Raw genomic sequence first — 56474 nt, 5'->3', positions numbered from 1 at the left:
TTTTACCGTTAATGTCCTGACGGCGAACATAGTGACCGGTGGCGATAAAATCAGCGCCGAGATCGTCGGCGGCAAATTCCAGAAAGGCTTTAAATTTGATCTCTTTATTACAGAGAATATCCGGATTAGGGGTGCGGCCTGCCTTATACTCCTCAAGGAAGTGTTCGAAGACGTTGTCCCAGTATTCGGCGGCAAAGTTGACCGTGTGCAGGCGAATCCCCAGCCGGTCGCAAACCGCACGCGCGTCGGCGAGATCTTCCGCCGCCGTGCAGTACTCTTCTCCGTCGTCCTCTTCCCAGTTTTTCATGAACAGGCCTTCAACCTGATAGCCCTGCTGCTGCAAAAGCCAGGCTGAAACGGAGGAATCAACGCCGCCGGACATGCCGACGATCACTTTTTTCTGACTGAGAGACATGAGAAGGTCCTGACGTAGTGTGGCGGTTCAAAGGTTGCCCTTTAAAATTGCGGCGTAGTTTACCACGCGTCAGCGGCGGGCGCATCCTCGCTAAAGGGCCATTGGAACGCGCGAAGCAAATCCAGCGGGAAACGTTCGCCCTGCTGATAGATCAGGATGCTTTCCGCAACCAGCGGAGAACGCAGCTTTTTTGCCGTCAGGATCTGCTCCGGCGGCAGCCACCAGCAGCGGTCAATGTCGCGATCCTGCGGATAAGTGGGCAGCATTTTTGGTAAATCCAGCGCAAAGAGAAAGCGCAGAAAGGGCGTGTTATCAGGTGCTATCCACTGATGCAGCTTCAGAAACGCCTGCGGTACGCCTTCCAGTCCCGTTTCCTCATACAGCTCACGCGCGGCGGCCTGAAGCAGCGTTTCGTCTGCCTCAAGATGTCCGGCAGGCTGATTCCAGGTGGCGCGCCCGCGCACCATCTCCTCGACCACCAGAAAATGACCTTCCGCCTGAACGACCGTCGCCACGGTTACGTGGGGTTTAAACATATCTGCCTCCTTGTTCGACTATTTAGCGGATGCTTTCGCCGCTTATCTCACGCCATTCGCCGGGCTGCAAGTCGCCCAGCTCCAGCGCGCTCACTGCGAACCTGATCAGGCGCAGCGTGGGGAAACCAATGTGGGCGGTCATGCGCCGTACCTGCCTGTTGCGACCTTCATGCAGGGTTATTTTCAACCAGCTCACCGGGATGCTTTTGCGCTCGCGAATGGGAGGATTACGCGGCCAGAGCCAGTCTGGTTCCGTTACGCGTTCAACGCTGGCAGGCAGCGTTGCGCCATCTTTCAGATTAACGCCATCGCGCAGCCGTTGCAGGCACTCTTCATCAGGCTCACCTTCAACCAGCACAAAGTAGATTTTTCCGGTACGCTGGCCCGGCTGCGTGAGCTTTGCCTGGAGCGCGCCATCGTTGGTTAATACCATCAGGCCTTCGCTGTCGCGGTCGAGCCGACCGGCCGCGTAGACATCGGCCACGGGCACAAAATCCTTCAGCGTTTGACGCCCGGCTTCGTCGGTGAACTGCGGCAGCACGTCGAAGGGCTTATTGAAAACGATAACGCGGCGTGGCCCTTTGGCCGTCGGTTTTGCTGCGCGGGCAGAGCTGAATCGTTTAACGCGGTGATTCTTAACGAAAGATTTACGCATGTTATTTGCACCCGATAATAATGAGCGCATTATAACGTAAACCTGAGATGATTGGCGCGACGGCAATATTCAAGTAGTATTGACGCGCATCTTACAAATCATTAACAAATAAGCGCTCGAAGGAGAGGTTGATGGAAAGCAAAGTAGTTGTTCCGGCGGAAGGTCAGAAAATCACCCTGGATCAGGGGAAACTGAACGTACCTAACAACCCAATCATCCCGTTTATCGAAGGCGACGGCATTGGCGTGGACGTCTCTCCCGTGATGATTAAAGTGGTCGATGCTGCCGTGAAGAAAGCCTACAACGGTGAGCGTAAAATTTCCTGGATGGAAATTTACACCGGTGAAAAATCCGTTGAGCTGTACGGTCAGGACGTCTGGCTGCCAGAAGAAACGCTTGATCTGATCAAAGAGTACCGCGTTGCCATCAAAGGCCCGCTGACTACGCCGGTTGGCGGTGGTATTCGTTCATTGAACGTGGCGCTGCGTCAGCAGCTCGACCTTTATATCTGCCTGCGTCCGGTTCGCTACTACACCGGCACTCCAAGCCCGGTTAAACGTCCTGAAGATACCGACATGGTGATTTTCCGTGAAAACTCTGAGGATATCTATGCAGGTATCGAATGGAAAGCGGGTTCTGCTGAAGCAGACAAAGTGATTAAATTCCTGCGTGATGAGATGGGCGTGAAGAAAATTCGCTTCCCTGAGCAGTGCGGTATCGGCATCAAGCCATGCTCTGAAGCCGGCACCAAACGCCTGGTTCGCGCGGCAATCGAGTATGCAATCACCAACGATCGTGATTCCGTGACCCTGGTCCATAAAGGCAACATCATGAAGTTCACCGAAGGCGCTTTCAAAGACTGGGGTTACCAGCTGGCGAAAGAAGAGTTCGGCGGCGAGCTGATTGACGGCGGCCCGTGGATGAAAATTAAGAACCCGAACAGCGGCAAAGAGATTGTGATTAAAGACGTGATTGCCGATGCGTTCCTGCAACAGATCCTGCTGCGCCCTGCGGAGTATGACGTTATCGCCTGTATGAACCTGAACGGCGACTACATCTCTGATGCCCTGGCGGCTCAGGTGGGTGGTATTGGTATTGCTCCTGGCGCCAACATCGGCGACGAGTGTGCGCTGTTTGAAGCCACGCACGGCACCGCGCCAAAATATGCCGGACAGGATAAGGTGAACCCTGGTTCCGTTATTCTCTCAGCTGAAATGATGCTGCGTCATATGGAATGGTTCGAAGCCGCTGACCTGATTGTTAAAGGCATGGAAGGCGCAATCGCCGCCAAAACCGTGACCTATGACTTCGAGCGTCAGATGGAAGGCGCTAAACTGCTGAAATCTTCAGAGTTTGGCGATGCGATGATTAAACACATGTAACGCTCGCTTCGAATGATAAAGCCGACATAAGTGTGAATTTATGTCGGCTTTCTGTTTTCAATATCCTTAACCAACAGCATAAAATAAGCCGATTCTCACCGACGTGTAGAGATAACTTGCATAAGGGGTGCTTATGACTATAATTTGGATACGATCGTTTCCATAAAGAATCACGATGAACAATTCAGTTTTCACCCAAACGCCGCGCAAAGATCGCGGACGCCCCAGAGAATTCGATACCGATCGCGCGCTGGAGAGCGCCATGCAGCTCTTCAGGCAGAAGGGCTTTCATGCCGCCTCCATCACCGATCTCAGCGCAGCAATGATGCTGACCTCGGGCAGTATTTATAAAGCGTTTACAGACAAGCGCACGCTGTTTCTTCGCGCGTTTGAACGCTATACCTCCTGTCGTAATACAGAACTGCGTCGCAGGCTTGAAAGCCTCGCTGATGGCCGGGAACGGCTGATGGCGCTGCTACGATTTTATATTGATTCCGCGCACGATGTGGAAGGCAGGCGAGGGTGCCTGGTGGTGGGTAGCGTGGTGGCGTTAACGGGGCTGGATAAGGAACTGGCGGAGCTGGTGGAGCAGGCCGTGATGCGCAATAAGCGCCTGATTGTCACTCTGGTCGAGGAAGGGCAGCAGGACGGATCGTTTTCTCAGAGGCTGAACGCTGAAGCGGCGGCGCAGCTAATACTCTGCCTCGTTTTCGGCATGCGTGTGGTAGGGAAAATTGAGAACATTATTGATCCTGAAGACACCCTGCGGCTGGCAATGAAGCTGCTGGATTAAAAATTTCATTAATTTGGACACGATCGTTACCGAAAGTGCCCGCGCCTGTAAACTCAGTTGAGGAATAACCATGCAAAATGACAAAGACGCGACGCCCCGCCTTACCGGGGCGCAACCTGCAACCCGACGTGATAGCGAACTTAACGGGTTTGAGCATCGCTACGCGCTGGTCGACGGTGTGCGCATGCACTACGTGATCGGTGGAAACCATTCGGGTGAAACAGTGGTGCTGCTGGCGGGATTTCCGCAGAGCTGGTATGCCTGGCGAAAAGTGATGCACTTACTCGGCGATCGCTATCGTGTTATCGCCCCCGATCTTCCTGGTCAGGGCGACTCCGATCGGCCCGAAACCGGCTACGATACGCGTACGCTGGCAGAGACGGTGCACGGGCTGCTGGCGCAGCTCGATATTCGTCAATACTTTCTGGTCGCGCACGATGTGGGCGCCTGGGTGGCCTGGCCTTATACAGCGCTTTACAGCAACGAGGTGAAACGTCTGGCGCTACTGGACGCCGGGATCCCAGGCATCACTTTACCCGACGCGCTGCCCGTTTCAGCGGATAAAGCGTGGCGAACCTGGCATTTTGCCTTTCACGCCATCCCGGATTTGCCCGAAGCGTTGATCACCGGTCGCGAGCGAACCTATCTTGCGTGGTTTTTAAAAAGGAAAACGGCCAATCCCGAAACCTTCCAGGAGAGTGATATTGAGGAGTATTTGCGGGTAATGAACCGCAGCGGCGGGCTGCGTGCGGGCCTGGCTTACTATCGTGCTGCCGAACTTTCTGCGGAACAGAACAGGGCGCTTCAGGTTGAAGGTAAACTAAAGGTGCCGGTGCTGGCGGTCAGCGCAGACTATGGCTCCATTAACGATATGGCCGCCCCGTTGCGCGCTTTCGCCGAAAACGTGTCGGGCGTCATTATTCCGCACTGCGGGCATTTTATTCCCGAAGAACAACCCGCCGCGCTCGCCAGGGAACTGCGCGAATTTTTTTAAACCCAACCGGATAATACGGGCGCACAGCGCGCCCGCAGCCTGCTTATTTCTGCTTCAGGAAGACGGCGTTTTCGCGCGGATCCCAGTCTTTTTCCGAGAAGTCATGTACCGGATAGGAAACGTTTTTAATGCCCTGTTCACGGATGAAAATAACCGCGTCAGAAGGAAGATTCTCCTCTCTGAAAAGTTCTGCAATGACAAACATTGCATCACTCAGGGAGAGCGATTTCGCTTCAAAAGGTCGCCATCCGGTTCTTTTGAACACCAGATGATGCAGTGCCTCTTCTCCCGTTAAGGGAAAGAAAACGCTGGCATATTTTTCGCGATGTCTTTCCAGCAGTATTTCCAGGATGAAAATTTGCGCAATACGTTGTATTGCCGCCTGGCCTCTGACATTCCCTGAATCGCTAATCTCTGCGTGACTGATGTCATTGTTTTCCCGCACTCGCATATCAATAACGTGCCACAACTCTTCATAGCTGGCCATGGTGCTTTCTCTCAGGGTAGCGATTTAATAAAAGTATCAGACAGGGCAGGTTGCTGCCATAACGTTTGTCTTACCAAAACCACGAAGACATAGCAAAACAGTAGATAAGGGTGACAGAGAGCAACGCTAACTCAACAGGTTTAATTAATTGCATGATGTTCGATGACTATTCTGGTGTCGTGCTACATACATCGGTCAGGTGGATAGGAACTTTAATAAAACATCGACGTTACCGGTCCAGACATTCATCACGCAATCATGTCCTTTCACCTGGTTAATGATCAGGGGTATGGCGAAGGCGCCGTTTGCTTTAGCAGTTTGTTTGAAAGATCAATAAAACGTCTGTTCCACTGAGGTTATATACAACAGGAATTTTTATCCTATTGATTTAAAGGTAGAAAAAAAATCATAAAATTTTGAGAAAAATGCTCACGCGTACGCGATTCTCAAGATAGAGTGATAACATTCGCTGCATCAGCAATGACCGATACCTTTAAAAATCCTGGCCCTGACCGGGATTTTTTTATCTCTGCTTTTTTGAAGGCGCTGTAGTCATAGGGGGCAATATGTCTGGACATCTGTTAGCAGTCACCATGGGCGCTGTGGCGTCGGCAGGAGCAAGCGTGACTGGTCATATGGATGGTATCAATTACAGCGTAATTTTTGGGGCATTTGCTGGTGCTGTTTTCTATGTGGCCGGCGCGCAGGAATTACGTCTTTTTGTACGTGCAGCCTATTTCCTTGTTTCAATGATGGTTGGCGTATTTGGCGCCGGGCTGGCTGGCACCAAGCTTGCTCAATTAGTGGGCTACAGCGATACACCATTGGATGGTCTTGGCGCTATTTTGCTTTCGGCATTGGCGATTAAAACCTTAACCTTTATTAGTCAGCAGGACCCAGCCGCATGGTTAACACGCTGGAAAGGGGGATTCCATGGTAACAAATGATTTATTGATGGTGTGGGCAAACGTGGCCATCTGTACAGCAATCGTCCTGCGCTTGATGCTGTTTCATAAGCCTGGCGCCAGAGATCAAAAATGGGCATCCTGGCTGGCATACCTGATTATTCTTGCTTATGCCACCGTGCCCTTTCGCTTTTTTTTTGATACCTACACTCATGCCACCTGGTCATCCGTCACGTTTAATCTGATATTTTGTGGAACGGTGTATCGTGCAAAAGGGAATGTGGCACTGATTTTTGCCGTTCTTAAGCCTGATAAGTGATTGCTGTGACTAACCTGCTGTTCAGACTTTAAAAGTTCTTAAAAGAAAGCAATTATCGTCTTAGATGTTTCTATATTAGAACGGATCTGCTCATAACACACTGCTATGATAGCGCCGCAATTGAACATGAATGTGTAAATAATTGTTTATTTTTAAAAGTAAACGAAGCTAACGTCTGAGAAGCGTAATTTTACGTTGCGCGGGAGGAAAACCCGCGTGTACGCCAGAGTGCGGGTTGTCTGATAATGCAGCGACAATGTACAGAGGTAGTCTGTCTGGCGTCTTTTTTCTACCCAAAAGTGCCTGATTGAGCTTTGTATTCACTTATAGTTATAAGAGAAGGGTTGAGATGACGCGTTTCAGAAACGTAAAATAGGACCAAAATACAAATCAGGAGAATCATGTGTCCGAGGCTGCGTCTGTTCAATCACAACCCGATCGGCTTGAAGAAGCAAAAAATATCGCTCTGGGATGGCGAATCGTCGGTCAGATAGAACCGCAAACGCTCGAAGATGCGATTCAAATGCTGCGCGACAGTGCCGGGTATGCAACCCAGGTCTATGAACTGCTGTATAGCGAAATTAACGATCGTTCAAAAAATTAACCATAGCTTAACCCGGAAGGTGACTGCGGGCGGCTACGGTAGCGCGACCACTCTTCCCAGCATTTTTGCGGATCGATATCGTTGTATCCACAGGCGGGTTCCATGCTTCTGGCGATAAAGTCCGGTACAGAAATGCAAACGCTGCCATCGCGGATCGCTTCCACTTCCTGTCGCGTCAATACGCTACCTTTCCGCTGTTCGGCGTTGATCAGTAAACCGATCAACGACGGTATATAAACAAGGGCCATTGTGCTTGTCCGCCTGCTGAAATCGTATAGTGTTTATTTCGGCGCGACAGGGTAAAACTTTATTACTGCTGGCTAATAAATTCCAAAAAAGCAGACCGCAGCCAGCATTAATATTCGCCGGAAACCATCCACTGATCGGCTTCGTCGAACATCTCTTCAATAATACGCGCCATCACGGCCTTATCATTTTTGCTGGCATCCGTTTTCACGCTGTTTGCCTGCATCGGTTTCACTTTCACTTCTGCATCAGGAAAAACGCGCTGAATACGCTTTTCAAGCTCGTTGAGAATAATTTCCTGCGCGTTTGGCAAGCCGGCAACGTTGCGCTTATCGTAAATCAGTTCAATAAACATGGAGTGTTCCTGGTTATAAATGCTGGACAAAAATACAGTATTTTCAGGCGATCATCAACCGGAATTTGTTGCATCAGAAAATGCTTAATTGTTATCCAACAGGCTGATTCATCAACAGGAACAGCTACACTGAAACCTGAAATAGCAAAAGGGATCATTAAAATGAAAAAGACACTTCTTTTACTCAGCGTTCTTGCAGCAGGATCGGTGCTGGCGGGCTGTTCAAACGACCATATTATGCATATGAAGGATGGCAGTACCGTGGTGGTTCAGGGTAAGCCAAAAATTGATGATGCCACCGGCATGGTGCTCTATACCGACGAAAACGGTAAAGAACAGGCTGTAAATCAAAATAACATCAAGGACATGAACTCAATCAACGATTGAATCATGGCATCTCACCGCGCCGCCGTATGGCGCGGTTCCAGCTATGCTTCCCGCACGTCGTTCCCGTAAAAATCTTTGCTGACGCAGCGCCTGCTCAGTTCAGCACGCGCTGTCGGCGATCGCGCGGCGTGGTCTCTGCTTCATCCAGTAGCGCCAGCCAGTCACGAATCGTTACCTCTTCCCAACCGCGATGGTCTTGTGTTGTCCCCATTAAAATCACATCCGGCCTCAGCGCCCGATAAAACTCCAGTGAATTTGCCAGGTCCGCTTCATTGCTGTCGGTTTCAAGCACCGTCACCCAGCGATCGCTGGAACGCGTAATCGTATCGCCAACAAAGAGGTAGGTTTTACCGAAAGGCGAAGCATACAGATAGCTGGTGCTGCCTGGCGTATGGCCTGGTGTGGGTACCACGTGAAAACTGCCGCAGTGAACTTCGGCCCGACTAAAGGTATCGTCTGCTTCAACAAAGTTACTGATTGGCCCCAGTGTGCGAATATGGCAATAGAGGGCCGAGCTGAAACGCTGTTGCAACGTGCGAGTACCAGGCCCGGCTTCGTGCCAGTGCGTAAGGTAGTGACGAATGATGCCGCCCTGTTCAGCAATGGCCTGGTGATCCTCCTGATTTTCGATTCGTGAAATCAGAATGTTACCGCGAGGATGCTTTAATAAAAAACCATGCATGATCTCCTCGTGCCCGGATTCGGACAGCGCTTCCGGGGTGGAAACCCAGAGATCCTCATACAACTGTTTCATGAGCGCTCCCGGATGTCAGCGTAGCGTAGGGAAATCATTTAATATCAGTGAGGCCGCGCCGTTTTCAACGAGCAGCCGTCCTTGTGCGCCCAGCGGCAGGGTAACGGTGCGCCACCCGTGGCCGAATTCAAGACCGGTGACCACCGGCAGGCCGGTTATCTTACGTATCAGCGTCCACACGCTTTCAATATCATAACCGCAATCGTAATCAGTCAGGTGTGCGCCGGTAAAGCTACCGGCAACGATCGCTTTTTGCCGCGCCAGAACGCCGCTTTGCGCCAGTTGAAGCATCATTCTTTCAACTTTATAGGGATGTTCATTGACGTCTTCAATAACCAGTATGCCATCAGGAATGTCAGGCATCCACGGCGCGCCAACCAACGAGACGATCATTGCCAGGTTACCGCCCCAGACCGTGCCGGTGAGATCAACCGATTGCGCGTCTGTCTGCCACTCCAGCGTCAGCTCAGGCGAGGTGAGCGCACGCCAGAAATGCTCCACGGTAAAATCAGCAAGGGTTTCCGCGCCGAAATTGCCTGCCAGCATGGGGCCGCTAACGCTTTTCACGCCGTGACACAGCAGCGCCAGCTGTATAGCAGTAAAGTCGCTATGGCCGCAGAGCACCAGCGGCTGGTCGCGCAGGCGTGCCGCCAGTCCGGCGTAGTCAATACGCGGCAGCAGCCGCGTTGCGCCGTAGCCGCCGCGTACGGCCAGCACGATATCCGGCAGCGTGAGGCACTCTGCCAGGGCATTCAGATCCTGCACACGCACCTCATCCGCACCGGCAAAACGCCGATCGCGGCGGGCGATAACGTCAGTATTGTTAACCTGGTGCCCCTGCGCGCGCAGACGCTCAACCCCCAGCCAGGCAGCCTCCTGATTATGGCAGTAGCCGGATGGCGCAATCAGATGCACAGTGCGGGGAGTAACCGACAGGATATTCACTTATTACCTCTGGATGCGGCCTTATTGAACATACATTTCTCATCGGGCCATGCGCAGTTTACGTACAAATTGATTGCTTTTTATACGCATTCTGATGAATTATGCTACGCAGCAGGCAGTTTTCCTGCCCTGATGATGACGAAAAGCCCGCCGGAAGTCATCATTCACTTTTCAGAATTCAGAGAAACGGTAATTTTCTCCCGTCCGGTGCCAGGTATGATAGGTGCCAGACCAGGGCGCAGAGGATAAATATAGCGTGAAAAAAGTGGCCATATTAGGCGTTCTCCTTCTGGCGGGATGTGCCAGTGAACCTCATAAACAGACTATCACCCGGCAGCAGCAAACGCCGCTGACGACAGCACCGCCGCAAAAAGTGGCTCAGGCCTGGTCAATCTTTACTGAAAGCGCCGCCAACAGCTACGGCATTGACAGAAAGCTGGTCGACGCGATTATTTCAGTAGAATCGGGCGGCAATCCAACGGTAGTCAGCAAGTCGAATGCTGTTGGATTGATGCAGATTAAAGCCTCAACGGCCGGGCGTGAAGTCTATCGGATTCAGGGACGCGGCGGTCAGCCGAGTACTTCTGAACTCCGCGATCCGGCCAGGAATATCGACATCGGCACGGCCTATCTGAAGATTTTGCAGGATCAGTCGCTGGCAGGCATCCGCGATCCGGAAACGCTGCGCTATGCCACCATCGTCTCTTACGCCAACGGCGCGGGCGCGTTGCTGCGTAGCTTTTCGCGGGATCGCGACCGCGCAATAGCGATGATAAACGCCATGTCGCCGGATGAATTTTATCGACATGTGCAAAACAAGCATCCCGCCGCGCAGGCACCGCGCTATCTATGGAAAGTGACCACGGCCTACCGTACTATCTGAATACCGTTACCGGCTTTTGCCGGTAACGACTTACCTTAAAATGCGCCGCGCGAAGGGCTCGATGACTCTTTTTCATCCTCTTCGTCTTCAACTTCATTTGACGCTAACCCGGCAACGTTCACCTGTGGCAGCGTGCCGCCGGTAAACTCGACGCGGCGGGTTGGGAAGGCGTAGCGGACGCCCAGCGCGCTCAGCCGCTCCATTAGTTGCAGATTGATCTCCTGCTGCACGTCCATGTACTGGTTATAGTCGGCAACCGTCACGTAATAAACAACTTCAAAAGTAAGCTGATTTTGCTCGAAAGCGAAAAAGTGGCCGCGATCAAAGCGGGTTTTCTCAATGCCTTCAATGATTTCACGCAGCGCCTGGCTGACCTGACGCACTTTCTTAGCTGGCGTTTCATAACTGATGCCGAATTTGAATACGATGCGCCGTTCCTGCATGCGCTTATAGTTATGAATGGTCTGCTGCAACAAAATGGTATTCGAGCAGACAATCTGTTCACCGCTGAGGCTGCGAAGACGGGTGGTTTTCAGGCCAATATGCTCGATTGAGCCAGCAATGTCGCCGAAAACGATAAAATCGCCATGTTCAAAGGGCTTGTCGAAGCCGATTGCCAGTGAGGCGAACACGTCACTGAGCACGGTCTGAATGGCCAGCGCAATCGCGATACCGCCGACGCCCAGGCTTGCCACCAGCGCGGTAATGTTAATGCCCATATTCGACAGAATGGCCAGCAGCAGCATGGCCCAGACCACCACACGCACCATGATACCGAGAATGACGGTGGTAACAGGATTGCGCAGGTGGGTCGGATCGCGCCGCATATTGCTGAGCCAGAGACGAATACTGCAATCCACCCACAGCGCTATCTGAAGCAGCAGGGTGATAAACCAGCCGTGCGATGCGGCGGTGCTCCAGTCGCGGGGCAGGGTGATAAATTTAATGGCGATCAGGAAAGAGAAAACCAGCAAGAGCAGCTGGCTGGTGCTGCGCAAGATCTCAATCGCGCTGTTATAAAAAAGCTGGCTGCGATGATGACCGGATTTGATTGAGCGATTAGAAATAAAACGGATCAGCGAGCGCAGAAGCCAGTAGATAATAAGCGTGCCGCCAATCACAATGGCGGTATCGATCCACAGCGTCCTGTTCAGCAGAAATGAGAGATTTTGTTCGTTAAGCCAGTTTTTCATCGGTGATTCAATCTGTTCTGTTAAGACGACAGGAAGGGTAAGCCTGGTGCATAACAGAACGCTTTGCAAAAACGACGCGTGGCGGCGGATAAAACAGACGATAGGGCGAAGTAACCTGCCAGCGGTGAACGGCGACAGGTTATCGTCGATTTACTGGAAGCGTCTGACTTTGTCGCGCGCCAGACGTTCGAGCGAAAAGATGACCTGCTGGAGCTGGCGCTCCTGTCCGGCGGTTAGCGTATTAAAACGCAGGCTGAGACGCGGCGTGGCGACAGTTTCATTTTTATTGCTGACCACGGTGCGTTTGCCGATGGCGATCAACTCTGCATCAACCTCAAAATTGCCATATTCATTGAGTTCTATACGAATTTTTTTAAACCGCTCGCCGTTGTGCAGAGTTTCAGGCAGGGCTGACTCCGCCAGTACCCCGATACCGCCTAATGACAAATCCTGGATCCGCATCCGGCTCTCGCCGCTACCGCCAGGCCATGTGATGTGGCAATAGAAAACAGGGTCCAGCGGAGCGTTAACGCGAAAAAATTCGCGGCGCTGGATCTGCCAGAGCACTTCCGGCAGGGCCGCGCCAAGGGCGGGCAAGCCTTCGTAGTCATCGGCTTCGAGTAGCGGCAGCGCGAACTCCACCTTCGCGCCGTTCGTTTCCGCACTCAGATGCAGATTATCCACGTTCATCGCCAGCTGATTTTCATAGTCGTTACTGCCATAGTCGACCAGAAGTCTTTCCTTGTCCGCAAAGAGCAGGCGAGTAATAAATTGTCCCCTGACGTGCGACACCATCACCGGGGTTTTGTTATCGACAAGCTCTCTCAGAACGTTTAATACCGCAAGCGGACCACGTTTCAGGAACTGTTCTTTATCATCCTCTTTCACAGCTTTTTCTCCAGATGAAGGTCAGGCAAGGACTCCGTTGAAGTATCGGCGTTAATGCGTAACGCTTCAGTCTTACTGTTATAAATAAGTAAAAATCGCAAGAAAATACTTACAAAGCTGAAATGTGCACTATAATCACCCCGAACATTTTGAGATAAGGAAGAGAAAAAATGGGTATTTTGTCATGGATCATTTTTGGCCTGATCGCAGGGATCCTTGCTAAATGGATTATGCCGGGTAAAGATGGCGGCGGTTTTATCATCACTATCATCCTCGGTATTATCGGGGCCGTAGTGGGCGGATGGATCAGCACCTTCTTCGGTTTCGGTAAGGTGGACGGCTTCAATTTCGGCAGCTTTGTGGTGGCGGTGATTGGCGCGATCGTTGTGCTGTTTATTTATCGTAAAGTCAGAAGCTGACGGACGTCATAAAGATAAGGGAGGCCTGATGGCCTCCTTTTTTTATGCCTGTTGCGTAATAACGTTACTGCCGAATATCGCTGACGTTATTGCAGGTGACATTCCTGGGACAATAAAGATCCATCAGCTTAAGCGTTACGCCGTTAGTCCACCCAAACCCGTCCTGTAATGGATACTCACCGCCGCCGCCTCCGCCTAATCCTTTGCCTTCGACAACGTATTTTTCCACCAGCTTGTGCTCTTTGTCGTAGGTGGTCTGCACGTTTTTCAGGAAGCGCATGCCAATATCCTTCGCCAGCGCCTGTTCGCCATAATTATTCAGCCCTTCCACCGCAGCCCACTGTAGCGGTGCCCAGCCGTTTGGCGCATCCCACTGCTGACCATTATTTACCGTGGTGGTGACCAGACCGCCTTCTTTCAGCAACTGCGCCTTAACCGCCACGGCGGTTTTCTTTGCCTGCTTATCGGTTGCTGCATGCAGATAGAGCGGGAAAACGGCGGCAGCGGTTAACTGCGGGCGAACGCGTGCCTGCTGCCAGTCATAATCAGCATACCAGCCCTGTTTTTCATTCCACAGATAACGGTTGATCGCCGCTTTTCGCTTCTTCGCCAGCGCATCAAAACGCTCACTGACGTCTTTACGCTGCGACAGCTGGTTTGCGTGAGCCAGCGTTTTTTCCAGATGATACATCAGCGCATTCAGATCAACCGGTGCGATGCGCGTGGTCTGAATGGTTGAGAGATTATCCGGCGTAATAAACCAGCGTGAACTGAAGTCCCAACCAGAGGCGGCCCCCGCGCGCAGGTTACGGTAAAGTGCACCTTTGTTGGCGTCGCTGGTGTTCTGTGCAGTGGCGATGTCATCCATCCAGGATTCGGTTCGCGGCACATCGCGCGCGTCCCAATAGCGGTTAAGCAGGGTGCCGTCCTTCAGCTTCACCACGCGCTTGCCTGCCTCTCCGGCCCGAACGCTATCGGCATCAGCCATCCAGTAGTCGTACTCTTTTTGTAATTGAGGCTGATATTTCCGATAGGTTTCATCACCCGCATGCTGCGCCAGCAAATCAACCATCAGGCTGAAGAAGGGCGGTTGAGAGCGGCTGAGATAGTAGCTGCGGTTACCGTTAGGAATATGACCGTATTTATCCAGTTCAGTAGCAAAGTTATCCACCATTCCCTGCACGCGATCCCAATGGCCGCTCTCGGCCAGCCCCAGCATGGTGAAATAACTGTCCCAGTAATACACCTCGCGGAAACGCCCGCCCGGCACGACGTAAGGCTGCGGTAGCGGCAGCAGCGAATCCCACTGGTTTGCCTGTTTTGCCGAACGGGTCAGAACAGGCCAGAGGCCGTTGATGTGTTCGCGCAGGCTCTGTCCGGCAGGCGGTACATATTTCTCGCCAGCGGCAGGCAGGATAAAGTTTGCTTCAACAAAACGTCGCAAATCGAAGTTGCGCTGCGTTCTTTGCATCTGCCAGTCGGCGAGAATGCTGGAAGGGCTGTTTTTCGGCACCGCATCGGCAAACGTCTTCTGGTCGGGAAAAAGTTTTGCTGACTGTACGGCGACAAACAGCGGCCCCAGACGGACATCAGGTGGCTGAGGGGACGAACTCAGCATGTGCTGCTGATCGTTCGCCGTGGCTACCGGCGCTTCTGCGGCAATGGCTGAGGATATCAGTAGCGGAAGTACCAGCAGCGCTGTCCATTGAGATTTCTCGGCTCTTTGCATTCGTCGTTCTCCATGTCCAAATCGGTAAGTTGTTGACCCTTAAAAACTTTAGACGAACTTTACAATTTATCCCGTAATCGAAACGGGAAATGTGACCGCGGGTTGCTTTTAATGTCCGTTGCTGACCAAAGAGAGAGCGGAGAGAAAACATCAGAACATTATTCAGATGTTTTAAGAAAGAGTTGGGATTTATTGGGCTGAAATCAACGCTGCGATAAAATCAACCATGATAAAGATCTTGATCATTTTTTATTTATTCTGATGGTAATTGTGTAAAAAGGAGTGATTATGCGACGTTATTGGGAGTTATTATTTTATTAATCATGTTTATCAGAATAAATAAATTCCTGAAAATTTCAGTCAATATTTTAATTTATCGGAAACGCGGAAATTAATCCTTCAGAGTGAGATTATTCCTGGTTAATAACCACACAGTTGCTGGTAAAAATGATTGCGACATGATTTTGGTTAAATAACTTCATTGTGCTGCTTTATAAAAATTGATCTGAATATCAATTTTATGTAGCCGCGAAGATTCCCATAGCCGAAATGAAAAAGGAATTTATGCCATGAATGCCACCTTTCTCAATCATTCTTATCCCGGGCAGGCGCCGCAGACCACGCGCGAATTTAAAATGCTGCAAAATGAAATAATGGGGCCCGGCAAATTACGCTGCAATATCGACTGGTATAAAGTTGAGCGCCTGTCGTGCAGTTTGTTTCGATTAAACGGCATGGATCTCCAAACGCTTTGCTGGTTCACATTATGCGAAGCACATATTAAAGGGCTTAACGGATTATGTGACGGGTTAGAAAAAATGATTACGCTGATGCAGCATAACTGGTCCACGTTATGGCCCGCATCATTGCCTGAACGGTTGATCGCACTGAGCTGGCTGTATGGTCAGCTTCAGCACTATTTAACAGATGTTCAGCCGGTCGCCAGCGATCTTATAGAAATTTATCGCCTGGAAAAAATACTGGTCGTCACCGAAGAGACGTTGGGTGTGCAGGCGCTGAAACATCTCAGCCAACTCAGCCGCCTGAAAGTTCAGGTCAACCGGCTAATCCATTCACTGGAGCAGAATGCGGCACTGGCTGACGCAATAAAAAACGGCACGAATGAAGATGCGGTAACGTCTGCCCATTTCCCATCCTTAAGAAATTTGCTGCGCTATAGCTGCGGTTTTCTGGCCGGCCTCAGCGTCATGGTGGCCTTCAGCGGCACGGGATGGGTGAACGACCCGGTTACGTCATTCAGGTCGGCGCTCTTCTGGCAGGGAGCGCCCAACGTTGTGCCGCAGCCAGAAAATGAGGTGGAAAAACGGCGCGGGCAGAACGCATTCCTGTGCGATCGTCTGCCGGAGTCAGAGGAGGATGATGCAGCGTGCGCCGTTGGCCTCACGCGCGATCGCGGTTAGCCATGGCGCTGAGGATTATCCTCCTGATGAATATGCTGCCCGATCAGCTGAGCCAGATCCTCTGCGTTGCCGCGCTCAATCGCGTCAACCATCGCAAAATGCTCGGCGGAGGACTTCACCACGCGCGCATGTGAATTCCACTGTCCCAGCGCAGCCGAGGGCACCCGGCTGCGTAAATCAAAAATCAGTTCGACCATATCCTGATTGGAGCAGGGGGCCAGCAGCGCCCGATGAAATGCCAGATTGGCTTCATACTGTTCCAGAAGCGTGCCGTGATGGGTGCAGTGCTCAAACTGCGCGGCGCAGCGTCGCAGCGTCGCCAGAGAGTCCGGGCTGCTGTTTGCCACGATATCCACCGCCGACGCGCACTCCAGAATCGCACGGATCGATGAAATATTGCGCCGCTGCTCAATATTCGGTGAATAGACGTGATAACCGCGATTCGGCACATGCTGAACCAGGCGCTCAATCACCAGCTGATCGAGCGTGCGGCGAACCTCGCTTCGGCTGCACTGATAACGCTCGGCCAGTTCCACCTGCTTAAGCCAGGCGCCGGGCAGAAATTCACCCCTGTTGATATCCATCGCCAGGCTGTTAGCGACATCCACCCGACTACTCTTGCGAAGCTTCATGTACATCATCCTTTTTCCCACGGTGCCGGACAATAATGCTGGGATTTCACCGTTTTCGCCAGTTTTCACCCTGTTAGTATCAGTTTTTTGTCTGCCTTAAAAACGCTCAATTCGCTATAATTTCATTTTAAAACAACCAATTAACGTCTTTTTCGCCACCCGGCGTTTCACTGTCAGGGTGAAACTGTGACATGAACCAGATCTTTTGTTAATAAATTGTTTTTTAAATTGGCGCCAATTTTGGTTTTGTGTTTATATCGATTTGAACCGTCACTTAGCAGGAAATCGAAAATGCAGAACGTTGAGGTGAATAAAGGAAACGAAAGCGCAACGCAGCGCAGTCACGCACTCTACTTTCGCGGCAGCACCACCATCTTCTCAAGCCGACAGGATCCACGCTTTCAGTACTGTCTGTACGTGCCGCCCGCCTTTGACAACGACCGCAGCGATTATCGGCTGATTGTGGCAATGCATGGTACAGGACGCTCAATGACGCAGTATCGCGACGCGTTTGCCGAATTTGCCCGCTATAACCGCTGCGTGGTGCTGGCGCCGCTCTTTCCCGTCGGGCCGCTGGGCGACGGTAATTCGCACGGTTTTAAATACATCATTGAGCAGGAAATTCGATATGACGACGTCCTGCTCAGCATTATCGATGAGGTCAGCGAACTGCTGGCGCATGACTTCGGCAAATTCCTGCTGTTTGGCTACTCCGGAGGAGGGCATTTCGCCCATCGCTTTTTCTACATTCACCCTGAAAAACTGCTTGGCGTCTCCATTGGCGCACCGGGTTCGGTCACCTTACTCGACGAAGACAAAGCGTGGTGGCCCGGCGTACGCGATTTTGAAGCGCGCTTCAACAAGCCGCTCAACTATGAGGCGATGCGCCAGGTAGCGGTGCAGCTGGTGGTGGGGAAAGTGGATCTTGAAACCTGGGAAATAACCCATAAACCGGGCGGGAAATATTACCAGCCGGGCTGTAATGATGCCGGTGAAACGCGCGTTGAGCGCAATACCGCGCTGCTCAACAGCCTGCGCGATAAGGGCATCGACGCCACGCAAAATATTGTGCCAAACGTCGGACATGACGGCATGAAAGTGCTCGACTGCGTGAAAGATTTCTTCCTGGATACCCTACAAAAAACGCGCTGAGGAGCCTTTATCATGACGCAACCCTTTCCCCTGATTGAGATTAGCGGTGCGCCTCTGGCGCGCGGCCGCCAGTACGGTGAGCAGGCTCGCGCGCGTATCCATGCCAGCGTGGCGATCTATGGCGACCAGCTCGACAGTTTGCACATCAGTCAGACGCAGCGCAGCGATCTGATCGAAAGCTTCACCAGCATCATTCACCACTTCGATGCCGACTATCTGGAAGAGATGCGCGGTATTGCTGAAGGCGCAGGCGTTTCGCTGGAAGCGATCATTATGATTAACGCGCGAACCGAGGTGATTGCTCAGGCGCGGCGGCTGAAAGAGATAGCCGATCCCCACGACAGCACTATTAAAGATGGCTGTAGCGGCGCGGTGATCCTGCCGGAGCGCAGCGCGCACGGTAAGCTTATTCACGGCCAGAACTGGGACTGGCGCGCCGAATGCGCCGAAAGCTCGGTCGTGGTAAAAATCCGTCGCGAGGACGGCCCGGACGTCCTGACCTTTGTTGAAGCCGGCGGACTGGGGCGCAGCGGTTTGAACAGCGCCGGAATCGCCATCACGGCCAACTATCTGCGCTGCGAGCGTGACTATATGCAGCGCGGCGTGCCGCTCTCACTGATCCGCCGCAAGGCGCTTGAGCAGCAGCATATGGCGCTGGCGATGCGCGTGGTCGCCACCACGCCAAAATCCTGCTCCAACAATATGATCCTCAGCACCAAAGCAGGCTTCGCTATCGATTTCGAATGTGCGCCGGATGAAAGTTTTACGCTCTATCCGCAGGACGGCCTGCTGGTACATGCCAACCACTGGGAAAGCCTCGCGGCGCGCTGCAAGGTGCGTGAAGAGGGCGTTGAGGCCTCGCCGGATTCACTCTATCGCAGCTGGCGCGTCAGCAAACGCCTTGCGGAAAGCGCACAGCTTGACGAAGACGCAATGAAAGCGGCCTTTTTTGATGATTTTGGTTCGCCATACTCCGTTTGCCGTCCGCCAAGGCCTGGCTTTAGCAGCGATCTTTCGGCGACGGTGGCGATGATCGTCATGACCCCGGCAGACGGCGTGATGGATGTTGCGCCATTGCCCGCCATCAATAAAACCTTCACGCGCTATGCGCTCGACTAAACCCGCGAGGACAGTATGAAAAAATTACCATTAAGCGCCGCCATCGCTTTCCCTTTTTTACTGGCGGTGTCCGCGCAGGCGGCCGATCAAAGCGTGATCCGTTTTGCCCTTAACCAGGACATCCGCAGCAGTCAGCCGGGCGTTAATCGCGACGGCAACACCGACGACGTGCTGATGCACGTGGTGGAGGGGCTGGTGGGCTACCGTGAGGACGGCACCGTCGGGCCGATGCTTGCGTCAGGCTGGAAACGCTCCGACGACGGCAAAACCTATACCTTTACGCTGCGCGACGGCGTGAAGTTTCATAACGGCGACGCGATGACCGCCAGTGACGTGGTCTGGAGCTGGAAACACTGGAACGATCCGAAAACGCAGTGGCGCTGCCTGCGTGAGTTCGACGGCAGCGGCCTGATCCATGTGACCTCGGTCAGTGCGCCCGATGCTAAAACGGTGGTGATGACGCTGGAAAAACCGGTGGCGCTGTTTCTGGATTCGCTGGCGCGCACCGACTGCGGCGCGACGGCGGTGGTCAGTCCGAAATCGGTGGACGCCGATGGCAAATGGCAACAACCGATTGGCACCGGGCCGTTCCGTTTTGGCGAATGGAAACATGGCGAATATGTCTCGCTGCTGCGTTTCAATGACTATGCGTCGCTGCCGGGCAAGCCGGATGGTTTTGTCGGCGGTAAGCAAGCGTTGGTGAATGAAGTGCGCTTCATGGCCGTGCCGGACGCGGCCACGGTCAAAGCCGGGCTCAGCTCCGGCGCCATTGACGTTGCCCAGGTCAGCCCGATTGACGCCAGCGATCTGAAAAAAGATGCCAACCTCGCCATCGAAGTCGCGGCCAATGCGCAGCGTCACGGCCTGCTTATCCAGACCAACGATCCGCTGCTGAAAAACGTCAAGCTGCGGCAGGCTATCGCCTCGGCGCTTGATACGCAGCAAATCGCGCTCGGCACCAGTCAGGGCATGGCGACGCCTGGCAACGCCAATATCTCCACCGCGTCAGCCTTTTACGGCGCGACGGAAAAACAGGGTTACAAATACGATCCGGCGCAGACCGCAAAACTGCTGAAAGAGGCGGGCTACAAAGGCGAAACCATCGAAATCATCGCCAACAAGCGCTCTACCGTGCCGAGCTTTGATATGGCAATCATTGCCCAGGCGATGCTTCAGGCGGCGGGCATTAACGCGAAAGTCACCACTATGGAATGGGCGACGCAGCTTGAGCGTTACCAGGCCGGGCGCTACCAGATGATGACCTTCACCTATTCGGCGCGCTTCCATCCGGCGCTGGCCTTTGAGCAGATCGTCGGCGACAAAGCGAAGCAGTCGCGCAAAGTGTGGGACGATCCCGAGGCGATCAGGCTGACCGACAGCCTGGCGTACATGGACGATCAGAAACAGATCCAGAGCACGGTAGACACGCTGCATAAGCAAATGATTGAGCAGGTGCCGCTGATTTTCTTCTATCCGGGGCTGGATATCGTCGCGCACCGCAAAGCCATCGGCGGCTACAAAGCGTGGCTGGCCGCATCGGCCAGACTGTGGAACGTTACCAAATCCTGATCATAAGGAGCGCGCATGTTGCAGTTTCTCATTACCCGCATCATGGCTGCCATTCCGACGCTGCTGCTGGTGACCGTGCTGGTGTTTCTGTTAACGCGGCTGGTGCCGGGCGATCCGGCTTTGCTGATGCTGGGCGATATGGCGACGGAATCAAGCCTGGCCGATTTGCGTCACAGCATGGGGCTGGATCAGTCGCTGCCGCAGCAGTTCATTATCTGGTTCAGCCAGATGATCCACGGCGATTTTGGTCACTCCATACAGACCGGCCAGCCGGTACTGCCGCTGATCCTTCAGCGCTTTGGCGTCACGCTCAGCGTGGTGCTGGTGGCGGTGGTGATCGCCTCGCTGCTCGCGGTGCCTGCGGGCATGCTGGCGGCCTGGAAACAGAATTCGTCGTGGGATGTCGGGCTGGTGATGTTCTCCACCTTTCTACTCTCTGTTCCGAGCTTCTGGATGGGGCTGCTGATCCTGCTGACGCTCGGCCTGTGGCTTGGCTGGCTGCCGGTGGTGGGGTATGTGGCGGTCAGCGATAACCTGCATCAGGGCATTCTCTATTTGTTAATGCCGATTATGACGCTGGTGCTGGTTGAGGTGGGCGCGCTGGTACGCATGATGCGCGCCAGCACGCTGGAAGTGCTGCGTCTTGACTATGTTTCGCACGCGCGTGCAAAAGGGCTGCGTGAGCGAACCGTGTTGTCACGGCACGTCTTCCCCAACGCCTTTGGCCCTACCTGGACACTGATTGGCCTGACGCTGGGCAATCTGCTGAGCGGCGTGGCGGTGACGGAAACGGTATTCAGCCTGCCGGGCCTTGGCCGGTTGCTGGTTGATGCCATCTACGCCCGCGACTATCCGGTGATTCAGGGCTGCATGCTGTTTATCGCCACGCTCTACGTGCTGACCAACCTGGTGATCGACGCGCTCTATCCACTGTTCAATCCGAGGGTATCCGCCTGATGAAACGAAGAATGGCTGTGTCGCCCAACGCGCTGCTGGGTACGATACTGATTGGGTTGATCGCCACGGCGGGACTGGTCGGTTTTTTCTGGACGCCGTTCGATCCGGGCAGAATAAACATTCTGGCGCGGTTGCAGGCGCCAACGTCTGTGCACTGGTTCGGCACCGATGAGTACGGGCGCGACGTGCTCAGCCGGTTGTTGCTCGGCGCCAGCGCCAGCCTGTCGATCTCACTGATTACGGTGTCGTTCGCGCTGCTGGTCGGCGTGATTTTCGGCCTGATCAGCGGCTATCTGCGCGGCGTGGTCGATCGGCTGATCATGATGATTACCGACACCTTACTGGCCTTTCCGGGAATTTTGCTGGCGCTGGGCCTGCTGAGTATTTTGGGCAACAACCGCTACGGCATCATTATCGCGCTGGGGCTGGCCTATACGCCTTCGGTGGTGCGCATCGTGCGCGGAACGGTCATGGGCCTGCGCGAGGCGGATTTTGTCGCCGCCTCCAGAGTGATGGGGCACAGCGAGCTGGCGATTTTGCGTCGGCACGTTCTGCCTAACTGTATCGCGCCGCTCACCGTGCTGGCGACGTCAATGCTGGGCTGGGTGCTGATCTCCGAAAGCGCGCTCTCTTTTCTGGGGCTGGGCGTGCCGCCGCCGGAGCCGACCTGGGGCAACATGCTGTCGGCCAGCCGCACCTACCTTGCGCAGGCGCCGTGGCTGGCGCTGCTGCCCGGCGCATCGATCTCGCTGGCGCTGCTGGGCGTCAATCTGCTGGGCGACGCCCTGCGTGATTATCTCGATCCGAGGATGCAATAATGAAAACGCTTTCCAGTCCGTTAGTTCAGGTCAGCAACCTGCGCGTGACCATTAACGAGCGCGAGGTGGTAAGAGGCATCTCTTTTAACGTTGCGGAGCGGGAAGTGCTGGCGGTGGTGGGCGAATCCGGCAGCGGGAAAACACTGGCGATGCGATCGTTAATGCACCTGTTGCCCGGCGGCATTGATTTCGACGCAGCCGGGATGATTTTTGATGGTCAGAGCCTGCTTAATCTGACGCCGGAGCAGCTGCGCCAGGTGCGGGGAGCAGGCATCGGCATGGTGTTTCAGGAACCGATGACCTCGCTCAACCCGGCGATGACCATCGGACGCCAGCTTGATGAAGGGCTGGCGCTGCATACCTCGCTTGACGCGGCGGCGCGGCGGGTGAAAATTGTCGCCATGCTGGAGCGCGTTGGTCTGGCGCAGGCGGCAACCTTACTCAATCGCTATCCGCATGAGTTTTCCGGCGGCATGCGCCAGCGGGTAATGATCGCCTCGGTCATGCTGCCTGAACCTAAACTGATCATTGCCGATGAGCCGACCACTGCGCTGGACGTGCTGGTGCAGCACGAGGTGATGGATCTGATGCTGTCGCTGACGGCGGAGAAGGGTAGCGCGGTGATCCTGATCAGCCACGATCTGTCGATGGTGGCGAACTACGCATCGCGCATTATGGTGATGGAGCAGGGCGAGCTGGTGGAGCAGAACAGCAGCCAGGCGCTGCTCGCCCGCCCGCAACATCCCTACACCTGCCGGTTGCTGGATGCGCTACCGGTGCGAAAAGCGCCGCCGGATCGCAAAAAGCTGCTGGCCGCCGAAAGCGTGATTGCGCTGAGCAATATCGATATCACCTATCGCGGCCGCAAGGCGTGGTTCAAACCCGTTACCCTGACGCAGGCGGTGAAAGGCGTCAGCTTTAACGTGCGCGCGGGTGAAACGGTGGCGCTGGTCGGCGCCAGCGGCTCCGGGAAAACCACCATCGGCAAGCTGATCGCCGGCATGCTGACCGCCAGCGCGGGTACCCTGGCGTTTAAGGGCAGGCTGCTGACTACGGCCAGCAAGACGGAACGCAAAGCGTGGCGCCGGGAGTGCCAGATTATTCAGCAGGACCCGTTTTCATCGCTCAACCCGCGTATGCGTATTGGCAAAATTCTGGAAGAGCCAATGCTGCTGGTGAAGACGCTGAACGCGTCGGCGCGACAGCAGCGGGTGCGTGAGGTGCTGGCCGAGGTCGGGCTGGAGGACATTTTCCTGACGCGCTATCCGCATCAGCTCTCCGGCGGCCAGCGGCAGCGCGTGGCGATAGCGCGCGCCATCATTCGCCGTCCGGCCTTTATCATTGCCGACGAACCCACGTCGGCGCTGGATATGACGGTGCAGAAGCAGATCCTGCTGTTGCTGAAACGCCTTCAGGAGAGCTACGGCTTCGCCTGCCTGTTTATCACCCACGATCTGGGCGCAGTGGAGCAAATTGCCGATCGCATTATGGTGATGGAGAAGGGCGAGCTGGTGGAGAGCGGCTGGAGCGACGAGGTGCTGGATGCGCCACAGCATCCTTACACGCAGCGGCTGCTGAACTGCCTGCCCGCGCTGAAGCCGCTGGCGGGCGGCGGCTATCAGCTCCAGCAGAAAAGCGCGTAATGTCCATTTTCAACGCCGGGCGACGGGGACAGATCGGCGCCCGGCATTTCTCCTTTAAGGACGCGCGGCGGTGCCGTCGGGCAGGCGGGCATTAGTCCATTCCGGCAGTCCGCCAGATACGGGATATTTCGCCGCCTCTTTCTCGTTAATATCCACGCCCAACCCCGGACGGTTGCTGAGATAGGCGTAACCGCGAGCAATTTCCGGGCAGCCAGGGAAGACCTCCTGAAGCGCCTCGTTGACCGGCGTATACTCCTGAATACCCAGGTTGGTAATACTCATGTCGATATGCAGGTTGGCGGCCACGCCCACCGGCGAAATATCTCCAGGCCCGTGCCACGCCGTTCTGACACCGTACAACTCAGCGAAAGTCGCCAGCTTTTTCGCCGGGGTAATGCCGCCAATGGTACTGATATGACACCGAATGTAGTCGATAAGGTGATTCTGGATCAGCGGTTTCCACTCGTTGATTTGAGTGAAAAGTTCGCCCATCGCCACGGGCGTGCTGCTCTGCGAACGCAGGGTGGTCAGCCAGTCAATATTCTCTGGCGCAACCGGATCTTCAAGGAAAAACAGTTGATACGGCTCCAGTGATTTCGCCATCTGTACGGCGGCGATAGGCGTAATACGCTCATGTACGTCATGAATAAACTCCACGCCAAAACCCAGCTTGTTGCGCAGGTGCTCAAACAGACGAGGCACCGCGCGAGCATACGCATCAGGATCGAAATAGATGCCGGGGGTTTGCGTTCTCGGCGAGACCTTAGGCTGAATATTACGCGCCTTCGCCAGTTTACCGGCAATCAGCCGCAGATCGTCGGTGCCTGCGCCGCCATACATGCCGATCTGACAGCGAACATACTGATAACCTTCCTCCATTCGTGCGCGAATGTTGTCTTCAACTTCACATTCGTCCGCGCCGTCGCAGTGACGGTAGAGCGGAATGCCGTCGCGGCACTGTCCGCCCAGCAGTTCATAAAGCGGCATGTCCGCCATTTTGCCTTTCAGATCCCACAGCGCCATATCAATGCCGGACAGGGCGTTATTCATTACCGGCCCGTTGCGCCAGTAGCCGCTGACGCTGGCCGACTGCCAGATGTCTTCATTACGCGTGGGATCTTTGCCGAGCAAAAACGGTTTCATATAGTTTTCAATCGCCGCCGCCACGGCATAAATGCGCTGAGTAAAGGTCGCGCAACCCAGTCCGTAAAGACCTGGCTCGTTGGTTTCGATTTTGACCACCACCAGGTCAATGCCGCCGGGCGCGGTGAGAATGGTTTTAACGTCGGTAATATGGAGTTTTTTCATAGCAGCTCTTATTGTTCCTGTATGATGTCCTACATGTTGAGGGATGATTACGGTCCCAAAAGGAACCTGAAATCATCAAATGTTATTCAGTTTGCCGCGCATCTTCAATTGCGTGTACGTTATGCGCCATCGCGCCGTTCAGCGTATCGGTCGCCAGGCTGGCATCACGGTTTTTCAGCGCCATAAACACCCGGATATGCGCTTCCACGCTCTCCAGCGTGACGCCCAGCACCCGGTTCAGCTCCTCCAGGTAATGAACGTAGATGTTCTTCAGCGATTCCATGACGTGGATAAAAACCTTGTTATGCGAGGCCTTTACGATTGCAAGATGAAATTCGTAATCTGCCAGCGAGTATTTTTTGTAATCATCGCGGCTGACCAGCATCCGATTGAGTGCCTTCTCAATCGCCTGAATATCGTCATCCGAGGCCTGGGTGACCGCCAGCTCAATACATTTGAATTCCACCGTTTGCCTGAAAACCCGCATATCGTCAAACTCCTCGCGGGAGAGGTGCAGAATCGGCTGATTGTCATTAAAGGCACCGTAGCGCGCTATATCACGCGTCACATAAGTACCTTTACCCTGATGGGTGATGACCACACCCAGATCGCGTAGCTTCTGCACCGCGCTTCTGACGCTGACGCGGCTGACCTGAAACGTGGTTGTTAGCTCCGCTTCCGACGGCAGCTTGCAGCCCGGTTTCCATCGGCCGCTCTGGATGTTTTGCTTCATCTGTTCATAGATGACGTCAACGACGTTATGTTTCTGAATACTTTCCAGCGCCACATGATCTTCCACTTGTCCTACATGCTTCAGTTTTTAACTTTTCACGGGCTTGCTGACAAGCTGTTTTTTTATGACAGAAAAAAGGAAAACGCGCGTTGTTAAGGCGTTTTTATTAAAATCAAATAATTAAGTTGTCTTCGTTTTTTTTGGTTGTTAGCCGAAAGTAAATTTTTGTGAGCAGGTTTGCACTTTTTTTCTACGTCGTTTGCCTCCAAAAGCCACATCACGTAGAACTGTTTTCACACTACTTGTTAGTCATGTTACATGAGGAGGGGTTATGCAGGCACTATTCGATCTCAGCGGTAAAACGGCGCTGATTACCGGTTCCACCCGCGGCCTGGGTTTTGCTTATGCACAAGGCCTTGCCAAAGCAGGCGCCAGCATCATTTTAAACGGCACCCGCGAAGAGCATATGGCTCACGCGCTGGAACAGCTTAAGAAAGAAGGTCTGAATGCACGCGGCTTCTGCTTCGATGTAGCGAATGAAGCGGAGATTGCACACGTCTTTCGTCAATTAGACGATGAGCAGATCGCGGTGGATATCGTCATTAACAATGCGGGGATTCAGTTCCGTAAGCCGATGCTGGAGCTGGCGCTGAGCGACTGGCAACGCGTGCTGGATGTTAACCTGACCAGCGCGTTTTTGGTGTCGCGTGAGGCAGCGCGGCGCATGGTTGAACGCAAGCAGGGCGGAAAGATCATCAACATTGGCTCACTGACCAGCGAAGCCGCCCGAGCAACCGTTGCGCCTTATACCGCTGCAAAAGGCGGCATCAAACTGCTGACGAAATCAATGGCGGCGGAGTGGGCATCGTTCAACATCCAGACAAACGGTATCGGCCCCGGCTACATTCTCACCGATATGAATGAAGCGCTGGTGGCAAACGAAGAATTTAATCGCTGGGTATGCAGCAGTAATCCCTCCGGCCGCTGGGGCAAGCCTGAAGAGCTGATCGGCACCGCCGTTTACCTGGCGTCTTCTGCCTCTGACTATGTTAACGGACAGATGATTTACGTTGATGGCGGCTGGCTGGCGACGCTGTGAACCACGTTGTATCACTCAAAAAAATAATACTCTTTCACGGTAAAGGCTGAATATGAAACCGACGCGTACCCGACTTTCAGTTCTGGCAATGTTGTTCATTGTTACCGCTATTAATTATATGGACAGAGCCAACCTCTCCGTAGCAGGTTCACACATCCAGGGTGAATTTTATCTCTCCGCCACGCAGCTTGGCCTGTTGTTTTCAATGTTTACCTGGTTCTATGCCATGAGTCAGATCCCGGTTGGCTATCTGCTTGATCGCATCGGATCGCGCTGGCTTTACGGCAGTGCCATCGTGCTATGGAGCCTGTTTACATTACTGATGGGGCTGGCATCACATCACTTTTTCGCCACGGCCACCGCATCGTTTATGATGTTACTGGTCTGCCGCGCGCTGATTGGCATTGCTGAGGCGCCGTCTTTCCCTTCCAATACCAAGATCATCGCCACCTGGTTTCCCGATCATGAACGTGCAAGAGCCACGGCGACCTACGCCAGCGCACAGTACATCGGCCTGGCGCTGTTAACGCCGATCCTGTCGTTCATTGTCAGCAAATGGGGCTGGGAAATGTCGTTTTACCTCTCCGGTCTTGTCGGTGTGGTATTCGGTATTTACTGGCTCTGCGCCTACCGGGATCCGCAGCATAGCGACACGGTGAACGCGGCGGAACTGGAAATGATTCGTAAAGGCGGCGGTTACGGTTCTGAAAATCAGCCAGCCCGCAACAGCAACATTAACTGGCAATCTGTAAAATATATTCTGCGTCAGCGCACTACCTGGGGATTGTTTATCGCCCAGTTTGCGGCCTCGTCTACGCTCTACTTCTTTCTGACGTGGTTTATCGTTTATCTGGAAAAAGGGCTGCATCTTTCAATTGATAAAGCCGGAATTGGCGCGATGTTTCCGTACATGATGGCGATGGCGGGCGTACTCTGTGGCGGTACGCTAAGCGATATGCTGCTAAAACGCGGCTTCAGTCGTACCCTGGCGCGAAAGCTGCCGGTGATGGCCGGTATGCTGTTGACGTGCTCCATCGCACTGGTGAACTTTTTTCAGGACAGCCCGGTGATCGCCATTGCTATTCTCTCCGTGGCCTTTTTTGCCAATGCGTTCTCTAACCTGGGCTGGGTGGTGTGTAGCGACGTCATCCCACGCCATCTGATCGGCACCATTGGCGGATTTTTAAATATATTCGGCAACCTTTCCGGCATCGTAAGCCCCATCATTATCGGCGTCATCCTTCAGCGCACGCACAACTTCCAGTATGCGATGTGGTATATCGCCGCCGTTGCGCTGCTGGGCTTTTTGGCTTATCTGCTTCTGGTGGGACGCATTGAGGTAATCACCCCGCCGGGAGACGATGAAAAAGCACCTGTTAACTCCAAATCCAACGCACAGGGAAATCATCATGCATCAGAAAACAGTTAAAGCCGTGATCGTCAGCGCCGCCCACGAAGTGCATTATGAAGATCGCACCATCGAATGGGATGACAGGCAGGTTCTGGTACGCGTGGATCGCGGCGGTATCTGTGGTTCCGATATTCATTATTATCAGCACGGACGCGCAGGCATGTCGGTGCTGAAATCGCCGATGGTGCTCGGCCATGAATTTGTCGGCGTTATCGATAGCGCACCACAAGAGAGCGGACTGCAAATCGGCCAACGCGTGGCGGTCAATCCCTCTTGTCCCTGCCAGCGCTGTACGTTTTGCCTGGCGGGTAAGCAGAATCTCTGCCGTTCGATGCGGTTTATGGGTAGCGCGCAGTTTTTCCCGCATGTAAACGGCGGTTTCGCTGAATACGTGGCAGTTGACGCCGTACAGTGCATCCCGTATGAGGCTCAGGCCGATGCGAAGATCATCGCCTTCGCCGAACCGCTGGCCGTATGCATTCATGCTATTCGTCAGGCGGGAGACTTAACCGGCAAACGGGTGCTGGTTACCGGCGCGGGGCCGATTGGCTGTCTGGTGATTGCCGCCGCGTTAGCCTCTGGTGCCACGGAGGTAGCGGCAACAGATATCAGCGAGCGCTGCCGGACGCTGGCAGAAGAGATGGGGGCCAGCCAGACGGTTGACCCGCGCGATGAAGACAGCGTGGCGGACTGGCGCAATAACGGCGGCGTTTTTGATGTCTGCTTTGAAGCCTCCGGTGCCAGCGCGGCGGTGGCCTCTGCGGTTGACTTCACCCGTCCCGGCGGCATTATTGTGCAACTCGGCATGGGCGCGGCGGAGGTCAACTATCCCATCGGGCCTCTGTTGGTTAAAGAAGTGCAACTGCGCGGTTCGTTCCGCTTCACCAGCGAATTCACCACGGCGGTGCGCTGGCTGGAGAAGGGAAAAATTAACCCGCTGCCGCTGCTCTCGGCTGAGATGAACATGAGCGAGGCGGTCAGCGCGCTGGAAATGGCATCGGACAAGTCGCGCGCGGCGAAGGTACAGCTGGTTTTTTAAGCCGCGCACCTGAATGAGCACACTGGCGAATCAGTCAATCAGCCCCTGCGCATCGTAGAAAGGCCACGGGCCGGGGTAGTCGCCAATGGGCAGGTAGTGCGTCACCATCGGCTGATCGTCATGCCACTGGTGCAGCAGCATGCCCGGCGGCTCCAGCACGAAATTTGCCGGGCCGTCCGGGGTGAAATCCGCCGCCACCTGGTGCGACGTACCCGGCGCGCTGCACACTATCACGCCCGCCAGCTGCGACACCATATAGCGATGCACGTGGCCGCAGAGCACACGCATGACCTGTGGCGCATGCATGAGGATCTGCGCCAGGCGATCGGCGTCCTTCAGATTCTGGCGATCCATATGGTCGATGCCGCTGATAAACGGCGGGTGATGCAGCATCAACAGGGTGGGTTTTTCCGTCTCTTCGGCCAGCCGGGCGCTGAGCCAGGCCGCACGCGCTTCGCACAGTTCGCCCCACGGTTTTTCCGGCACGGTGGAATCAAGGCCGATCAGCCGCAGCGGATAGTCATTCACTTCCCAGTGCAGGAATTCGCCCTCTGACGGCATCCAGCTTTTGTCGACAAAGGCGCGGCGAAAGGCAGGGCGCGCATCGTGATTGCCCGGAATGGCGAACCACGGCAGCGTCAGTTCATCCAGCAGCGCGCGTACCGTGGCGTACTCCGCCTCTTTACCAAAATCGGTCAGATCGCCGGTGATGACCACTGCGTCCGGCGCCGGGCGCAGCGCATTGAGTTGGGCAATACCTGTTTTCAGCGCGCTCAAGGTATCCACTTTCCGATAGGAGAGGCGGCCGGCGGTTCTGACATGCAGATCGCTTATCTGCGCAAGTACAAAGGAACGTTTCATCACAACTCCTTAATGATGGCCGGGAAGGCGAAACAGGCTGCCCGCGTCGGCGCGCAGGCCGACCGTTTTTCCTTCCGGCCAGCGTTCACGGGCCGGGCCATCAACCTGAATGCGCTGCCCGCTGGCAAGCTCCACCAGCACGCGCTGGCTTTGACCCAAAAACGTGCTGTTCAGCACGCGGCCTTCCAGTAGCGCGCCCGCGCGTTCGCCGAGGCGAATATCTTCCGGGCGGCAGTAAACGTTGCCGTCGGCCAGCGGCAGTTGATTCACCGCGCCGACGAAATCCGCCACGAATGGCGTGGCCGGATGGAAATAGATGTCGCGCGGCGCGCCGATTTGCTCAATGCGGCCGTGCTGCATGACCGCGATGCGATCGCCCAGCGCCATCGCTTCCTGCTGATCGTGCGTAACATACACCGCCGTGATCCCCGACTGCGCCAGCAGCGTGGCGATATCCTCCCGCAGCCTGTCGCGCAGGCTGGCGTCCAGTGCCGCCAGCGGCTCATCAAACAGCAGCACCTTCGGGCGGGCCGCCAGCGCGCGGGCCAGCGAAACGCGCTGTTTCTGCCCGCCGGAGAGCGCCTGAACGGAACGATCGGCAAAGGCCAGCAAATCGACCATCTCCAGCATCTCGCCAACCCGCTGACGAACGGCGCTCTCGCTCATGCGCTGAATGCGCAGGCCGTACGCCACGTTTTGCGCCACGTTGAGATGGGGAAACAGCGCATAGTTCTGGAACACCATGCCGACGCTGCGTTTTTCAATCGGCAGGGCGGTGACGTTGCGATCGTTAAACCACACGTCGCCACCGGCGTCGCAGCGCTCCAGTCCGCTGATGATGCGCAGCGTGGTGGTTTTACCGCAGCCGGACGGGCCAAGCAGCACCAGCGTTTCGCCGGGGTGGATATCCAGATCGAGCGGAAAGAGCGCGGTATGATCGCGGTCAAAGGTGCGCGCGCAGTGACGCAGGCGAATGGCTACAGGATGGGTCATGGTCAGCCCTCTCTTTTACGCTGGCTGATAAAGTGCATCGCCAGCAGCAGTGGAATAATCATCATTAAAAACAGCGTGGTATAGGCCGAGCCAATTTCCAGGCGCATGGAGGCATAGCTGTCGGCGAGGCCAACCGGCAGCGTTTTGGTCAGCGGCGTGTGCAGCATCCAGGTGATATTAAATTCTCCAATGGAGAGCGTGACGACCATGAACGCCCCGGCCAACGCGCCCGACAGACAGCCAGGGATCACCACGGTAAAAAAGCGCCGGACGCCGCCCGCGCCGAGGCTGGCGGCGGCTTCCTCAACCGAACGCAAATCGGAGGTCTTCATCACCGCCAGCACAGGGCGCACCATAAACGGCAGCGTAAACAGCACGTGGCCGATGAGAATAAACAGCCAGCTACCGCGCAGCCCGCTGACGCCGCCATAAACCAGCAGCAGGCCGAGCGCCGTGGCCAGGCCAGGAATGGCGACCGGCAGCATCAGGCACTCTTCGATCCAGCCCGCCAGCCGCGACGGGCTTTTCAACAGTCCCCAGGCGGCGGGGACGCCGAGGGTTATGGTGCAGAACAGGCAGGCAAGGGCGATGCCCAGCGACAGCCAGAACGTTGGGGCATATAGCGCCCACACTTCTTCAAGCCAGCGCAGCGTCAGTCCGCTTTTCAGGCCGGTGAAATAGTTTTCGGTAAAACCCGCCATGACCGACATGCCAATCGGCACGATCAAAAACAGACAAACCAGTAGCGTCAGCGTCAGTTGCAGCGCAAAAAGCAGCGGGCGATTCATAGCATGGCTCCTGATCGATTACCGGAGAAGCGACGCGTAAGCAGCAGCGCGCCCCAGGTCACGACGCCCATCACCACCGACAGCGCGGCGGCGGTGGCAAAGTTGGCGTAGTTGGTGAATTCGCCGTAAATGGTCAGCGGCAGCACGGTCAGTTCGGTGCCGAGGGTAAAGGCGGTGCCGAACGCGCCCATGCTGGTGGCGAAGCAGATGGCGCAGCTTGACAGCAGGGCGGGCGCCAGCCCCGGCACAATTACGTCCCACACGATGCGCCAGCTACCTGAGCCCAGCGATCGCGCGGCTTCCTCCAGGCTGCGGTCGAGTTGTTCGCAGGCGGCGACCAGCGTCATGATCACGCGGGGAATGGAAAAGTAGAGATAGCCCAAAAACAGGCCGCCGAGGCTGTAGGCGAAGATCCAGCGCTGGCCGGTCAGCGCCTGACCCGCCAGCGCAAAAATCCCCTGGCGGCCGCCTAGCATGATGATCAGGAACCCGACCACCACGCCGGGAAAGGCAAGTGGAAAGGTGAGCAGCGCCAGCAGCAGTCCCTTCCCGGTAAAGCGGTGGCGCGCCAGAAAGCAGGCTACCACCGCAGAAATCGCCACCGCCGCCACCGACACGCTTGCTGACAGGATCAGCGTGGTGACCAGGCTCTGCAAATAACGCGGTTGGGTAAGGATCGTCCAGTAAGCATTTTGCCGGGTGGCGCTGTCGGGCAGCGTGCCCAGCACCACCAGATACCCGAACGGGATCAGCCAGAAGGCGGTAAAGACGATCAGCGCAGGGATCAGGGCGAACAGGCCCGCGCGCGGCAGCGTAACGCGGCGAGCGCGTCGTCCGCCCGCACGGGAGGACGATGTGCAGAACGCCGACATTACTTCACCTCGTTCAGATACTGCGTGGAGAAGGCTTTTTGCGCGGCCGCCATCTGTTGATAGTTGACGGTACGGGCGCGCTGGTAGTCGCTGTCCGGCAGGAACTGCGCTTTCGCCGCCGCGGTCATCGCGCTTTCACGCACCGGGCGCAGCCAGGCGTTGGCCCAGATCGCCTGTCCGCGATCGGAGAGCACGTAGTCGATCACTTTTTTACCTTCGCTGGCGTGCGGCGCATTTTTCACCAGACTGATGACGTACGGTACTCTGATGCTTCCTTCTTTCGGGATGACGAAAGCCACGTTGGCGTTATCTTTATACTTCGCACGATACGCATTGAAATCGTAATCGAGCAGGATCGGAATTTCACCGGAAAGCACGCGTGCATAGGCGGTTTGCTTCGGCACAATCGGGCTGTTTTTGCTTAGTTTTTTGAAGTATTCGATGCCGGGTTTAACGTTCTCCAGCGTGCCGCCTTTGGCGAGGTTTGCCGCCGTAGCCGCTGCATAGCCGACAAACGCGCTGGCTGGATCGAGATAGCCGACCATGCCTTTATATTCAGGTTTCAGCAGGTCATCCCATGACTGCGGCACCGGCGCGCCGTTCAGCGCGTCCACGTTAACCATAAAGCCGATGGTGCCGGAATGAAGCGCCACCCATTTTCCATCAGGATCTTTCATATCCGCCGGGATCTGCGCCCAGCCCGCAGGCTTGTAGCTCGCCAGCACGTCGGCGTTTGCCGCCTGGATGCCGAAGGTGATGCCGAGATAGACCACGTCCGCAACCGGGCTGGCTTTTTCCGCCACGATCTGCGCCAGCGCCTGGCCAGAATTTTTGTTGTCCTGCGGCACCACAATGCCGGTATCGTTGGCGATGGCTTTTAGTTGTGTTCCCCAGTCGGCCCATTCCGGCGGACAGTTGTAGCAGATGGCGGGCGCGGCGATGGCCTGCGCTGACAACAGCGCTGCGCCGACGAGCGATAAGGCAGTAAGCGTCTTTTTCATGGGTATTCCCTGGTGTTGGTCGGTCATCAAAACCGCGCCGGGGCGATGCTTTCACCCTGGCGCAGCGTAAAATCGAGCGTTTGCGAGCTGACGCTGACGTTCGCCAGCAGGTTCATCATGCTTTCCATCGCGGCGGCGCCCAGTTCGCGCTGAGGCTGCACCACCGAACAGAGCGACGGATGCACCATTTCGCCCAGCGCGATGCCGTCAAATCCGATCACAGAGATATCGGTCGGTACGCGCCATCCCAGCCGTTGCAGGCCGCCGATGGCGCTGAGCGCCAGCAGGTCATTGGTGCAGATCAGGGCGGTCAGCGCGCTTCCTGACGCAAGCCAGGGGCGCAGTAACGCCACATCCACGCGGGTGTGATGCGCCATTTCTATCAGCGGCTGTGCGGGCAGGCCCGCAGCGGTCATTGCGTCGCAGTAACCCTGATAGCGCAGCGCGGCGCGGTCTGACTGCCGCACCGGCCCGGCAATCATCGCGATTCGCCGGTGACCCAGCGCCAGCAGGTGGCGGGTGGCCTGGCAGATCGCCTGACGGTTATCGACGCTGATGGTGATAAATTCTGGCGAAGCGGCAGGATTGTGTACCAGCACCGCCGGCAATGACTCCTGCGCCAGCAATCTCAGGCAGGCGCTTTCGCACGCGTTGGCGACGGTGAGGATCATGCCGTCCACGCGTTGACGCAGCATGTTCTCCAGCACCCTGGATTCGCGGTCGGCATCGTAATCGGTGGTGGCGATCATCAGCGAGTAACCGCGTTCGCGTGCGCTGTTTTCCATTGCCTGGAGCTGTTCGCAGAAGACCGGGTTGCGCAGCGTGGGCAGCATCACGCCGATGATGCGCGTTGACCGCGTGCGAAGCTGGCGTGCCACGTAGTTGGGGCGAAAACCCAGGGTTTCGGAGGCGGCATAGACTTTGTCACGCGTCGCTTCACGCACCTTTTCCGGTTCGGAAAACGCGCGCGCTGCGGTGGTTCTTGATACGCCCGCCAGACGGGCAACGGTCAGTAAATCGGTCATGCTTCCGCTCGCTTTGAGAAAATGGGATCGATCCCATCCACGGCTATGCTGCTGGCGGAACGTGTCAGTGGGATGACGGGAAGATGACGGGGAAATGTCGGCGTGCGGGGCAGGGATTTTAAAGACAACGCTGTTATCAGCGGACGACATAAAGGCGCCACAAGCGCCGGGACGCTGCCACAGGGATGCGGCAGCGAAGCCCTTATAGATGAGTTTACGGCGTCCAGGCGTGACGCCTGTCACCGCAGCAGGCTGTTGGGTTTACTGTGTTTTTTAAGTCACATCAAAAACCAATCGCCTGACCGTCCCGTCGGCTGTCGCTGGCGATCACATAACCGTGATCGGCTTCCGGCGAAAGCTTCCAGATAAACTGACCGGAACCGAAATCCATATAGGGATCGTTAACGGACTTGAACTGATGGCCTCTCTCTGCCAGCGCCGCGGAGGCCGCGTCATCAAAGCCGGCTTCAAGATCCAGGGTGAAATCGCGGTTGACCTTCCAGCGCGGCGCATCGCAGGCAGCCTGCGGTTGCTGCTGATAATCGAGCATGCGTACCAGCGTCTGCACATGCCCCTGTGGCTGCATGTCGCCGCCCATCACGCCAAAACTCATCTGCGGAAAGCCATCTTTGGTCAGAAAACCGGGAATGATGGTATGGAACGGGCGTTTGCCGGGCGCTACAACGTTGGCCGAACGCGGATCGCCTGAAAAACCTGCCCCGCGATTTTGCAGACTGATACCGTACTCGGGCACCACCACGCCGGAACCGAACCCCATGTAGTTTGACTGAATAAACGACACCATCATGCCGCTCTCGTCAGCGGTGGTCAGATAAACGGTGCCGCCGCTGGCCGGCATTCCCGGCAGCGGCAGGCTTGCCCGGTTCAAATCGATAAGCTTTGCGCGCTCCTTAAGATAGCCATCATCCAGCATCTGGGCAGGCGTCACCGCCATGGCGCGCGGATCGGCAACGTAGTTATAGATGTCTGCAAACGCCAGCTTCATTGCTTCAATTTGCAGATGCTGAGAGGCCGCGCTGTCCAGCGGCAGGCTCGCCAGATCAAACTGTTCAAGGATCCCTAACGCGATCAGCGCAGCAATTCCCTGGCCGTTGGGCGGCAGTTCATGCACGTCGTAGCCACGATACCGGCGCGTCACCGGCGTCACCCACTCCGGCTGGTAGGCGGCCAGATCGCTGTGCGACAACGGCACGCCGCTGGCCTGCGCAAAGCGCACAATTGCCTCAGCGGGTTCGCCTTCATAAAACGCGCGTGCGCCCTGGTCGGCCAGCAGACGCAAGGTGCGGGCCGCACCCGGCATGACAAACTTTTCGGCAACGGCAGGCGCACGGCCATTCGGCATAAAGGTTTGGGCAAAACCAGGCTGGTCATGCAGCAGCGGCACGGCAGCCTGCCACTTACGCGCGACCATCGGCGCGATGGTCACGCCGCGCTCGGCGATCTCAATGGCCGTCTCCAGCAGGCGCGAGAAGGGCAGCCTGCCAAAACGCGCATGCAACGCGCCCCAGGCCGCAATGGCGCCGGGAATGGTCACGCTGTCCCAGCCGCGCTCGGGCCGACGCGCGTGACCGTGCGCGTCAACGCCATAGCGTTTGGCAAACCACGCCGTATCCCAGTGCGAAGGCGCGGTGCCGGAGGCGTTTAGTCCGTGCAACTGCTGGCCATCCCACACCATGGCGAAGGCATCGCTGCCCAGCCCGTTCGACACCGGTTCAACAATCGTCAGCGTTGCCGCCGCCGCAATCGCCGCATCCACCGCGTTGCCGCCGTTCAGCAGAGCCTGATTCCCTGCCTGGGCTGCCAGCGGGTGTGAAGTGGCGACGGCGTTGCGCGCAAACAGCGGCGTGCGCGTGGTCAGATAGGGATTGTCCCAGTTAAAATTTATCATCGCTTCTCCTGACTTCTCATATTCGCTATGGCGTCTTCAGCCGCCGCACGCAGCGCCTGTTTATCCACTTTGTTGGTGCCCGCCAGCGGAAAATGGTCAACCAGCCAGATATGGCGCGGATGCAGATAGGCCGGGCCATTAAGCAGCGTCCAGGCTTTGATCGCCTCCGGCTGCGGTGTGCGACCCTCGCGCGGAATAACCCAGGCCACCGGCTTGCTGCCCTTTATCTCATCCTTCACTGCCACCACACACGCCTGCTGCACGTCGGGGTGCAGCTCGAGCAGCTTCTCCACCTCGCCCGGATAGATGTTTTCACCGCCGCAAACAAACATATCGTCACGGCGACCGACAAAGGTGTAAAAACCGTTTTCGTCGCGGGAAAAAACATCGCCGGTCACGTAATAGCCGTCGTCGGTAAAGGGGGAGGGCACGTCAGGCCGCTGATGATAACCCTGCATCAGCGCCGGACTGCGGATCTCCAGCACGCCGTGATCGCCTGGCTCTCCCTGCTCATCGCGCAGCCGCAGCGACACCGCCGGATGCGCACAGCCGTTTGCCTGAAGCGGTGCGGCAAGCCCCTGCGGATGCGGCCCGAACACCACCGGCCCGCCTTCGGTGGTGCCGTAGGCGTTGATGATCCGCGCCTGCGGCCAGAGCTGACGGATCTGATTAAACAGCCCTTCATTAACAGGCGCGGAGCCCATGCGTACGGTGCGTACCGGGGAGAGATCGCTGGCGTCGAGCAGGGCTTTTTCCTTCATCATCATGGCGATCATCGGCGGTACGGCGGTGATCCAGCTACAGCGATAGCGGGCGATGGCCTCAATGTACGTCCGCGCCTCAAACTGCGGGAGCAGAATAGTGGTCACCGAACTGGCCAGCGTCAGTAGCGCCAGCGCCAGCGCATTCATATGATAAAACGGCGCGGCGATCAGCACCCGTTCCCCGGCCAGTTCGTTCTGCGCCAGCCGCGTTTCCACCACCCAACGATGGCTGGCGTGGGTCAGGCGCACGCCCTTCGGCATCCCGGTTGAGCCGGAGGTATATAACAGCATAGCGAGATCTTCCGGCTGCGGCTGAAAAACCTGAAATGCCTCAGCAGGCGGAAGATCGGCCAGTTCACTGAAGGCCTGGCGGCTGCGCGAGGTGGTCAGCCGTGCGAGCGGCGCATCGTCGCCCATCACCAGCCGCGCATCGCAGTCGTCGAGGATCTTATCCAGCGTGGCGGCGGGAAATTTGATGCTCACCGGCACCGCCACCAGGCCCGCGCGCAGGACGCCTAAAAATGAGACGATAAAGTCGATGGAGTTTCGTCCCAGCAGCGCCACGCGTTCGCCGGTACGCAGACCGCGCGCGGTCAGCGCGGCGGCCAGTCCGTCGGCGCGGGCGTCCAGCGCCGCAAAGGTGATGTCAGGGCCGGATAGCATAATAAACGCCGGTTGCTGATTGTGGCGCGCCGCCGCTGGCAACGCACCCAGATTGGTGACGGTCATAACCTGAACTCAAGTAAGGTGTGAAGGGCGGGAAGGGCAATCAGTAGCCGTTCCGCATCCTGATAGTGCGGCAGCCTGAAACGAAGCGCGGCCTGCTTCAGGCGGGACAGTTCACCGCCGGTAAAGGTAATGGCGGCAAACTGGCTGCGACGCGTTTCATCAAGGCCCGGTAAACCGGCAGAAAAGTCGTGCCAGTCGGCACGCGTAAGCAGTTGTAGCGTCATGTTGGTGCTGCCGAGGCGCTGCCACTCATTGCGTTCGCTGTCGATATTGTCGGTCACCAGCGTCAGCATGGTCATGGCGGAAACGCCGTTCTCATGCCGCTGCCAGGGCGCGCGCCAGATCCACTCCGGGGTGTGATGCTGGCAAAAGTAGACGCGGCCCGCGGTAAAGCTGCCGGGCGCGAGTCGCACCGCACTGAAGCGTGCCTCGCCCCGTTCGCCGTCGGCTTCCACCTCGCGCGAAAAATGCTGAACGGGCAGGGCGTTGAATCCCTGTTTCCGTAGCTGCCGTTCGGTTTCTGCGGCGTCCTCGCTGCGAAAAACCAGCCCGTCAATGCCTGGCGGGCTGTCAAGCAGTTCCTGCCGGATGCGCTGCCCATGACGCGGGACGCCAATCAGCTCCAGGTAACGATCGCCAAATACAATCAGCTGATTCGATGAGCCGAGCGTGTGATGGCTTTCCGGCGTCAGCGTGAAACCCAGCGCAACAAACAGTTCGCGCGCTGTCGCCAGGTCGAAATGGTTATTCAGCACCAGATGGTCAACTACCTGCGTCATGGGTATCTCCTCAGGCGGCGGGCATGGCGTAAAGACCGCGGCCGCTCGCCACCAGCCGATCTTCACTGTCGTAAACCCAGGCTTCGGCGCTGGAAAACTGCTTGCCGACCTTAAGCACTTTGCCTTTAACGCGCAGGTCGCCGCGCGCCGGGCGATGGTAATCCACCCGCATATCCAGCGTCGGCACGCCCTTGCCCGCCCAGGCGACCAGCGCCCAGTCAGCGGTTAAATCCACCAGCGCCGCCAGGATGCCGCCGTGAATGTAGCCGCCGGCCGTGTTCACCACCCACTCGTCGCGAAAGCGCGCGCGCAGGGTAATTTCGCCCTTCGCCACGCTCTCCACTTCCAGCCCCAGCCACTGGTGATACGGCCCTTTCAGCAGCTTTTCCTGCACCTCTGCGGCGCTCAGTTCAAACGATTCGCTCATATTCTTCTCCTTAAGGCGTCACAATGACTTTGCCGAGGACTTCACGGTCGCGGATCAGCCGCAACCCTTCCGCCGCTTCTTCCAGCGGGACTTCGCGGTCGATCAGCGGTTTTATCTCGCCCTGCGCCACCAGGTCGAGCAGCGCCTCAAGATCGTCCTGATAGAAACTGTTAGAGCCTTTGATAGTCAGCTCAAAGCTCCAGATGTAGCGCAGATCTTCGGCCGGGTCATAGCCTGCGGTGGCGCCGCATACCAGCAGCGTGCCGCCGCGCTTCAGACACTTAAGCGACGGGCGCCAGGTATCGCCACCGGTAAAGTTGATCACCACATCCACGCCGCCCTCATAGGTGCGGCGCTGCGGTTTACCGTAACGGGCAATCGCCCAGCGTGAAAAATCCTCTTCGCGATAGTTCACCACGTGGTCGGCGCCGAGTTGGGTAAGCGCTTCACCTTTTTCGGCGCTGCCGACGCAGGCGATAACCTCTGCACCAAGTTTTTTCGCCAGCACCACGCAGGCAGTACCCACGCCGCCGCTGGCGCCGAGGATCAGCACGCGGTCGCCCTGTTTGATGGTGTTGTGCGTCACCAGCATACGGTGCGCGGTGCCGTAAGCCACCGGCAGCGCGGCGGCCTGGGTGAAGCTCACCGCGTCGGGCAGGGCGATCAGCTGCGCAGCGTCCACCAACGCATACTCCGCCATGCCGCCATCGATCATCTCGCCCATCAGGCCAACGCCGGGCTTCAACGGGTTAATCAGCACGCGGTCGCCGCTCTTCCAGCCCGTCACGTCATCAGCCACCTCATCAATCACGCCCGCAAGATCAAGGCCTGGTACCACCGGCAGCGGCACCTTGATGCCTGGCATGCCGTTCACGGTAAACACATCGTGATAGTTAAACGAGGAGGCTTTAACGCGCACGATAACGTGTCCGGCCTGAAGCGTCGGGCGCGGCCTGTCGGTGACGACCGAGAGGTTTTCCAGATCGCCGTGCTGATTGAGCACCAGCGCTTTCATTGTCTGAGTCACATATTTCTCCTGTTATTTAATGGATTTAGCAGCCTGCCAGGCAGCGCTGTCATAAAGGTTGTCCGGCACGTCGCCTTTCACGGTGCCGTTGGCGACAAACACCTGATGCTGACGCTTCAGCGTGTCGATATCGGCCGGTTCAAAGGTGATACGGTTCATGCTGTCCCAGCGGCTGAAGTAAATTTCCGCATCGCGCTGGGGCAGGTTAGCTTTCTGCTGAAGCAGGGTGACCACTTCCTGACGGTGATCTTTGCCCCACGCCAGCGTGTCGCGCAGCGCGGCGACCACGCGCGCTACCGTCTCCGGATGCTGCTCAATCAGCTGGCTGCGCACGGCGCCCACGCCGATATAGGGCACGGCTTCGCTGTGGGTGAGCTTTTTCCACTCGTCGGCAAAGCTGCCAAGCGACGTCACCTTCAGTTCATCCAGCTGTTCGATAGTCAGGGAGCGAAGCGCGGCGGCATCGACCTGCTTCTGCACAAGAAACTGCGCCAGGCGCGATTCGTTGCCGCCAATCAGCTGAAAATCATTGGGGCCAATATGGTTGTTACCCTGTAACAATGTGGCGGCGATCACCGCCACCGAAGAGCCCGCAGGCGACATGCCCACTTTTTTACCTTTGAGCTGTTCCAGCGAGGTAATGGAGGAACCCTGCGGCACCACAAACTGCACGTCAGCGGGCTGCGTCGCCGCAAATATTTTGATCGGCACCCCTTCCGAGGCGCTGCTGAACACGCCCGCCAGCGGCGCGCCAAAGGCAAGGTCGATGGAGCCGGCTGCCAGCGCTTTGATCGGTGCATTGACGTCCGGGAAGTGCACGAACTCGGCATCAATGCCGCGTTTGGCTAAAAAGTCTTTATTTTCCAGCACCGTACCGTAGCCTAGGCTCACGCCGCTGCTCCAGTAACCGATGCGCACTTTTTCAGCTGCGGATGAATTCAGGGCGAAGAAGGCCCCGGCAGCCAGCACGGCCGCCTTTAATACGTTTTTCATGGATTATTCCTGTGTGTGAGATTTCCAGCGAAAGAGATGGCGCTCCAGCGGCTTCAGCAGCCCGCCTTCCAGCAGCAGCATCAGCGAGACCAGCAGCAGCGTCCACGCAAAAACCTGATCCGTTTGCACCAGATCGCCCGCCTGCCGCAGTCGGTAGCCGATGCCGTCCGATGCGCCCAGCGTTTCCGCCACCAGCGAGACGCGCCAGCCAAAGCCAAAGGCCAGACGCGCACCGGAAAAGAAGTAAGGCAATATGGTGGGCAGATAAATTTTTGTCAGCGTTTGCAGGCGGCTCATGCGGAAACTGCGCGCCAGTTCGACGTACTGCCGCTCCACGGTTTGCGCGCCCTGCCAGACGTTGGTCAGGATCAGCGGCATCGCGGTCATAAACACCACAAAAATGGTGGTGGCGTTGGAGATGCCAAACCAGATGATGGCGAAAATGGCCCAGATGGCGGACGAAACCGTATTGAACACCGCCAGCAGCGGCTCAAAAAACTGCGCCAGACGACGGCTTGCGCCCAGCGCCAGTCCGGCCAGCGTGCCTGCCACCGTCGCCAGCAGGAAACCGCTCACCACCCGCGAAAAGGTGATGCCAATATCGTGCAACAGCGTATGGTTGCGCCACAGCATCAGCACGGCATTGAAGGTTTTTTCCGGACCCGGCAGTACGAACGACGGCATATTCCGCGCCGCCACCAGCCATATCGCAATAAAAATCGCCAGCAGCGCCAGCCGCTGTATCAACAGCGAGAAAGTAAACTTCATTTATACCTCCATTCGCAGCAGACGGACGTTTTCCGCCACGTCCCGGCCGGTCGGCAGACGCGGGCGGGGCAGCGGCATGTCAACAATCTGGCTGATACGTCCCGGCGCGGGTTGCAGAATGACGATACGGTCGGCCAGAATCACCGCCTCTTCAACGTCATGAGTGACCATCACCACCGTCATATTTTTTAGCTGACAGATGCGCAGCAGCTCGGCATGCATGGCGCTGCGCGTTTGCGGATCGAGCTTGGAAAACGGCTCGTCCATCAGCAGGATCTCCGGTTCGGAAACCAGGCTGCGCGCCAGTGCGATGCGGCTGCGCATGCCGCCGGAAAGCTGATGCGGCCACTTGTTGCCGACGCTCTCCATGCCAACCAGCGCCAGCGCGTCATCAATACGCGTACGGCGCTCCGCGCGGGGCAGCGTGCTGTTTTCCAGCGCAAAGCCAACGTTCTGCCGTACCGAGCGCCACGGCAGCAGCCGGTCTTCCTGAAACAGGTAACCCAGCCTGCGCCACTGGCTGAACCGCGCGATGCTTTCGCCCTGAAGGGTAATCGTGCCGCTGTCGGCAGGCAGCAGGCCGGAGATGATATTCAGCAGCGTGCTCTTGCCGCAGCCGGATGCGCCCAGCAGCGCCACGATTTCGCCGGGCCAGACGCTGAACGAGATCTCCTGTAGCACGGTTTGCGTGCCGAAACGTTTGCTGACCTTCTCCAACCCGATGGTCGGAGCCAGTACGCCCGCCTGTGCGCTCATGAAAAAATACTCCTGTGCTGAATGGGTAACAGCGTGCCGTCAGAGGCGAGCGTGGCGTAGATTTTCTCCAGCGTCATCGCCTGAAACGTCTCAATATGCTTGCGCGCGATGGTCTCGACGCGCTTGCGGTCACCCTCTTCAAAGGCCTGAATCATCGCATTGTGATCGTGGCGGATTTCCGGTTTGGTGCGCTGAACGTTAAAGCCCAGCGCCACCAGCCGCGCCATCTCATCCATCAGGGTGGACAGGGTGCGTAGCAGGTGCTGATTGCCCGCCGCCTCCGCAATCGCCAGGTGAAAACGTTTGTTGGCATTCATAAAGACGTCGATACGCGTGGAGAGGGGCGCGGCCAGTTCGACGCGGCAGTCCGCCTCCAGCTTTTTCAGCAAATCGATATCCACCTTGCCGACGGCAAGCCTGGCCGCCAGCGGTTCGAGCTGTGCGCGCAGGGTAAAGATCTCCTCGACGTCCTGAAGCGTGATGGGCGCAATGCGGTAACCCTTACGCGGACGCGACTCCACCAGAAAATCATGGCTGAGCCGCGCCAGCGCCAGGCGACAGGTGCTTTTACCCAGTTGGTAATGGGCCATCAGCTCGGATTCGGTGATAAGCGAACCCGGCATCATCTGACAGGTCAGAATGTCACGGCGTATTGCCAGGTATGCTTTGTCGCTTAACGAGAGAGATTGCGTCACGTTGGCCTCCCGGCCCCTCTTTGTGAGCGGCTCACCGCCGCCATTTAACCTGCTCAATGCGATCATTCTGTGTCAGGTCGGCAGCTGCTTCTAATAATTAAAACTGCATTAGATTCCCAAAATTCGCATCATCTGGGCTGCTCAGGATGTTGGTGAGAGCAGGTTAATAAAGCGTATTAATGAATCACCAACGGCCTGCGCGCAATGAACCTGATGCCGTGCGGGCCAGGCCCGGCTGCACTGATTCGTTTTATTAACGGATCCACACAGGATTTTGGTGAGCAGCCCAGTTAACGCCGAATTCTCATAAAGTTAGTTAAAAGGATTCTTTTCGATTCGTCAGCGGATCGCCTAACCTGGCCGCCACGCTGTTCAACCATACTGCCGTTGCCTGGTTAAGGAGTTCCCGTGCGTTTGAAGTACCTGGTGCTTTCCCTCTCACTTATTGGCGTCGTGCCGGCGCACGCGCTTGATGACGTCACCGTCGCGCTGGCGATCCCGCCTGCGGTGCATGACGGCGCGCCCTATGCGGCGGCGGAAGAGTTAGGACTGTTCCGGCAGCAGAACCTCGCGGTCAGGCTGCTGGTTTTTCAGGGCGCGGGCGCGCTGCTGCCGCAGGTAGCCAGCAAGCGCGTGACCTTTGGCTACCCCGTTTCTGAACCGGTGATTTCCAGCTACTTCAACGGTAAAAATCCGCTGCCGCTGCGCTACTTCTATAACGGCACCCCGCAGCAGACGCTGGAATATACCGTACTGGCGGACTCCTCCATCAAAACGCTGGCCGATCTGAAAGGTAAAAAGATCGGCGTTGGCGCGCTGACCTGGGGCACGCTGCCCAACAGCCGGGCTGCGCTGCGGGTGGCTGGTCTTGAGCCGGGTAAGAACGTGGAGTTTGTCGCGGTGGGCTCGCTGGGTTCGGGGTTTCAGGCGCTGCGCAGCAAAAAGATTGACGCGCTGAACTACAACAGCAGCTGGGGCGATATTTTTGAACTCACCGGCACTAAAATTCGCCGCATCGCCTATCCCGCCGTATTTCAGGAAAACCCTGGCAACGGGTTTATTGCCCATCAGGACACCTTTAAAGAGAACCCCGATCTGATCCGCCGCTTTGGTCGCGCCTGGACCGAGGCGCAGTATGTTTGTGAGATCAATCCCGAATATTGCGTGAAGGCGTTCTGGCGGCAGCATCCTGAGAGCAAACCCGCCGATGCCGATGGCAAGGGGCTGGAGGACGCCAAAACGCTGCTGTCACGCCGCCTGGCTCGCACACTCTACCGCTCTGACGGTTCGCCCAGAGTGCCGGGCGAGTACGATCTGAAGGTTATTCACAATGCCCTCGCGGCAATGGCGAAAGCCGGGGAATTTCCCGATGCTAATGTGCCGCTTGAGAAAATTTTCTCGAACGAGTTTGTCGCGGCGTTCAACGATTTTGATAAAAAGGCGCTGCGCGCCAGAGCGGAGGCGGCGAAATGAGCATCACGTTAGAGATTGATATTGCCGACGATTTGATTGATGTCCCCCGGCGGATCCACGCGCACGGTCTGGCGGCAGGCGCGGCGCAATTAACGGTTTCAACGACGTATCCCGACGGCAGCGTCTGGCAGAGCCGGGCCGACTACCACATTACCGCCGACGGCACGTTCAATCCGGAGATCGCGTGTCCGCAGAGCGGCGACTGGCAGGAGGCGGGATCGATGACGCCGGTGGAGGCGCTGCGACAGGTCACGCCGCCGCACAATCCGGCGCTCACCGACAGCGTGCTGCCGCGCCGCATTACGTTTCGGATCGAGGATGCCAGAGGCGCAGTCGCTGAAGCGGTGCTGATCCAGCGCTTTCTGGCGCCCGGCGTCACCCGACGGGAAACGCGAGAGCCGTCCGGCGTGCTGTTTTTGCCCGCCGCGCCCGGCCCGCATCCGCTGGTGATAGTGCTGAACGGCTCCGGCGGCGGCACGCCTGAGCAGAAAGCGGCGCTGCTGGCCGCCCAGGGCTATATCGGCTTTGCGCTGGCGTACTTTAAAGCGCCAGGACGGCCGGCGCATATCTCCAATACGCCGCTGGAATATTTCCAGCAGGCTATCGACTGGGTAGCCAGAGAGGTGCCGATCCGCGCGAATTTTGTGGCGGTGATGGGGCACTCCAGAGGCGGCGAACTGGCGCTGCTGCTCGCTGCCACCTTCCCGGAACGTATTGCGGCGGTGATCGGCTACGTACCCAGCGCGGTCATTCACGGCACGCTGCGCGCGGGCGCCCCGGACGAGCCGCGTGATGCCACCGCCTGGCGCTGGCGCGGCGAGCCGCTGCGCAATATCTGGCAGGATAACCCGTACGCGGACTGGCATGCCTTCGACCATCCGCCGCAGCCCGATGCGCCGATCCGCCAGGCGCCTGCCTTCATTAACGTGGAGCGCGATGCGCAGCGCCTCGCCGATGCCCGCATCCCGGTTGAGCGTATTCGCGGGCCGGTGATGCTGATTTCCGGCACCGATGACGGCTTCTGGCCCTCTACCGCCTGGTGTGAACGCATTGTCGCCGATCTGAAGGAGAGCCGCTGGCCGGTTATCCATCTTTGCCACGAGGGCGCAGGCCATGCGATTGGCTTCCCCTGGGTACCAACCACCAACATTGCCAATGTGCATCCGGTGGCGGGCGTGCGAATTGACGGCGGCGGCACGCCTTCGGCCAACGCGCGTGCCAACCGCGAGAGCTGGCCGCAGGTGCTGACGTTCCTGACGGCGGCGGTGGCGGCGCATGAGGGCAAAGCATGACGGCGCTGGAACTGAAAGACGTCGGGCTGACCTATGCCACCCGACGCGGTGAAATTGATGCGCTGGCGCAGGTCAATCTGCGAGTGGAGGAGGGCGAATTCGTTGCGCTGCTCGGGCCATCCGGCTGCGGAAAATCCACGGTACTGAAGCTCGCCGCCGGGTTGATCTCCGCCACGCGGGGAGAAGTGCAGCTTGCCTCGCGTGCGGTAAACGGGCCAGGGCGGGAGGCGGGCGTGGTGTTTCAAAAACCAAATCTGCTGCCGTGGAAAAGCGTGCTGAACAACGTTCTGCTGCCCGCGCGCACGCTGGGGTTGCCGAAAGCGGACGCCCGCCGACGCGCGCTGGCGTTGCTGGATCTGGTCGGGCTGGCGGATTTTGGCGACGACTATCCTTTTGAACTGTCAGGTGGCATGCAGCAGCGCGTCGGCATCGCCCGCATGCTGCTGCACGATCCCGCGCTTTTGCTGATGGACGAGCCGTTTGCCGCGCTGGATGCGCTTTCACGTGAAGCGCTGACCCTTGAACTTCAGCGCATCTGGAGCGAGCAGCGGAAGTCGGTGCTGTTTATCACCCACAGCATTCAGGAAGCGGTATTTCTGGCGGATCGCGTGCTGGTTATGTCGCCGCGTCCGGGAACCATCGTTGAGGAACTGAGCATTCCACTGCCGCGTCCGCGCACGCTGGATACCCTGGCGGACGCTGAGTTTATGGCCCTGTGCCAGCATCTACGGAGATTTTTCACCCATGCGTAAAGTGATACCGCTACTTTATCCGCTGATCAGCCTGGCGGCGCTGATTTTAATTTGGTTTCTCTGCGTGCGTTTTTTTGCCATCCCGGATTATTTGCTGCCGTCGCCGGTGGCCGTCTGGAACGCGCTGGCGCAGGGGTTCAGCGACGGCAGCCTGTGGCCGCATATTGCCACCACCCTTGGCGAAACGCTCAGCGGCTATCTGATCGGCAGCCTGCTGGCCGTGCTGTTTGGCGTGGCGCTGGCGGAGTCGCAGACCTTTGAACGCTTCGTGTACCCGCTGTTGATCGCGTTGCAATCCACGCCAAAGGTGGCGCTGGGGCCGATAATTCTGGTGTGGTTTGGCTTTGGCGCGGCGTCAAAGATCGTGCTGGTGGCGCTGGTGTGCTTTTTTCCACTGTTTGTTAATACGGTTAACGGCATTCGCCGCACTGATGCCGAGCTGTTGGACGCCTGTCGCGCCTTTTCCGCCTCCCGCCGCTATCTGCTGTTACACGTCAAGCTGCCTTCCGCCGCAGGCGAGATCTTCGCCGGGTTACAGATTGGCGTGGCGCTGGCGCTGATTGGCGCGGTGGTGGCGGAATTTCTTTCCGCGCAGAGCGGCCTTGGCTATCTGATCGCCTCCAGTTCGGTCAGCATGAGTCTCTCCACGATGTTTTCCGGCGTGGTGCTGCTGGCAATTATTGGCATGACGGGCGCGCAACTGGTGCGCTGGCTTCAGCGCCGGGTGGTATTTTGGGAAGCGGATGCTGCGCAACGGCGCACGTCTTCATCGCGGGACTGATTGGTCTCGCAGCGTTAAATTAACTATACTCAGCGAAATTTATGACTGGGAAATGAGACGGAACTCAGTGAAGAAATCAATTTTACTTTCGCTACTAACGCTGCTGTTTTCAGCCCTTCAGGCACCCATAGCGCTTGCTCATTCGGGGCGAACTGATGCAAACGGCTGTCATACCAATCACAAAACGGGTGATTATCATTGTCATGGCGCTGGCAGAAGCACTTCTGCCAGCGTGGCTGTTTCCGAAAGAACTGATGAAAACGTCAGCAGCGCTAAAAAATCATCACCGCAGGCCAGCAGAAAAAAATAAAAAAACAGCCGCGCATTTCGGAAACAAAGTCAATGGCACCCGTCAGCGAGCGGCCGCGCAGTACAGCACCGGATCCAAAAACGCGTTGCCTTGCCAGCAGGAGTGTTAACCATTATTGGGAACCAAATACTCAGCGTTGTCTTGACCGAACAACCGGCCGGGAAGGTAATCCACAATGAGAACCTGCCCGATGCAATAGAAGCATTCAGTGAAGAGAGAAATTAACTTGCCAACGATTTCAGCCTTTCTGCGAACTGAATAATTTTCTTTATAATAGCTATGCGTTCTCTGAACGACATTTTTATTTCCGCATAGAGGTGAATGCTTCGTCCGTTTTGAGCATTTTCCTCTAAAACATCATTAACGACGTCGGTGTGAAAATCGATAATCCTCTCAAGATTATTATAAACTGCTTCCACGCTGGCGCCATTAATCCTGTATGAACGACAAAGAAAGTCGTCTTCATCATCGGTAAAATTAAAGAAAACAAAATAAGGGTTTCGCGTGTCGTCAATATTAAAAACCTCAAGAAGAGGTTTGTTAGCTGAAGGTTCTTTCCATACTGGTACCATCATACCCATTGTGCCCGGTGGCATTTTTGGTAGTTCGCAGCGGCCCTGATGCGCTTTTACACAATAAATGGGCCAGCGGGATCCGGAACGTGCATCAAGGGCGGACCAATAAATATCATTATCAATCATTTGTTTAAAAAAAGGATGAGCATCGGTATAGAGAAGGATCCCGAAAGCGTTGCGGAAGATTTTTTCCTAGTGCTCTTTTTCTGCCAGATCATATAGCCAGTTGCTCATTTTTATTTACCAGGATATTTTTTGCCGCTACTATAGCCTAAAATGAAATGGAGGTAAACATGGCGAATGATCTTCAGGAGACGGCATTCTATATTCCTTCCTCGTATACGATATATTTTAACTCATCCAAAGATATAGCTTCTACCGTTAATTTTAATAACAGAGTCTTTTTTCATGAGTTTCTGCATTACTTGCAGGATCTCACTTTACCTTACCTGTTTCGATATGCTTCAATAACCTGCGTTCAACTCGCCAGCCTTGTCCATGAAAGTAAACAGCGTGGGCAACTGCGCTCTCCTTACGGCCTCTGGCCAGATGACTATTATGTTACCGCACAGCAATATGCATATACCTGGGGAAAAGGGGAGTTTATAAAAAAATTTGGTGTAATCATTCATCATGAAAAAAAAATCAGAACACTCAATAAATGATATTTTTGTTCACAAATACACGCTCATTTCTTCAGAACAGTTGACTTATACGTTAAGTGCCAGAGATTTTATGGAATATCTGGTGTGGAAAATTGAACGAAAGCGCTGGCCAGAAATAAACTACTATGATGTACCCTATCGTATTGTTGATTTTCTTTTTGATTATATCGGCATGAGTGAGTTGTCGGTCTCAGCAAAGCTGCTTTTCATTGAATTCTGCCTGTATAACGATAATCCGGTTGCGCATTTTTTTTATTTTTCTGAAGAGCACAAGGCGGAAATACTGCATCAGGACCAGAGCGGGGCGTCTTATTCTTTTTTTAAGAAAATTGTGTGGAACGCGAAAGGCGGATTCAGCGACAGTGTTGAAACCAAGGCGAAAAGAAGGCGCGAGCAACTGATCGATTCTTTTTCTGCATGTTACTGTAACGAAGAGTTTTCAAAAGCAAGAGAATGGCTGGTCTTTACATTGAACTATGACTTCACGTCGTCAGCCGGGGTATTCTTTTTTTATTCTCTCTATAATCTCGACCCTCTGATGCTAAGGTTAAAACTGGAGTCAATTTTTAATGACGTGGGCCTTCCCGTCTTCCTCTCTTCAACCGGAGAGAAGCGTACTCTTCTGCCGGAACGTTTTAACACCTCCTGCTTTAGTCATCTTCATATCAGTGGATTGCTGATTAAGGCTTTTACCGATGCAGAAGAAGAGTGTCCCATGTTGCGATACGATCTGTGTCCCGGCAGCCGTGAAAATCATTGCTGGTGTCAAAAAGACTTTCTACAAATTTTGTCGCTGAAGGAACCATGCCCAATGACACAACTGCTGGATAAGCTGGGATTGGGAGAACTTCCCATCATACGTACTCAGTATCTGTAAATAATCTATCCTGTCGCTCAATTTACCCTTGTCATCAACATCCCGGTTATGACGATGCATGTACTATTTTTTATGGACCAAAAAATCGAAATAACTCCTTAATGATCATGAGCGTATTATCGATATTAAGACCATTCTTTAATGCGCGCTATGCGAGATTATTCTTAATTTCAATTTATTGCGAATTATTGCGATACGCGCATATAGACGTCCGCCAGACAAAGGGTGATATTGACCATCGACCTGCACTACGTTTATTCCTTTATCTGACATTATAACAACTGCGCCGGCCATTAATGGCAGAGCGCCCTGACAGCATTGCATTTTTCTCTGGAGTAAAATGTTATGTTTAAATTTCATCCGGTTTTTATCAGCCTTGTTACTGCCTGTGGCATTATCGCGCCAGCCTCTTCCTTGTCCGCTACGCTTAAGCCTTTTACGCCTGAATTCAACGATAACCATGCTGGCGTCTTTTGTGTTTGCAATGGTTCCACACAAACTCTGCAAGGCAATCAACAATTTGCGCCAGGGCAGGATGGAGGCGGAAGCATCCCCATTGGTGTATTACTGCATACGGGCAGAATTATTTCCGACGATTTGGTGATCGGCGCCGATCGTCTCGACCTGGGGCCGCAGAATTATATTATTAATATCCCGGAAGAAAACGGCAGTGCAAATAATACATTGTCGGTTTATAACTCTGCCGCCATAAATGCCCTTGCACGTATTGATGAAAATACCGTGCTGCCCAATTTTTTTAATGTTAATGACGGGCAATATATTGATAGCCGGGTGGCACAGGTCAGTAACGGCACGATTAATGTCGATATTGGACAGCATGGTGCCTCCACTACGGCCGCGACCAACGGCTGGACGATGGCAGCCAAACAAAGCGATTTATTTGTCGCCAGCGGCACGGGCACAATGAACTGGAATTCCGCTAATCGCATTGGCTTTTTTGGCGCCTATACACCTTATACCTATAACCTCGGCTATTGGGTAGATAACGTGGTCACCTGGCAGGATGAATTTACGGTCACTACGCGAGATAATGTCACCACCGCCTTTACTATCCGCAGCGTCGGTGAACTACAAAAATATAACGACTGGTTAATTACTCAACTTAAAAATGGCAATCTTGGTGCAGACAGCTACAACGGTGAACTGAATAAAGCGTTTGCCATTCGCAGCGATGTTATCGCTTACGTTATTGATGCCGATGAGTTTTATGATGAAATCACCCAGCCGATCGGCGAACGCGTCGTATTAAGCGCCGATGGCCCCGGCGCGAAAGTGACCATCGGGCGGCAGGGTACGCTGGAGGTGGTCAATGCTATCGGCGGGGCGATGCGCGCCTCCAACGGCGCCAGCGCACGTATTGACGGCAAGCTCGCCAGCACCGGCAGCGAGGCGCTGGTGCTGCTGAACGGCAGCAGGGGCGTGAATAACGGCGTGATTAATGGTGGTTTCTTTAACCGCGCCAGTGGACGCGGCGTCGATCCCACCACGGTGGGATCGGGCAGTACGGCTGTCTTTGCAGCAGACGGCAGTCGTTTTGTGAATAACGGAGTCATTAATGGTTCCGGTAACAGCACCGCTGTGGTGCTGAATAATGCCAGCGGCATCAATAAAGGCGTGATTAACGTGGGCACCACCGAAAACAGAGGCGGTGCCAGCGCGGGCGTGGCGATGAACGACGACAGCGCCAGCTTTATCAATGCGGCCAGCGGACTCATCTACCTGGGACGCACACCGCAAAATTATGTGACGGATCCGACAAGCGATATTGCCATCGCGCACAGCAGCGGCATCGTACAACATTATAATTCCAGCGCTATCAATAACGGCCGTATCGTTATTGGCTCAAAAGTGCAGGACGGTGTGGCGATGCGCGTCAGCGATGGCCCGACGGCTCAAACGTTGAACAACGGCGTCATTACCGTTAACGGCAGAGGAAATACCGGCATGCTGGCGGTGAATTCAGGTAGCGGCGGGCAGGTTGGCAACGCTGGCATCATCAATGTTAACGGCAAAAATAATACCGGCATGGGTGTTATCGCCACAGAGGGTAACAGCGCCAGCGCCTGGTCGACTGGCGTGATCAACGTGGCAGGCGGCTCGCGCAGACAACCTGATCAGGGCGTGACGGTCACCGGCAGGCAGGCCAGTTTTTATCAGAACGGTACTCTTAACCTTACCGGCAGGCACGCCGTCGGCGTCAACGTCCGCGAGGGCGCTACGCTTAACACAGGTGATACCGCGTCGGTTATTTTCCATAACCCCGATCAAACGGGTTATCAGGCCGCGAACTACGCCTATGTGAACAGTACGGGAGGAAGTTACAACGTCACTACCGACCGCTCCAAGCTTTATCACCTGAGCAGCGGCACCATTTTTAACCCGCAGACGGCAGCGAATGTCACCCTGAGCGGCGCCAATACCACCGGTATTTTCGCGGACGGCTGGGGAAACGGGCTGTATGGCACCACACTCTATGGCACCGACAGCTACATCGTGAACGGCAAAGGCGCGACCGCTATTCGTGCGCAGGAAGGGGCCGATGTGACGATAACCAGCCCCATCGTGTTGAACGGCAATAACACCACCGGCGCGATAGGTAAGTATGGCGCTGGCAGGCTGGCCAGTACCGCGCCGGTTACCGGCGGCGGCAAGAACGCTGTCGCGTTTGATATTGGTGACGGCATCACCTTTGCTACCACGCCGGCCGGGACGGTGGATCTGACCGGGCGCAACAGCACCGGCATCCGCGTGAAGGGCGGCAGCGCCATCTTCAATCACGCCCTGATAAATGTGCCCGCCGGTATCGGGATGGATATTTCTGACGGCGAGGCGCGCTATTTTCCCGAGGAGTCCCGCCTGACGGCTGGCGGCGTCGCGGCGGTGCGCGTGGGCAATGCAGGCAGTCTCACCATTTATGGTGACACCGCCGAAGGCGCGTATCCCCTCAGCAGCATCGACGCGACCGGCAACGCCGATACCCTTTTACTGACGAAGGGCGCTTCGGCGTTAACGGCCAGTGATATTCAGCTGACGGGTTCTCAGGGCGGAACGGTGATCAACAACCGCGCGGAAACCAGCAACATTTCGCTGAAAAACGTGCGCATTGAGGTTAATAACGGCATCGGCATCCGCACGGCGACGCCGATTGATGCGAACGGCTCCGTTTACGCCGTGGTGGTGGGTGACCAGGCCACCGGATACGCTTTCGGCAATGAGGATGGTTCCGTTACCCACAGTGATTTAATTATTCCCGCTGGCTACAATATTTTTACCTACGGTGCCGCCACGGGCGTGCGCGCAAACACCACCGGGCGGGTGATCGCTGACGGACTGATCTACATTAATGACGCGAATGGCGGTTCGGCCATTGTCACCAGCACCGCGAGCGAGGTGATAAACCGGGGCGCCATTGTCGCGCTGAGCGTCACGTCGCCGGTTATCGATCTGCGCGGCGGTCAGTCGGTGTTTATCAATCAGGGCGATATTTTCGCGCCTTACCCGGAAACCGTGGTAGTGGCGGGAGGCGCATCCAACGATCAGGTTGCCCTGGTTGGCGGCAGCGTGGTAGGCGAGGTAAATACCGGCAACGGCACGGACGTTGTTGAACTGAGCGGCGGCACCTTTAACGGCAGCCTGACGCTGGGCAGCGGTAAAAACAACGTGGCCACCGTGTCGAGGGTGAGCCTGGCAAACACTCGTCACATTACCACCGCAGGCGGCGAAGGCAGCACGCTCAACTTCAGTAACATCACTGCGCAGGGCGGCTCCTTCGCTGACGGCGACGATCTGCGCAGAGGCGTTAACCTTGGCGCGGGCTGGAGCACTCTCAACTTCTACAACACCGACTGGACGCTGACCGACAACCTGAAACTGGCGCACAGTACCATTAACATTGACGCCGGTTCCACGCTGTACGTCGGCAATAATGTCAACCCGCAGCTTTCGGGCGCAACGGAAGATTCGCTGGTGGTTAACAACGCCGGTACGCTGGATTTGACCAACGGCGGCGCGACGGGCAGCACGCTGACCATTAATGGCGATCTCGTTTCCTCAGGCGGTCGCGTGATAGTGCATTCGCGGGTGGATGAGAGCGGTGCGCAGAGCGACAGCCTGCGGGTGAACGGCAACGTAAGCGGCACCACGCTGCTGAACGCCACGCTCACCGGCGGCGCAGTAAGCGATCGCAATAACAACGGCGTGACGGAGGCCTCGGAAGGCGTCTCTGTGGCACAGGTGACCGGCAATTCCGCGCCTGCCAGCTTTGCATTGCATGGCGGCTACGCAACGAACGGCCCATGGCAGTATGGCCTTTACAGTTTTGCGCCCGGCAGCGGCGGCGGCACACTCCGCGATTACCGCCTGGCGAACACCTTTGTCTGTGAGGATGGCTCGCTTTGCCAGCCGCAAACGGCGGGTGGCAACCGGGCGGTGCGTCCGGCAGTGGTGCCGCAGCTCCCTTCTTACCTGTCCGCACCGATTGGCCTGGCGTACTACACCCTGGCGGTGACTGACGATCTGCATAAACGGCTGGGCGAACTGCGCGACGCACGGCGTGGATCGGCTGACAACGGCGGTGAGATGTTTATTCGCTATCTCGGCTCGAATCAGAAATACAAGAGCAACGCTGATCTGCGCCACTATGGCTATGATTTCGATCTGGACTACAGCGCCGTCCAGCTCGGCGGTAACCTGGTAAGGCTGGATGGCCCGCAGGACAGCCTGCGCGGCGGTCTCGCCTTCACGCGTGGCAATACGCGCATCCGCCCGCATGCGGCGGATGGCTACAGCTCGACAGACGTCGACAGCGACAGCCTCGCGCTCTATGCCACCTGGCAGCGTGACAGCGGCTTTTACCTTGACGGCGCGCTGGCTCACGACTGGCATCGCGGCGATACCGACATTGCCCGACAAAAAGAGGTGGCGACGCTGAAAGGCCAGGGATGGAGCGCCTCGCTGGAGAGCGGCTATCCGTGGCAGTTGGGTAACGGCGTTCGCCTGGAGCCGCAGGCGCAGGTGATTTATCTGCATTTACGGATGGATGACGTCACCGATAAGGATCGCACCCACGTTGCCTGGGATGATTACGATCAGACCATTGGCCGACTGGGCGCGCGCCTTGATCGCACCTGGCGGGACGATGCCAACCGTCTGTACACGCCTTATTTGCGCACCAACTATTTTCGTGGCTGGGGCGGAACGGCAAAAATGCGGGTGAGCGCAGACGACAGCAGCAGTCAGGATTTCTACAGCGGTAAATTTGGTCAGATGTGGGACGCGGGCGTTGGCGGCACCACCACGTTTAAAAACGGCGTGGCGCTCTATGCCGAAGCCGACTATCGCCAGGAGATTGACGGCAATGGTACAAAAGGGTGGCGCTACAACGCCGGGGTTCGCTGGACGTTCTGATTACGGTATCGGGAAACCGGGCAATCATCACTCTCCGGCGTTACTCACTGACCAGAACACGCTGCCGTCCGGCCAGATAACCCATCACCGCCTGCGCCAGCGCCAGCAGGGTACAGACGGTGAGCGGCACCGCCCAGCCATCCAT

General features: G+C 56.2%; 58 protein-coding genes and 1 pseudogene (1 of these 59 running past the window's edge). 29 read left to right on the top strand and 30 right to left on the bottom strand.

Annotated elements, in window-relative coordinates:
* The 3 genes in view from mnmA to rluE are tightly spaced (at most 59 nt apart) and all read right to left on the bottom strand, a layout consistent with a single transcriptional unit that may run on beyond the window.
* Window positions 1-415, bottom strand: the beginning of a protein-coding gene (gene mnmA / locus GS12_RS03865; protein WP_034944104.1) for a tRNA 2-thiouridine(34) synthase MnmA. It extends 689 nt beyond the left edge of the window; the window shows 415 of its 1104 coding nt (coding positions 1-415); the start codon lies at window positions 413-415; its stop codon lies beyond the left edge, outside the window.
* Between the two features lie 59 nt (window positions 416-474).
* Complete coding sequence (locus GS12_RS03860; protein ID WP_034944101.1) at window positions 475-951, bottom strand: NUDIX domain-containing protein; 477 nt, start codon at window positions 949-951, stop codon at window positions 475-477.
* A 22-nt stretch (window positions 952-973) separates the two neighbouring features.
* Entirely contained in the window at window positions 974-1636 is a 663-nt protein-coding gene (gene rluE, locus GS12_RS03855; protein ID WP_034944099.1) for a 23S rRNA pseudouridine(2457) synthase RluE, read from the bottom strand.
* A 101-nt stretch (window positions 1637-1737) separates the two neighbouring features.
* Here rluE and icd point away from each other — a divergent pair, with 101 nt between their 5' ends.
* The 3 genes from icd (at window position 1738) to GS12_RS03840 (ending at window position 4775) form a co-directional block, all read left to right on the top strand.
* Entirely contained in the window at window positions 1738-2988 is a 1251-nt protein-coding gene (gene icd / locus GS12_RS03850) for an NADP-dependent isocitrate dehydrogenase (RefSeq protein WP_034914163.1), read from the top strand.
* Between the two features lie 175 nt (window positions 2989-3163).
* Window positions 3164-3781: a TetR/AcrR family transcriptional regulator gene (locus GS12_RS03845; RefSeq protein ID WP_034944096.1), complete on the top strand. Its 618-nt coding sequence runs from the start codon at window positions 3164-3166 to the stop codon at window positions 3779-3781.
* Between the two features lie 70 nt (window positions 3782-3851).
* A complete protein-coding gene (locus GS12_RS03840) occupies window positions 3852-4775 on the top strand; it encodes an alpha/beta fold hydrolase (protein WP_034944094.1) in 924 nt (307 codons plus the stop codon).
* 43 nt (window positions 4776-4818) lie between these two features.
* On the opposite strand, the gene GS12_RS03835 is transcribed toward GS12_RS03840, so the two are convergent.
* The gene (locus tag GS12_RS03835; RefSeq protein ID WP_034914170.1) at window positions 4819-5262 is read right to left on the bottom strand and encodes an ECs1072 family phage-associated protein; all 444 of its coding nucleotides are present in this window, start codon (window positions 5260-5262) and stop codon (window positions 4819-4821) included.
* Between the two features lie 566 nt (window positions 5263-5828).
* Between GS12_RS03835 and GS12_RS03830 the strand changes: the two genes are divergently transcribed.
* The 3 genes from GS12_RS03830 to GS12_RS03820 all read left to right on the top strand — a co-directional run bounded on the left by GS12_RS03830 (window position 5829) and on the right by GS12_RS03820 (window position 7090).
* Window positions 5829-6209: a putative holin gene (locus tag GS12_RS03830; RefSeq protein ID WP_034914171.1), complete on the top strand. Its 381-nt coding sequence runs from the start codon at window positions 5829-5831 to the stop codon at window positions 6207-6209.
* A complete protein-coding gene (locus tag GS12_RS03825) occupies window positions 6196-6486 on the top strand; it encodes a phage holin family protein (protein WP_034944091.1) in 291 nt (96 codons plus the stop codon). Before GS12_RS03830 ends, GS12_RS03825 begins: the two co-directional genes overlap by 14 nt.
* Before the next feature lie 403 nt (window positions 6487-6889).
* A complete protein-coding gene (locus GS12_RS03820; RefSeq protein ID WP_034914175.1) occupies window positions 6890-7090 on the top strand; it encodes a hypothetical protein in 201 nt (66 codons plus the stop codon).
* Here GS12_RS03820 and GS12_RS03815 read toward each other — a convergent pair.
* Window positions 7087-7338, bottom strand: a complete 252-nt coding sequence (locus tag GS12_RS03815; protein WP_034944088.1) for a hypothetical protein — start codon at window positions 7336-7338, stop codon at window positions 7087-7089. The genes GS12_RS03820 and GS12_RS03815 overlap by 4 nt on opposite strands.
* Window positions 7339-7445: 107 nt before the next feature.
* Entirely contained in the window at window positions 7446-7691 is a 246-nt protein-coding gene (locus GS12_RS03810) for a DinI-like family protein (RefSeq protein ID WP_034914180.1), read from the bottom strand.
* A gap of 162 nt (window positions 7692-7853) precedes the next feature.
* Here GS12_RS03810 and GS12_RS03805 point away from each other — a divergent pair, with 162 nt between their 5' ends.
* Window positions 7854-8078, top strand: a complete 225-nt coding sequence (locus tag GS12_RS03805) for a YgdI/YgdR family lipoprotein (protein ID WP_034914182.1) — start codon at window positions 7854-7856, stop codon at window positions 8076-8078.
* A 94-nt stretch (window positions 8079-8172) separates the two neighbouring features.
* On the opposite strand, the gene GS12_RS03800 is transcribed toward GS12_RS03805, so the two are convergent.
* Together GS12_RS03800 and ldcA are read right to left on the bottom strand one after the other, a co-directional pair.
* A complete protein-coding gene (locus GS12_RS03800) occupies window positions 8173-8832 on the bottom strand; it encodes an MBL fold metallo-hydrolase (protein WP_034944085.1) in 660 nt (219 codons plus the stop codon).
* A gap of 15 nt (window positions 8833-8847) precedes the next feature.
* Window positions 8848-9768 carry a muramoyltetrapeptide carboxypeptidase gene (gene ldcA, locus GS12_RS03795; RefSeq protein WP_034944177.1) on the bottom strand — a complete coding sequence of 307 codons (921 nt, stop codon included), beginning with the start codon at window positions 9766-9768 and terminating at the stop codon, window positions 8848-8850.
* A gap of 265 nt (window positions 9769-10033) precedes the next feature.
* On the opposite strand from ldcA, the gene emtA reads away from it, so the two are divergent.
* Window positions 10034-10660, top strand: coding sequence for a membrane-bound lytic murein transglycosylase EmtA (emtA, locus tag GS12_RS03790; RefSeq protein ID WP_082212630.1), 627 nt, complete (start codon window positions 10034-10036; stop codon window positions 10658-10660).
* Between the two features lie 35 nt (window positions 10661-10695).
* On the opposite strand, the gene GS12_RS03785 is transcribed toward emtA, so the two are convergent.
* Window positions 10696-11853 carry a mechanosensitive ion channel family protein gene (locus GS12_RS03785; protein WP_052118351.1) on the bottom strand — a complete coding sequence of 386 codons (1158 nt, stop codon included), beginning with the start codon at window positions 11851-11853 and terminating at the stop codon, window positions 10696-10698.
* Between the two features lie 150 nt (window positions 11854-12003).
* The gene (locus tag GS12_RS03780; protein WP_034944083.1) at window positions 12004-12741 is read right to left on the bottom strand and encodes a flagellar brake protein; all 738 of its coding nucleotides are present in this window, start codon (window positions 12739-12741) and stop codon (window positions 12004-12006) included.
* Window positions 12742-12911: 170 nt separating this feature from the next.
* Between GS12_RS03780 and GS12_RS03775 the strand changes: the two genes are divergently transcribed.
* Window positions 12912-13160 carry a GlsB/YeaQ/YmgE family stress response membrane protein gene (locus GS12_RS03775; RefSeq protein WP_034914188.1) on the top strand — a complete coding sequence of 83 codons (249 nt, stop codon included), beginning with the start codon at window positions 12912-12914 and terminating at the stop codon, window positions 13158-13160.
* 64 nt (window positions 13161-13224) lie between these two features.
* Here GS12_RS03775 and treA read toward each other — a convergent pair whose 3' ends face one another.
* On the bottom strand, window positions 13225-14889 hold the full coding sequence (gene treA, locus GS12_RS03770; RefSeq protein ID WP_034944081.1) for an alpha,alpha-trehalase TreA: 1665 nt from the start codon (window positions 14887-14889) through the stop codon (window positions 13225-13227).
* A gap of 569 nt (window positions 14890-15458) precedes the next feature.
* Here treA and GS12_RS22905 point away from each other — a divergent pair.
* Window positions 15459-16310 carry a type VI secretion system ImpA family N-terminal domain-containing protein gene (locus GS12_RS22905; RefSeq protein WP_052118350.1) on the top strand — a complete coding sequence of 284 codons (852 nt, stop codon included), beginning with the start codon at window positions 15459-15461 and terminating at the stop codon, window positions 16308-16310.
* On the opposite strand, the gene GS12_RS03760 is transcribed toward GS12_RS22905, so the two are convergent.
* On the bottom strand, window positions 16307-16942 hold the full coding sequence (locus GS12_RS03760) for a GntR family transcriptional regulator (RefSeq protein WP_051937084.1): 636 nt from the start codon (window positions 16940-16942) through the stop codon (window positions 16307-16309). The genes GS12_RS22905 and GS12_RS03760 overlap by 4 nt on opposite strands.
* A gap of 291 nt (window positions 16943-17233) precedes the next feature.
* Between GS12_RS03760 and GS12_RS03755 the strand changes: the two genes are divergently transcribed.
* The 6 genes from GS12_RS03755 to GS12_RS03730 are packed head-to-tail and all read left to right on the top strand — an operon-like array spanning window position 17234 to window position 24200.
* Entirely contained in the window at window positions 17234-18094 is an 861-nt protein-coding gene (locus tag GS12_RS03755; RefSeq protein ID WP_052118349.1) for an alpha/beta fold hydrolase, read from the top strand.
* A 12-nt stretch (window positions 18095-18106) separates the two neighbouring features.
* On the top strand, window positions 18107-19213 hold the full coding sequence (locus GS12_RS03750; RefSeq protein ID WP_034944078.1) for a C45 family autoproteolytic acyltransferase/hydolase: 1107 nt from the start codon (window positions 18107-18109) through the stop codon (window positions 19211-19213).
* Window positions 19214-19228: 15 nt separating this feature from the next.
* Window positions 19229-20782, top strand: coding sequence for an ABC transporter substrate-binding protein (locus GS12_RS03745; RefSeq protein ID WP_034914196.1), 1554 nt, complete (start codon window positions 19229-19231; stop codon window positions 20780-20782).
* Window positions 20783-20797: 15 nt separating this feature from the next.
* On the top strand, window positions 20798-21739 hold the full coding sequence (locus tag GS12_RS03740; protein ID WP_034944076.1) for an ABC transporter permease: 942 nt from the start codon (window positions 20798-20800) through the stop codon (window positions 21737-21739).
* Window positions 21739-22557 (top strand): ABC transporter permease, encoded by an 819-nt coding sequence (locus GS12_RS03735; protein ID WP_034944073.1) that lies wholly within the window; start codon window positions 21739-21741, stop codon window positions 22555-22557. The genes GS12_RS03740 and GS12_RS03735 overlap by 1 nt, the downstream gene beginning before the upstream one ends.
* On the top strand, window positions 22557-24200 hold the full coding sequence (locus GS12_RS03730) for a dipeptide ABC transporter ATP-binding protein (RefSeq protein ID WP_034944070.1): 1644 nt from the start codon (window positions 22557-22559) through the stop codon (window positions 24198-24200). The genes GS12_RS03735 and GS12_RS03730 overlap by 1 nt, the downstream gene beginning before the upstream one ends.
* 54 nt (window positions 24201-24254) lie before the next feature.
* On the opposite strand, the gene GS12_RS03725 is transcribed toward GS12_RS03730, so the two are convergent.
* The gene (locus tag GS12_RS03725; protein WP_034944067.1) at window positions 24255-25508 is read right to left on the bottom strand and encodes an enolase C-terminal domain-like protein; all 1254 of its coding nucleotides are present in this window, start codon (window positions 25506-25508) and stop codon (window positions 24255-24257) included.
* Between the two features lie 82 nt (window positions 25509-25590).
* On the bottom strand, window positions 25591-26295 hold the full coding sequence (locus GS12_RS03720; RefSeq protein WP_034944169.1) for a FadR/GntR family transcriptional regulator: 705 nt from the start codon (window positions 26293-26295) through the stop codon (window positions 25591-25593).
* Window positions 26296-26572: 277 nt separating this feature from the next.
* Between GS12_RS03720 and GS12_RS03715 the strand changes: the two genes are divergently transcribed.
* The 3 genes from GS12_RS03715 to idnD are packed head-to-tail and all read left to right on the top strand — an operon-like array spanning window position 26573 to window position 29790.
* Window positions 26573-27340, top strand: a complete 768-nt coding sequence (locus GS12_RS03715; protein WP_034944064.1) for an SDR family oxidoreductase — start codon at window positions 26573-26575, stop codon at window positions 27338-27340.
* 52 nt (window positions 27341-27392) lie between these two features.
* Window positions 27393-28769: an MFS transporter gene (locus tag GS12_RS03710; RefSeq protein WP_052118348.1), complete on the top strand. Its 1377-nt coding sequence runs from the start codon at window positions 27393-27395 to the stop codon at window positions 28767-28769.
* A complete protein-coding gene (gene idnD, locus GS12_RS03705; protein ID WP_034944061.1) occupies window positions 28750-29790 on the top strand; it encodes an L-idonate 5-dehydrogenase in 1041 nt (346 codons plus the stop codon). The genes GS12_RS03710 and idnD overlap by 20 nt, the downstream gene beginning before the upstream one ends.
* A gap of 30 nt (window positions 29791-29820) precedes the next feature.
* Here the strand turns inward: idnD and GS12_RS03700 are convergent, their stop codons facing one another.
* From GS12_RS03700 to GS12_RS03630, 15 genes are all read right to left on the bottom strand, one after another.
* Window positions 29821-30651 carry a phosphodiesterase gene (locus tag GS12_RS03700; protein WP_034944059.1) on the bottom strand — a complete coding sequence of 277 codons (831 nt, stop codon included), beginning with the start codon at window positions 30649-30651 and terminating at the stop codon, window positions 29821-29823.
* A 9-nt stretch (window positions 30652-30660) separates the two neighbouring features.
* Entirely contained in the window at window positions 30661-31644 is a 984-nt protein-coding gene (locus GS12_RS03695; protein WP_034944056.1) for an ABC transporter ATP-binding protein, read from the bottom strand.
* 2 nt (window positions 31645-31646) lie between these two features.
* Window positions 31647-32432 (bottom strand): ABC transporter permease, encoded by a 786-nt coding sequence (locus GS12_RS03690; protein ID WP_034944053.1) that lies wholly within the window; start codon window positions 32430-32432, stop codon window positions 31647-31649.
* Window positions 32429-33304 carry an ABC transporter permease gene (locus GS12_RS03685; RefSeq protein WP_034944050.1) on the bottom strand — a complete coding sequence of 292 codons (876 nt, stop codon included), beginning with the start codon at window positions 33302-33304 and terminating at the stop codon, window positions 32429-32431. Before GS12_RS03685 ends, GS12_RS03690 begins: the two co-directional genes overlap by 4 nt.
* Window positions 33304-34305: an ABC transporter substrate-binding protein gene (locus GS12_RS03680; RefSeq protein ID WP_034944047.1), complete on the bottom strand. Its 1002-nt coding sequence runs from the start codon at window positions 34303-34305 to the stop codon at window positions 33304-33306. Before GS12_RS03680 ends, GS12_RS03685 begins: the two co-directional genes overlap by 1 nt.
* 26 nt (window positions 34306-34331) lie before the next feature.
* The gene (locus GS12_RS03675; RefSeq protein ID WP_034944045.1) at window positions 34332-35330 is read right to left on the bottom strand and encodes a LacI family DNA-binding transcriptional regulator; all 999 of its coding nucleotides are present in this window, start codon (window positions 35328-35330) and stop codon (window positions 34332-34334) included.
* Window positions 35331-35613: 283 nt separating this feature from the next.
* Window positions 35614-37239, bottom strand: coding sequence for a gamma-glutamyltransferase family protein (locus GS12_RS03670; protein WP_034944042.1), 1626 nt, complete (start codon window positions 37237-37239; stop codon window positions 35614-35616).
* Complete coding sequence (locus GS12_RS03665) at window positions 37236-38732, bottom strand: class I adenylate-forming enzyme family protein (RefSeq protein ID WP_034944039.1); 1497 nt, start codon at window positions 38730-38732, stop codon at window positions 37236-37238. Before GS12_RS03665 ends, GS12_RS03670 begins: the two co-directional genes overlap by 4 nt.
* On the bottom strand, window positions 38729-39511 hold the full coding sequence (locus GS12_RS03660) for a VOC family protein (RefSeq protein ID WP_034944037.1): 783 nt from the start codon (window positions 39509-39511) through the stop codon (window positions 38729-38731). The genes GS12_RS03665 and GS12_RS03660 overlap by 4 nt, the downstream gene beginning before the upstream one ends.
* 10 nt (window positions 39512-39521) lie before the next feature.
* Complete coding sequence (locus GS12_RS03655) at window positions 39522-39938, bottom strand: PaaI family thioesterase (protein WP_034914225.1); 417 nt, start codon at window positions 39936-39938, stop codon at window positions 39522-39524.
* 10 nt (window positions 39939-39948) lie between these two features.
* On the bottom strand, window positions 39949-40965 hold the full coding sequence (locus tag GS12_RS03650) for a quinone oxidoreductase family protein (protein WP_034944034.1): 1017 nt from the start codon (window positions 40963-40965) through the stop codon (window positions 39949-39951).
* A gap of 12 nt (window positions 40966-40977) precedes the next feature.
* The gene (locus tag GS12_RS03645; RefSeq protein WP_034944031.1) at window positions 40978-41958 is read right to left on the bottom strand and encodes an ABC transporter substrate-binding protein; all 981 of its coding nucleotides are present in this window, start codon (window positions 41956-41958) and stop codon (window positions 40978-40980) included.
* 3 nt (window positions 41959-41961) lie between these two features.
* On the bottom strand, window positions 41962-42726 hold the full coding sequence (locus GS12_RS03640) for an ABC transporter permease (RefSeq protein ID WP_034944029.1): 765 nt from the start codon (window positions 42724-42726) through the stop codon (window positions 41962-41964).
* Window positions 42727-43482, bottom strand: a complete 756-nt coding sequence (locus tag GS12_RS03635) for an ABC transporter ATP-binding protein (protein WP_034944026.1) — start codon at window positions 43480-43482, stop codon at window positions 42727-42729.
* Window positions 43479-44177 carry a GntR family transcriptional regulator gene (locus GS12_RS03630; protein ID WP_034914236.1) on the bottom strand — a complete coding sequence of 233 codons (699 nt, stop codon included), beginning with the start codon at window positions 44175-44177 and terminating at the stop codon, window positions 43479-43481. The genes GS12_RS03635 and GS12_RS03630 overlap by 4 nt, the downstream gene beginning before the upstream one ends.
* A 408-nt stretch (window positions 44178-44585) precedes the next feature.
* On the opposite strand from GS12_RS03630, the gene GS12_RS03625 reads away from it, so the two are divergent.
* The 7 genes and pseudogenes from GS12_RS03625 to GS12_RS25240 all read left to right on the top strand — a co-directional run.
* Window positions 44586-45650: an ABC transporter substrate-binding protein gene (locus GS12_RS03625; RefSeq protein ID WP_034914240.1), complete on the top strand. Its 1065-nt coding sequence runs from the start codon at window positions 44586-44588 to the stop codon at window positions 45648-45650.
* Window positions 45647-46942 carry an acyl-CoA thioester hydrolase/BAAT C-terminal domain-containing protein gene (locus GS12_RS03620; RefSeq protein WP_034944023.1) on the top strand — a complete coding sequence of 432 codons (1296 nt, stop codon included), beginning with the start codon at window positions 45647-45649 and terminating at the stop codon, window positions 46940-46942. Before GS12_RS03625 ends, GS12_RS03620 begins: the two co-directional genes overlap by 4 nt.
* Window positions 46939-47694, top strand: a complete 756-nt coding sequence (locus tag GS12_RS03615) for an ABC transporter ATP-binding protein (RefSeq protein WP_034944017.1) — start codon at window positions 46939-46941, stop codon at window positions 47692-47694. The genes GS12_RS03620 and GS12_RS03615 overlap by 4 nt, the downstream gene beginning before the upstream one ends.
* Window positions 47687-48475 (top strand): ABC transporter permease, encoded by a 789-nt coding sequence (locus tag GS12_RS03610; RefSeq protein ID WP_034944015.1) that lies wholly within the window; start codon window positions 47687-47689, stop codon window positions 48473-48475. Before GS12_RS03615 ends, GS12_RS03610 begins: the two co-directional genes overlap by 8 nt.
* The gene (locus tag GS12_RS25245) at window positions 48438-48785 is read left to right on the top strand and encodes a YHYH domain-containing protein (protein ID WP_407637845.1); all 348 of its coding nucleotides are present in this window, start codon (window positions 48438-48440) and stop codon (window positions 48783-48785) included. Before GS12_RS03610 ends, GS12_RS25245 begins: the two co-directional genes overlap by 38 nt.
* Window positions 48679-48894: a hypothetical protein gene (locus tag GS12_RS24900; protein WP_235421065.1), complete on the top strand. Its 216-nt coding sequence runs from the start codon at window positions 48679-48681 to the stop codon at window positions 48892-48894. The genes GS12_RS25245 and GS12_RS24900 overlap by 107 nt, the downstream gene beginning before the upstream one ends.
* A 7-nt stretch (window positions 48895-48901) precedes the next feature.
* A pseudogene (locus GS12_RS25240) lies at window positions 48902-48964 on the top strand (DUF1283 domain-containing protein); the annotation flags it as partial.
* Between the two features lie 42 nt (window positions 48965-49006).
* Here GS12_RS25240 and GS12_RS03600 read toward each other — a convergent pair.
* Window positions 49007-49486 (bottom strand): hypothetical protein, encoded by a 480-nt coding sequence (locus tag GS12_RS03600; RefSeq protein WP_152601347.1) that lies wholly within the window; start codon window positions 49484-49486, stop codon window positions 49007-49009.
* Window positions 49487-49653: 167 nt separating this feature from the next.
* On the opposite strand from GS12_RS03600, the gene GS12_RS03595 reads away from it, so the two are divergent.
* From GS12_RS03595 to GS12_RS03585, 3 genes are all read left to right on the top strand, one after another.
* Window positions 49654-50025 (top strand): hypothetical protein, encoded by a 372-nt coding sequence (locus GS12_RS03595; protein ID WP_152601346.1) that lies wholly within the window; start codon window positions 49654-49656, stop codon window positions 50023-50025.
* A gap of 70 nt (window positions 50026-50095) precedes the next feature.
* Complete coding sequence (locus GS12_RS03590; protein WP_152601345.1) at window positions 50096-50902, top strand: hypothetical protein; 807 nt, start codon at window positions 50096-50098, stop codon at window positions 50900-50902.
* 345 nt (window positions 50903-51247) lie between these two features.
* Complete coding sequence (locus GS12_RS03585; RefSeq protein ID WP_034944004.1) at window positions 51248-56329, top strand: autotransporter outer membrane beta-barrel domain-containing protein; 5082 nt, start codon at window positions 51248-51250, stop codon at window positions 56327-56329.
* Window positions 56330-56474 lie beyond the last annotated feature (145 nt).

The sequence above is a fragment of the Erwinia oleae genome (genome assembly GCF_000770305.1).
GTDB classification, from domain to species: domain Bacteria; phylum Pseudomonadota; class Gammaproteobacteria; order Enterobacterales; family Enterobacteriaceae; genus Erwinia; species Erwinia oleae.
Note: the sequence above shows the minus strand (reverse complement) of the source record. Positions and strands in the feature narration are given on the sequence as shown.

Coding starts and splice junctions, on each gene's coding strand:
- GS12_RS03860 (WP_034944101.1), bottom strand. CDS start 951: ATGTTTAAACCCCACGTAACCGTGGCGACGGTCGTTCAGGCGGAAGGT.
- rluE (WP_034944099.1), bottom strand. CDS start 1,636: ATGCGCTCATTATTATCGGGTGCAAATAACATGCGTAAATCTTTCGTT.
- icd (WP_034914163.1), top strand. CDS start 1,738: ATGGAAAGCAAAGTAGTTGTTCCGGCGGAAGGTCAGAAAATCACCCTG.
- GS12_RS03845 (WP_034944096.1), top strand. CDS start 3,164: ATGAACAATTCAGTTTTCACCCAAACGCCGCGCAAAGATCGCGGACGC.
- GS12_RS03840 (WP_034944094.1), top strand. CDS start 3,852: ATGCAAAATGACAAAGACGCGACGCCCCGCCTTACCGGGGCGCAACCT.
- GS12_RS03835 (WP_034914170.1), bottom strand. CDS start 5,262: ATGGCCAGCTATGAAGAGTTGTGGCACGTTATTGATATGCGAGTGCGG.
- GS12_RS03830 (WP_034914171.1), top strand. CDS start 5,829: ATGTCTGGACATCTGTTAGCAGTCACCATGGGCGCTGTGGCGTCGGCA.
- GS12_RS03825 (WP_034944091.1), top strand. CDS start 6,196: ATGGTAACAAATGATTTATTGATGGTGTGGGCAAACGTGGCCATCTGT.
- GS12_RS03815 (WP_034944088.1), bottom strand. CDS start 7,338: ATGGCCCTTGTTTATATACCGTCGTTGATCGGTTTACTGATCAACGCC.
- GS12_RS03810 (WP_034914180.1), bottom strand. CDS start 7,691: ATGTTTATTGAACTGATTTACGATAAGCGCAACGTTGCCGGCTTGCCA.
- GS12_RS03805 (WP_034914182.1), top strand. CDS start 7,854: ATGAAAAAGACACTTCTTTTACTCAGCGTTCTTGCAGCAGGATCGGTG.
- GS12_RS03800 (WP_034944085.1), bottom strand. CDS start 8,832: ATGAAACAGTTGTATGAGGATCTCTGGGTTTCCACCCCGGAAGCGCTG.
- GS12_RS03785 (WP_052118351.1), bottom strand. CDS start 11,853: ATGAAAAACTGGCTTAACGAACAAAATCTCTCATTTCTGCTGAACAGG.
- GS12_RS03775 (WP_034914188.1), top strand. CDS start 12,912: ATGGGTATTTTGTCATGGATCATTTTTGGCCTGATCGCAGGGATCCTT.
- treA (WP_034944081.1), bottom strand. CDS start 14,889: ATGCAAAGAGCCGAGAAATCTCAATGGACAGCGCTGCTGGTACTTCCG.
- GS12_RS22905 (WP_052118350.1), top strand. CDS start 15,459: ATGAATGCCACCTTTCTCAATCATTCTTATCCCGGGCAGGCGCCGCAG.
- GS12_RS03760 (WP_051937084.1), bottom strand. CDS start 16,942: ATGAAGCTTCGCAAGAGTAGTCGGGTGGATGTCGCTAACAGCCTGGCG.
- GS12_RS03755 (WP_052118349.1), top strand. CDS start 17,234: ATGCAGAACGTTGAGGTGAATAAAGGAAACGAAAGCGCAACGCAGCGC.
- GS12_RS03750 (WP_034944078.1), top strand. CDS start 18,107: ATGACGCAACCCTTTCCCCTGATTGAGATTAGCGGTGCGCCTCTGGCG.
- GS12_RS03745 (WP_034914196.1), top strand. CDS start 19,229: ATGAAAAAATTACCATTAAGCGCCGCCATCGCTTTCCCTTTTTTACTG.
- GS12_RS03740 (WP_034944076.1), top strand. CDS start 20,798: ATGTTGCAGTTTCTCATTACCCGCATCATGGCTGCCATTCCGACGCTG.
- GS12_RS03735 (WP_034944073.1), top strand. CDS start 21,739: ATGAAACGAAGAATGGCTGTGTCGCCCAACGCGCTGCTGGGTACGATA.
- GS12_RS03730 (WP_034944070.1), top strand. CDS start 22,557: ATGAAAACGCTTTCCAGTCCGTTAGTTCAGGTCAGCAACCTGCGCGTG.
- GS12_RS03725 (WP_034944067.1), bottom strand. CDS start 25,508: ATGAAAAAACTCCATATTACCGACGTTAAAACCATTCTCACCGCGCCC.
- GS12_RS03715 (WP_034944064.1), top strand. CDS start 26,573: ATGCAGGCACTATTCGATCTCAGCGGTAAAACGGCGCTGATTACCGGT.
- GS12_RS03710 (WP_052118348.1), top strand. CDS start 27,393: ATGAAACCGACGCGTACCCGACTTTCAGTTCTGGCAATGTTGTTCATT.
- idnD (WP_034944061.1), top strand. CDS start 28,750: ATGCATCAGAAAACAGTTAAAGCCGTGATCGTCAGCGCCGCCCACGAA.
- GS12_RS03700 (WP_034944059.1), bottom strand. CDS start 30,651: ATGAAACGTTCCTTTGTACTTGCGCAGATAAGCGATCTGCATGTCAGA.
- GS12_RS03695 (WP_034944056.1), bottom strand. CDS start 31,644: ATGACCCATCCTGTAGCCATTCGCCTGCGTCACTGCGCGCGCACCTTT.
- GS12_RS03690 (WP_034944053.1), bottom strand. CDS start 32,432: ATGAATCGCCCGCTGCTTTTTGCGCTGCAACTGACGCTGACGCTACTG.
- GS12_RS03685 (WP_034944050.1), bottom strand. CDS start 33,304: ATGTCGGCGTTCTGCACATCGTCCTCCCGTGCGGGCGGACGACGCGCT.
- GS12_RS03680 (WP_034944047.1), bottom strand. CDS start 34,305: ATGAAAAAGACGCTTACTGCCTTATCGCTCGTCGGCGCAGCGCTGTTG.
- GS12_RS03675 (WP_034944045.1), bottom strand. CDS start 35,330: ATGACCGATTTACTGACCGTTGCCCGTCTGGCGGGCGTATCAAGAACC.
- GS12_RS03670 (WP_034944042.1), bottom strand. CDS start 37,239: ATGATAAATTTTAACTGGGACAATCCCTATCTGACCACGCGCACGCCG.
- GS12_RS03665 (WP_034944039.1), bottom strand. CDS start 38,732: ATGACCGTCACCAATCTGGGTGCGTTGCCAGCGGCGGCGCGCCACAAT.
- GS12_RS03660 (WP_034944037.1), bottom strand. CDS start 39,511: ATGACGCAGGTAGTTGACCATCTGGTGCTGAATAACCATTTCGACCTG.
- GS12_RS03655 (WP_034914225.1), bottom strand. CDS start 39,938: ATGAGCGAATCGTTTGAACTGAGCGCCGCAGAGGTGCAGGAAAAGCTG.
- GS12_RS03645 (WP_034944031.1), bottom strand. CDS start 41,958: ATGAAAAACGTATTAAAGGCGGCCGTGCTGGCTGCCGGGGCCTTCTTC.
- GS12_RS03640 (WP_034944029.1), bottom strand. CDS start 42,726: ATGAAGTTTACTTTCTCGCTGTTGATACAGCGGCTGGCGCTGCTGGCG.
- GS12_RS03635 (WP_034944026.1), bottom strand. CDS start 43,482: ATGAGCGCACAGGCGGGCGTACTGGCTCCGACCATCGGGTTGGAGAAG.
- GS12_RS03620 (WP_034944023.1), top strand. CDS start 45,647: ATGAGCATCACGTTAGAGATTGATATTGCCGACGATTTGATTGATGTC.
- GS12_RS03615 (WP_034944017.1), top strand. CDS start 46,939: ATGACGGCGCTGGAACTGAAAGACGTCGGGCTGACCTATGCCACCCGA.
- GS12_RS03610 (WP_034944015.1), top strand. CDS start 47,687: ATGCGTAAAGTGATACCGCTACTTTATCCGCTGATCAGCCTGGCGGCG.
- GS12_RS25245 (WP_407637845.1), top strand. CDS start 48,438: ATGCTGCGCAACGGCGCACGTCTTCATCGCGGGACTGATTGGTCTCGC.
- GS12_RS24900 (WP_235421065.1), top strand. CDS start 48,679: ATGGCGCTGGCAGAAGCACTTCTGCCAGCGTGGCTGTTTCCGAAAGAA.
- GS12_RS03600 (WP_152601347.1), bottom strand. CDS start 49,486: ATGATTGATAATGATATTTATTGGTCCGCCCTTGATGCACGTTCCGGA.
- GS12_RS03595 (WP_152601346.1), top strand. CDS start 49,654: ATGGCGAATGATCTTCAGGAGACGGCATTCTATATTCCTTCCTCGTAT.
- GS12_RS03590 (WP_152601345.1), top strand. CDS start 50,096: ATGGAATATCTGGTGTGGAAAATTGAACGAAAGCGCTGGCCAGAAATA.
- GS12_RS03585 (WP_034944004.1), top strand. CDS start 51,248: ATGTTTAAATTTCATCCGGTTTTTATCAGCCTTGTTACTGCCTGTGGC.